This window comes from Rathayibacter sp. AC182, from assembly GCF_979253875.1.
In genome coordinates this window covers 1165017-1221102 of record NZ_CEEDEK010000005.1, presented here as the reverse complement: position 1 = coordinate 1221102, position 56086 = coordinate 1165017, and the positions used below count along the sequence as shown (strand labels likewise).

Below are 56086 nucleotides of genomic sequence, written 5' to 3'. Positions count from 1 at the left end.
GCAGTGGGCACCATGGACGTACGTCACCGAGCCGGACGTCGTGTTCTCGGAGAGTGGTTCGACGTGGAAGGCCGCGCTCTGGGCTCCTGCGAGACCCATTTCGCGACCGACTCGCTCTCCGGCGACGAGCGCGCTGCCACCCAGGCCTGCCTGAAGCTCTCGACGTCGACTCCTTGCAGCCCGACCCGGAGTTCATCGCCAGCCGGCTGCTCGCCGTGGGACGACCGGACGACCTCGGCCGGTTGGTCGCGGGTGCGGACATCGAGGACTTCAACGTGCACAACGACGGGGAAGTGTGGACCGGGCCGATCGCGTCCGACGCCCGGATTCTGCAAGACGGTCTCACGCAGGTGGTGTTCAACTCGCTGACGGCCGATCTCGTGACCCAGTGGCCCGACCTCGCCAACACCCTCCAGAGCAACTCCGAGACGCAGTGCTCCACCGATGCACTCCCCACCGACACTGACAGCCGATGAACCGGTCCCACGTCGAATCGGTGCTGACAGAGACAGCAGCAGACCTCCTCGGCTACTTCCTCCACCGCACCACCGACCCCCAAGACGCCGCCGACCTCGTCGGAGAGACACTCTCGGAAGCCTGGCGAGTCGCACGACGCTTGCCGGACGACAGCGAAAAGGCACGTATGTGGCTGTTCGGAGTGGCCCGCAACGTCCTCCGCCATCACGATCGAGGTCGGATCCGACGTGACGCTCTCCTGTCGACCCTCGGGCACACCATCTCGGAGGTCACCGCGGACACCCTCGACCAGGATCTCGACGTCCGTCTCGCCCTCACCAAAATCTCCGCTGGACACGCCGAGCTGATTCGCCTCATCCACTGGGACGGATTCACGCTCGAGCAAGCGGCGGCGCACCTGGGCATCCCAGCGTCGACGACTCGGAGTCGTTACGCGCGCGCCAAGGAACTCCTCCGCATACACCTCACCACCACAGTCGACCAGGAAGCCGCTTCGAGCGAACGATAGCCGCCCCCAATCCGACGCTCGGCGACGTCACGTCGTTGCGGTCCCTACCGGGCGCCCGGACGGCAGTGGGTAGTTCTACCGTCCGGACGACGATCCCGATACGGGACAGCTCGCCGAGTCTCCTCGTGGCGCGGCTAACGGGCGGGGATGATCAAGCGGATGCCGATGAGCACGAGCCCCGCCGCCACCGCCGCCGCGCCGAAGGCGACGGCGGCAGTGGCACCCACTGACCCTGAGGTGAGCGAGCCGATGAGGGTCAGTGCCGCACCGACGATCAGAAGGACGGCGGCGTACGCGTTGCCGAGCGTGCGATTGGTCATAGCCGGAAGGTAGTGCCAAGCGTTGCGCGTGAGACACACAGTTCGCGCGCTCTGCGCTCGGTTCGCGAAACGATCTGAGGCTTCGCATTACGACGGAGCGCTGTCCGGACATGTCCACAGTGAAGGGCGATCACTGAGGGGAACGACATGGATGACATCGATGAGCGGGTGCGTCGAGCTGCACCGCCGGCGTTGGGGTCGGATCCGGGGAACGCGGCGCAGGCGCGGGCGATCGCTCGCGCCGTCGCGGACGAGCGCCGTCCGCGACGCTTCCGGCTGCGGTCCGGTCTCGGCGTCGCGGCCCTGAGCATCGGGCTCGTGGGCGTCGGGACAACGGCCGCGGTCGCCGGGCCGACTCTGCTGAGCTGGGTCGGCTGGGCTCCGGATGCCGCCGTGCAACGCACCTTCGAGCTCAGCGCAGGAAGCGACGTCGGTCTCTGCGCCGTCGTCGCGCGCGTCGTCCCCGAGTACGGCGGACAGCTCTCGGACGCCGAGGTGAACGAGCGCACCGAGGAAGCCCGTGACTTCCTGGCCGGATACGACTGGTCTCCCCTCGTGACGGCGATCACCGTCCAGGACATCGACACCGGACTGGTCGAGGAGCAGGCCGAGCGGCAGGCGCTGAAGGAACGGATCGCGGCCGAGGGCGGGAACCCGGGCGACGTTCCCGATGCGGATCGCGGGGTCGTCGCGAGCACGCTGATGGGCGACGAGATCTCCCGCGTGTTCGAGGATGCCGGCCACCTGGCCGGCGGCGTCTCACTCGAGATGGCGGGCCAGTGCGGCGCCGGGGGTGCCGAGTGATGGGGAGGAGGCGCCGCGATCACCGGGAGGCGACTCTCGAGGGCCTGCACGACGCCAACGCAGCCGACCTCCTCAGCTACTTCGGCCGGCGCGTCAGCGTCCAGGCCGATGCCGCTGATCTGCTCAGCGAGACGTTCGTCGTCGCCTGGCGACGCATCGACCAGCTGCCCTCCGATCCGGAGCAGGCGCGGATGTGGCTGTTCGGAGTCGCCCGCCGACTCCTCGCCAACGCAGCCCGCGGAACGCTCCGACACGCCGAACTCACCCTCAAGCTGCGCCAGCACCTCGAAACCCAGCCCATCGAACCGACCGATACCGCGACCCTCGACGTGCAGGACGCACTCGACCAGTTGCCCCCCGACCAGAGCGAGCTCGTGCGTCTGATCCTCTGGGACGGCTTCACCCTCCCCCAAGCCGCCGCGATCCTCGGGGTCAGCACGTCGACTGCGCACGGACGACACCAACGCGCCCGCAACACACTCCGTGAACTCCTCCGCCCCGACTCACCTATTGCAGCGCCGACTCCGCGACGAGGAAGGATCAGTACGACGTGAGCTGAGGCGGCGCCAGCGATGACCGGAGAGCCATCCCCATACGGGACCCCGATCGGGTGATCGCGGAAGGATGGAGTTCCCTCGCGAGCTGTCCTTTCGCCCGCGCGTGACGACTGCGAGCGGTCAACGCAGTGAGTCGGAGGATCGCGGCGGCCTCCGCGATGGTGAACCCTTCCCCGTGCACGAGGGTGACGAGGTCGCGCTGCTGCGAGGGGAGCGCTACGGCCGCTGCTCTGACGGCTTCCGTGTCCGGGGCGTCCGAACCAGCAGGCGGATTCTCGAGGTGGAGGCGGAGCCGTTCAGCGAGCGCGCACCGGCGACCACGACGCCGCACGTGGTTCTCGAGCACCCGACCGGCCGAGCGCCGCCGTTCCCGGCGAGCTCGTCGTCGGCGACGTCGCCGCCCGCTGGGGCTTCGTGAACACCGGGCGCTTCGCCCAGCACTACGCCCGCCGCTTCGGCGAGCTCCCGCGCCAGACGCTGCGGCGCTGATCGCGACCGCGGACACCGTGTCCGCTTCCGGACGTGTCCTGAAGCGGATCTTGTCCCCCCGGGGTGGGGCACAGACACTGAGACCGCCACGCCGCACCCCGACGGCACACGTGGCGCCCACCCGGCTCTCCCCTGCCGCGCACCGCGCACCGCAGGCCCTCTTCGGCGCGCCTCCGCAGAACCCGTCCTCCGGATCGGCGCCCGAGCACCCGCTCCCGCCTACCCGAAAAGCCGTACCCGTGACCCTCGGACACCCTGGTCGAACCCTCGTCCGCCGACCCTCCGCCTCCGGAGCCGACACGCAAGACACCCCAGACACCCCCGACACCGCCCCTCCTCAGCCCCCACCTTCCCCACGCACGCCCTGCCCGCCCCCGAGACCCCGCCCCCCGCCCTCACGCGTCTGCAGATCAAGCAGGCGCGCGTGGCCAGCCCCGCACCGTCACCGAGCCGGGCGCGGCTGCAGTCGCCGTCGCTCATCTCGATCGTGCTGCTCGCCGGACTGGGCGCGCTGCTCTACGGCGGCTTCCTGCTCAACCCGCGCAACATCGGCGATCCGCTCCCCTTCGCCATCGTGATCATCTGCGAGCTGTACCTCATCGGCCAGGCCGCCCTCACCATGTGGACGGCGCTTCTCGAGCACGTACGACCCGCGGGATGCGACGTTCCACGCGGCCCGCGCGACGCTCTTCGGCAGCCCCGTCGACGGGATCCCCATCGGGGACGACCTCTTCCTCGGTCGCCGTCGCATCACGGTCGACGTCCTGATCACCACCTACAACGAGGATCCGGTGATCATCGAGGGCACCGCCCGGGCGGCGCGCGACACGCACGGCACCCACGGGACCTGGCTGCTCGACGACGGGGACGACCCCCGGGTCGCCGAGATCGCCGAGCGCCTGGGCATCCGCTACGTGGTGCGCGAGGACCGCTCCGGCGCGAAGGCCGGCAACGTGAACCACGCCCTGCGGCTCTCGACCGCGGACTTCGCCGTGATGATCGACGCCGACTTCGTCGTGGTCCCCGAGTTCCTCGAGGAGACGCTGCCGTTCTTCCTGCACGACGACGTCGCGTTCGTGCAGGCCCCGCAGGTCTACGGCAACGCGCACAACTTCATCTCGCGGGGATCCGCGTACATGCAGATCGTCTTCTACGCGCTGACGCAGCCCGGCAAGAACAAGTACAACTCCGCGTTCTGCGTCGGCACCAACGCCGTCTTCCGCCGGACGGCGCTGGACGACATCGGCGGCATGTACGAGGGCTCCCAGTCCGAGGACATCTGGACATCGATCTTCGTGCACGAGCGCGGCTGGCGCTCGATCTTCGTGCCGATGACCCTGGCGGTCGGGCGCACTCCGGAGACCATCGAGGCCTTCGTGCGGCAGCAGGTCCGCTGGGCGGTCGGCGGGTTCGAGATCTTCCTCCGGCACAACCCGTTCTCGCCCCGGCGCCGCCTGACGACCGATCAGCGCATGCAGTACTTCATGACGGTGACCTTCTACTTCACCGGCATCGTGCCGCTGGGCCTGATCGTGCTGCCCCCGATGCAGATCTACCTGAACATCACTCCCGTGAGCCTCGGAGGTGCCGCTGCTGCAGTGGATCCTCTTCTACTGCGGCTTCTACGTGCTGCAGATCGGACTCGCGCTCTTCATCATCGGCTCCTTCCGGTGGGAGACGCTGCTGCTGTCGACCGTCACCTTCCCGATGTACACCAAGGCGTTCTTCCTGGCGGTGGCCGGCCGCAAGCCCAGCTGGACCTCGACCGGAGCGACGGGCCGGGCGGCCTCCCCGTTCGACTTCATCAAGGTGCAGATGGTGTTCCTGGTCTTCCTGTCGGCGACGACCGTCGTCGGCTTCCTCAAGGCGGAGTGGACGGCCGAGTACTCGGTGGCGCTCGTCTGGAACATCCTGAACACGCTCACCCTCGGCGCCTTCGCCGTGATCGCGGCGCGGGAGCACATCGCCCTCAAGCGGGCGGCGAGAGCCGAGCTCGCCGGCACCGTCCTCGTCACCGGACGCCGCCGGCTCGCAGCGGGTGCGGCATGAAGCCGCTGCGCTGGCTCGGCTTCGTGCTCTCCTGCGTCGCCGCCGTGGGGATCGCCGCCGCCGGCCTCGTCTACGCCAACGTCTCGTCGCTGACCGTCAGGGCGGCGAGCGCCCAGCTGATCACCGAGGACTACTCCCTGGGGACGCCGTTCGCCGGCACGATCCAGGACCTCACGATCTCGCGCGGCGACTCCGTGCAGAAGGGCGACGTGCTCTTCAGCTTGCAGAGCGCGATCCTCGAGTCGGACATGCAGACGAAGGACTTCACCAGCGCCGACGTCGGCTACACGATCGAGCCCGGGGGCTGATGGTCTTCACCGCCGCCCTCGACGGCGTCGTGAAGCAGGTCGACACCGAGATCGGGGCGTTCGTCGAGGAGGACGAGATCCTCGCCGTCGTCGCGATCGCCGACTCCATCCACCTCGAGAGCGAGTTCTCGCTCGGCGCGCGCGACTACTCGCGCATCCCCGTCGGCGGCACCGTCGCCGTCGCGATGCCCGACGGCACCACTGTCGACGCCGAGATCTACGACGTCGAGGTGGAGCGGTACCGCAACGGGCGGGCGACGACCGTCGTGCGCGCCCGCACCGACGAGATCACCACGCAGGACTACAACGTGATCGGCGCGCCGGTGCGGGCGGAGCTCCGACTGCAGGACGACGAGAGCTTCGGCGGGTGGCTCGTCGCCCGCCTCGGGGACCTCGTCACACCCGGCGGGTTCGCCCGGTGAGGCGCGGCGCGGGGCAGCCTCCGCCCTCGCGCTGCTCCTGCTCGTCGGATGCACGCCACCCGTGCACCCCTCCCCGACTGGGCTGTCGAGGCCTCCGCGCACGCCGGGCGCCTGCCTCAGGTCGCCGGGCCGTACGCGGGGGCACCGCGGCTCGCCGAGGAGGTCCCCCTCCGACGAACTCGTGGGTGTCGGGGCCGGTCTTCACCGACGGCCTCCCGCTCTACACGGGGATCCTCTCGGTCACTCCGCGCCCCGACGGCTTCTCGGTGGGGCTGCCGCAGGTCGACGCGACGCCGCGGGCCCTCTTCGGACTCGCGCGCGACGACCTCACGGTGACCGTGCCGTCGTCGTCGGTCGAGCTCACCGCGCTCGACGACCTCGTCTCGACCTGGAGCTTCGCCGGCGCCGGAGAGCTCGTCACCGCCGAGGGCTGGCCGTACGCCTCCTACCGCGCGCGGGAGCCGCAGGACGTGATCGTCGAGGGCGCCACGGAGCCGGAGCGAGCGGCCGACGGCCTGCTGCTCGTCTCGGCGGGCGGGCAGCGGTACGCCCTGGTGGCGCCCGCCTCCGCCCTCGACGCGTTCCCCCGGATGAGGCTCGAGGGGCGCCTCGTCGTCTTCGCCGTGCCGGAGGGGGCGAGCCGGGTGCAGATCGACGCACTGCGCAGGGGGCCGTCGCGCTCGAGGGCGCGACCGTCGCGCACTCGACCGCGGGGGGCCGCACGACGACGACCTACACGCTGCGGACGGAAGGCAGCGCGTCGACGTTCTTCGGTCTCGGCTCGCAGGGGGATCCGGGCTACGACACCCTCTACGGACGGGTCGGGCTCGAATCCGGCACGACCTTCTCTCGCAGCACTGCGGCGATCGCGGAGTCGGGGGCGCTCGATCTCACGCGCCTCACCGACGACGAGCGCGGCGCCCTCCGCCGGCAGGTGCCGCTCGACGCCGCCGACGTCCGCTTCGCCGCCACCGACACCTACGGCGCCGGCAAGGAGCTCTACCGGGCGGCCACCCTCCACCGGCTCGCCACCGACCTCGGCCTGGACGAGACCGCCGCCGTCCTCCACGAGCAGCTCCTGGCGGAGCTCGACCTGTGGCTGGATCCGACCGGCTGCACCGCCGGTGCCGTGAAGTGCTTCGTCTACGACCCCGTGCTGGGCGGGATGGTCGGCTCCGCCCCCTCGTTCGGATCGGAGGAGTTCAACGACCACCACTTCCACTACGGGTACTTCCTCTCGGCGCTGGGCATGCTGGCGGAGGAGGACCCTTCGCTCGTCGAGCGCTACCGCACCGTCGCCGACCTGCTCGCGCTCGATCTGGCCTCCCCCGTCGACACCGCGGAGTTCCCGCGCCTGCGCGTGTTCGACGCCTACCGCGGCCACTCCTGGGCCTCGGGCCTCGCCCCCGCCCGCGACGGCAACAACCAGGAGTCGGTGTCCGAGGCGGTCAACGCGTGGAACGGGCTCGCGCTCTGGGCCTCGGCGTCCGAGAACGAGGCCCTGCTCGAGCAGGCGCGCTGGATGCTGAGCCTGGAGACCGAGGCCGCCGCCGACCTCTGGCTGAGCCCGACGACGCCTCCGGGCTTCGACGCCCCCTTCCTCGCGATCAACTGGGGCGGCAAGCGCGACTACGCCACGTTCTTCGACGCGACGCCGTCGGCGATCCTGGGAATCGAGCTGCTCCCCCTCCCGCCCGCGACCGCGTTCCTCCCGAGCCCGGACCGCGTGGACGAGCTCGTCGCCGGGGCGCCGGGCTCGCCGCTCGCCGACTACGTCGTGATGCTGCAGGCGACGAGCGATCCGGAGGCGGCCCTGTCGAGGGCGGCGCAGCTGACGGACGCGGAGATCGACAGCGCGAACTCGCGGAGCTACCTCCTCGCGTGGATCCTCACGCGCTGACCCGCCGCCGCCGCAAGCCCTCACCGCGGCGGCCCCCGCGGGCGTAGTGTCCGAGGACGGCGCGCGGAACGGTCCGCGCGTTCGCGTCGATGGAGCCGCGATGTTCGAACCCGAAGGATCCGTGCACCCTGTCGCACGGCTCAGCTACGTCACCACCGCCCTGCTGCTGGGTGCGGTCCTCGTCGGAGGCGCTGTCGGCGCCGCCGTCGCCCTGGTGCTCTACCTCCCGGCCGCGCTCGCGTCCGGACCACTCGACCCGTCGGGGCTCGTGAGCTTCGGGATGCTGATGGGCGTGCTCTCCGGAGCGGGCATCGGCCTCGCGGGCGGAGCCGGGGCGATAGCCGGCATGGTCACGATCCGCGCGGTCAGCCGGAGGGACGCCGCCTTCGTCGCGGGCACGAGCTCGGGATCCGCGCTCGGCGTCCTGATCGCGGCGGCGAACCTGCTGGTCAGCCGCGACGCTCCGACCTGGATCGCGGCGCTGCTGGCGACCGCTGCGGCCTTCGCGCTGTGCGCGTGGGGCTCGTGGCTGCTGACCCGGCACGAGCACGCCTGGGAGCGCGAGCACTCCCGCGCCCGGCACCACCGCGCGGCCTGAGCTCCTTGCTGACCGAGTAGCCCGCGCAGCGGCGCGTATCGAGATCCACGCCTCCCGGAGACGCGGGTCGCGATACGCCGGCTGCGGCGGCTGCTCGACCAGCAGGAGGTCGACTCCGGAGCCGCGGCGTCAGCCCGCGTACGCCCCGATCAGGCGCACCGCGCCGCCGTCGACGCCCTTGGCGCCCTGCTCGAAGCCCTCGAACGACCGGCTGCTCATCGACACGCGCCCGGCGATCCACGACGGCACCCCCGACGCCTCGAGCGAGGCGATGACCGGCTCGGCGGCGGCCGCGTCGACCACCGCGAACATCCCGATGCCGAGGTTCCAGGTGCCCTCCGTGCTCTCGAGCGTCGCGCCCGACATCCCGGCGAGCGCGCGGAACACGTCGGACGGGTTCCAGGAGGAGCGCTCGACCTCGACCCACGAGCCGCGCGGCAGCACGCGGGCCAGGTTCGCGGCGATGCCGCCCCCGGTCACGTGGCTGATCGAGTGCACGGCCGAGCCGAGCGTCCCGTGCTCGAGCACGTCGAGCAGCGGCCGCGTGTAGAGGCGGGTCGGCTCGAGGAGGACCTCGCCCACCACTCCGCCGAGCTCGGCCGAGTGGTCGGTGAAGCCGATGCCGCGCTCGGCGAGGATGTGGCGCACGAGCGAGTAGCCGTTGGAGTGCAGACCGGAGGAGGCCATCGCGATCACGACGTCGCCGTCGCGCACGCGGTCGGCGCCGCGCACCGCGTCCGCCTCGACCACTCCGGTCGCCGCTCCGGCCACGTCGTAGTCGTCGGGCCCGAGCAGGCCGGGGTGCTCGGCGGTCTCGCCGCCGACGAGCGCGGTGCCGGTGGCGGAGCAGGCGCGTGCGATCCCGGCGACGATGTCGGCGATGCGCGCGGGGACGACCTTGCCGCAGGCGATGTAGTCGGTCATGAAGAGGGGACGGGCGCCGACCACGACGATGTCGTCGACCACCATGCCGACGAGGTCCTGGCCGATCGTGTCGTGCTTGTCGATCGCCTGCGCGAGCGCGACCTTGGTGCCCACTCCGTCGGTCGAGGTCGCGAGCAGCGGCGCGCGGAAGTCCTTGAGGAACGACACGTCGTAGAGGCCGGCGAACCCGCCGACTCCGCCGAGCACGTGCCGGTCGTGCGTGGCCGACACGGCCGACTTCATCAGCTCGACCGCGAGATCACCCGCCGCGGTGTCGACTCCGGCGCGGGCGTAGCTGCTCGTCTCATCACTCACGCGACGACCCTACCGACTGGCCCGCCCGGCCGAGAGCCCGCGACGAGGCTTCTGCGCACCGGCGACGACCTCGGCGGATCCGCCCGACACCGCGCCCGGGCACCGCCGCGCTCCGGCCGATCCGCCCACGGCGAACCATTAGGGGATGCGGTCGCCGCATGTCAGGATGGACCGTCATCCCCCCCTGCTACCCGATTGGGAGCCCATCCGGCATGTGCGGAATCGTAGGAATCGTCTCCTCGGGACCCGTCAACCAGTCCATCTACGACAGCCTGTCGCTCCTGCAGCACCGCGGTCAGGATTCGACCGGCATCGCGACGGCCGACGGCAGCACCCTCCACATCAAGAAGGCCGCGGGCCAGGTCCGCGAGGCGTTCCGCACCCGCGACATGCGCTCGCTGCTCGGGACCATGGGCCTCGGGCACGTCCGCTACGCCACCAAGGGCAACGCGGAGCGCGAGGAGGAGGCGCAGCCGTTCTACGTGAACGCGCCCTACGGCATCATCCTCGTCCACAACGGCAACCTGACGAACACGCGCGAGCTCACCGAGGAGCTCTTCCGCGTCGACCGCCGCCACCTCAACACCACCTCCGACACCGAGCTGCTGGTGAACGTCCTCGCGAACGAGCTGCAGGCCTCGATGTCCGGCCGCGACCTCGACGCCGACGAGGTGTTCGACGCCGTCGCCCGCGTGCACGAGCGCGTCGAGGGCTCCTACGCCACCATCGCGCTGATCGCTGGAGTCGGACTCCTCGCGTTCCGCGACCCCTTCGGCATCCGCCCGCTGATCGTCGGCCGCCGCTCGAACGTCGGCGCGACCGACGACTGGGTCGTCGCCTCCGAGTCGCTGGTGCTCGAGGCCCAGGGCTTCGAGATCGTGCGCGACGTCGCGCCGGGCGAGGCGGTCTTCATCACCCCCGACGGCACCATGGCCAGCCGCCAGTGCGCGAAGGACCCGCGCCTCATCCCCTGCTCGTTCGAGTACGTCTACCTCGCGCGCCCCGACTCCGTCATGTCGGGCATCTCGGTCTACGAGGCGCGACTGCGCCTGGGCGACCGCCTCGCCGACACCATCGCCGCGTACACGCCGGGCGGGGCGATCGACGTCGTCATGCCGATCCCGGACTCGTCCCGCCCCGCCGCGATGCAGGTCGCGCAGAAGCTCGGCATCGAGTACCGCGAGGGCTTCTACAAGAACCGCTACGTCGGCCGGACGTTCATCATGCCGGGCCAGGCGGTGCGCAAGAAGTCGGTGCGCCAGAAGCTCAACGCCATGTCGAGCGAGTTCAAGGGCAAGAACGTGCTGATCGTCGACGACTCGATCGTGCGCGGCACGACGTCGAAGGAGATCGTCGACATGGCCCTGCACGGCCGGAGCGAACACCGTCACGTTCGCCTCCGCCGCGCCGCCCGTCCGCTACCCGCACGTGTACGGCATCAACATGCCCTCGCGTCAGGAGCTCGTCGCCCACAACCGGCGGATCCCCGAGATCGCGGACGCCATCGGCGCCGACTACCTGATCTACCAGGAGGTCGCGGACATGAAGGCGGCGATCCTCGAGGGATCCGGACGTCACCGACCTCGAGACCAGCTGCTTCACGGGCGACTACATCACGGGCACCGTGACTCCGAGTACCTGGACTGGGTGGAGCGCACGCAGCTCAGCTGACTCCGGCGCCGAGCCGGGGCCTGGAGTGAGGACGGATCGGGCCCCGAGCAGAGCGCGGGACCGGAGCGCCGGGTCGGCCTGTCCGCTCGGCGCGCTCGCGACCAGCACAGCCTCCGAGCGTCCGCAACCGGGTGCCGGGGCGGCGCCCGGGCGTCCAGACTCGAATCCGCGCGCCACCCGGGCGCGCAGACGAGGAGCCTCCCGTGATCTACCGCCTGATCCCCTACCTGCTGATGTTCATCGCGCGCAAGCTCACGAAGTCGCAGAAGGCGAAGCGCACGATGCAGAACGCCGCGCGCAGGACCGCGCGCAAGGGCCGCTGACCCGTCAGCGGACGGCGGTGCCCGGATCCTCCGGCGAGCCGCCGTCCGCCTCCGGCTCACCGGCCGGCGTCTCGCGGGCGACCGTGCGCTCGGCCGTGGCGCGGACCACGCGCCGACCGACGACGCGGTCGAGGACGACGACGACGAGCCCCGCGAGGGCTCCGAAGAGCGTGACGAACAGCAGAAGGCTGAAGCCGAAGACCTGACCCTGCGAGAAGCCCTGCGTCTCGGGCAGCGCGAAGGTCAGCACGAACGCGACGATCGCTCCGAGCCCGGCGCCCAGCGCCAGGATGCGCCAGATGCGCGGCGATCGGCGCACCTCGACCTCCTCGCGGGTCACCTCGACGTCGTCGGAGTGCTGCGGGGGGTCGAGCGGATCGGTCACGCCTCCATTCTCCCCCGAACGCGGCTCGGAGCGGGCCGTGCGGTGCCCAGCGGGCGGGACCCGGCCGCCGAGCGGCTCTGCAGGCACGCCGGGTTCGCGAATGGTCGCGTTCCGGGCCCTCGCGCCCCTCCGCACCCCGGATCGCGTCCACTCGACCGTGCGCACCTGCGCGACTCGCCCCGAACCGGGCCTGCCCGTCCCTCCGCGCCCCGGATCGCGTCCACTCGACCGTGCGCACCTGCGCGAGTCGCTCCCGAACCGGGCCTCACCCTCCTCCGGACCCCGGATCGCGCCCACTCGACGGAGCTGCCCCTCAGAGCGAATGGACGATCCGCCCCGCCCGCGCGCGCAGCTCGCGCACCACGGTCCGGACCGACAGCCGCTCGGCCCTGTCCGGCCGCATCAGCGCCACGATGTGCCGTACCGAGCTGACCCCCCGGAGCGGCTTCACCACCACTCCGACACCGCCGGCCGCGTAGCGGGGCAGCACCGCGATGCCGAGCCCGGCCGCGACGAACGCCTCCGTCACGCGGGTGGAGGCGAAGCGCTGCTCGACCCGCACGGCCTCGCCCGAGGCGGTCTCGATCTCCTGCATGACCCGCTCGAACGGGAAGCCGTCGGGCACTCCGATCCAGGTCTCCCCGACCAGGTCGGCCGCGGGTCACCGTGGCCCGGTCGGCGAGCCTGTGCCCACCAGCAGGGCGATGTCGAGCGGCTCCACCATCAGCTCGGCCATCGCCAGGCCGCGCCCCGCCCAGGCGCTGCGACCCGTCGGCGAGTGCCCGAGCACGATGTCGAAGTCGGCGGTGAGGTCGGCGAACTCGTCCGTGCCGGGATCGACGTCCTCGCACTGCACGACGAGTCCCTCCACGCTGCGCAGCGCCACCAGGGCGTCCGGGAGGCAGCATCTGCCCGGCCGTGGGGAACGTGGCGATCGTCACCTCGCCGATCGGGTTGTTCTTGAACGTCTGCCGAGACCGCGTCCGCCCGCTCGAGGGCGATGGCGATCTCGGTCGCGCTGCGGGCCAGCTCCCGGCCGGCTCCGGCCAGGACCACACCGCGTCCCGAGCGCTCGATCAGCGCGCACGCCGGCCTCGCGCTCGAGCACCTTCAGCTGCTGCGAGACGGCCGACGGAGTGCGGTGCGTCGCCTCCGCCACCGCGGTGATCGAGCGCCGCATCGAGAGCTCTCCGAGCAGTTCCAGCCGCCGCACGTCCATGAAGCAACGCGCTACACGTCAGGGCAAGAACTCATCGATTGTCCTTAGGAACAGGAGTGGCCAGAGTGGACGTTGTACACAGCATCCCGGCGGATGGATCAGGTTCCGCCGCAACGAAAGGCAGAACACTCATGAGCATCGCCGTCGCCGTCCTCCTCGCCGCCGTCTCCGCCTGGGGCGCCGTCGCCACCGTTCTCGTGACGCGTCGCGACGGGTACCGCCAGGTCCCGACCCGCTACTGAGCCTCCGGCTCCAGCAGCACCCGAACGCCGCCGTCCCGACAGGGAGGCGGCGTTCCGTCGTCCCCAACGACGGAGGGCCCCCGACGATCGTCGGGGGGCCCTCCGTGCTGTCCGCTACTTCGAGACGGTGCGGCGGCGCAGGTGCGCCACGCTCATCGCCGCTCCGAGCAGGAGCGCGACGGCACCGGCGAGCAGCGCCGGGGTGGTGTCGAACCCGGTCGCGGCGAGCTGGTGCGCCGCCGCCGGTCGAGCCGCCGGCCACCGGAGCGGTGGTGGCGGGGGTCGTCGGGATCACGGTCTCGACGGGGTCGGCGCCGGGGTGGGCGTCGCCCTCCGGGGCTCCGGTGACGGTGAGGGTCGAGCCGACCGACACTCCCGTGACGGGGAGGCGGAACTCGAGCTCGTGGTCACCGGCGGCGGAGGCCGCTGATGTCGACGCTCACCGAGGCCCGGCCCTGCTCGTCGGTGGTGTCGACGACCGTGTGGTCGATCGGAGCCGAGGAGACCTGCTCACCGTCGATCAGCACCTGCACCTCGTCGTCGCGGACCGTCGAGTTGTTGACGTCGAGCGAGGACAGGTCGTAGGTGAGCGTCCGGGCTCCTCCGCGCTGGTGTCGACGATGCCGATCGAGCGCGACGCGGGGTCCGGGGTGACCGGCGAGAACGCGGCGATGTAGTCGGTGAAGGCCGTGAGGGTCGACGCGGCCGGAGTCGGCCTTGGTCCGCGCCGTTGGCGAGCTCGGTGAAGTTGTCGCCGCCGGAAGCGAGGAACGAGTTCGTCACGATCTTGAACGTCTCGTCGTCCGCGACCGGCTCGCCCTGGAAGAAGACGCCGGTCACGTGCGAGCCAGCCTCGGCGGTCGGGTCGTAGGTGTACGACAGGTCGGCCGAGATGCCCAGGTGCAGCTCCGGACGGCTGGAGGTCGCCGGCTGCCACTGCTGCTCGAGGACCGTCTTGATCTGAGCACCCGTGAGCGTCTCGGTGACGAGGGTGTTCGCGAAGTTCTGAACGGCGGCCGCCTCCTTGTAGGAGACCTTGCCGTCCTCGTCGCCCGCGCCGCTCGCGGCGAAGAGCAGGTCGGCGCGCACTCCGCCGGGGTTCATGAACGCGATCTGCGTGCCGAGGTCCTCCTGCGTGGCCCAGAGCTGGGCGTCGGCGACGAGGTTGCCCATGGTCGACTCGGCACCGCGGTTCTCGGAGCCGTCCGACTGGGAGCCGCGGCGGACGTCGGCGGTGATCTCGCCGACCGGCACGGCGCCCTCGACCTCGGCGACCGCGACGGCGTCGGCGACGACCGCGGCGACCGCCACGCCCTCGGGGTGTGGAATCAGCGGCGTACGCGGGCTGGTAGGCCGTCGAGACGACTCCGGTGGTCGGGTTGGTGACCTGGACGGGAGCCAGCGTCTCGACGAGGTTCTGCGCGCTCGAGGTCACCTCCTTCGTCTCGGGGTCGACGGTGAGCTCGATGTGACCGAGGCGGTTGCCGCACTGGCCCGCCTGGACGACGGGGAGCGTGTTGCCGTCGACCGTGACCTCGGAGGCGTAGGCCTGGTGCGTGGTGCGCCGAGACGATCGCGTCCATCCCGCCGCCGATGCCGTCGACGATGCCGCCGAAGAGCGTGTTCTCGTCATCGAGGTCCGCGGAGGCGCTCTCGGCGCCCTCGTGGATCACTGCGACGAGGACGTCGGCCTCGAGGTTCTTGGACTCGGCGGGCACTGCGGCGTCGGCGGAGTCGTCGACGCCGTCCTGCAGGCGTGCCGCCTCGGCGTTGACCGAGTCGATGATCGGGGCGATGTCGAGCGTGGCGATGCCGGACGGCGTCGCGAGCGAGGGCTCGCGGTGGTCGCGCCGATGAAGCCGACCGTCACGCCGTCGAAGTCCTCGACGGAGGACGAGGCGTAGGCGTGCTTGCTCGTGCCCTTCTCGAGCACGTTCGACGAGATGTACTCGAACTCGGCCTGCGGGATGACGCGGTCGTCGAGGTCGGCACGGCCCTGGTCGAACTCGTGGTTGCCGATCGCCGAGACGCTCACTCCCATGAGGCCCAGCGCGTCGAGGGTCGGGTTGTCCTGCTGCACGAAGGACGTGGAAGGTCGAGGCGCCGATGCTGTCGCCGGCGGAGACGAGGATCGAGTTCTCGGGTTCTCGGCCTTGAGCGTCGCGAAGGCCGAGGCCAGCGAGGCGGCACCGGGGAAGCTGTTGTCGACCGAGCCCTCTGCGGACGCCTCGAGGCGGCCGTGGAAGTCGTTCATCGTGTAGATGTCGATGACCTTCGCTTCGGCGGCCATCGCGGGGGCCGCGCCGAGCAGGGCGGCGCCGGCGACGGCGCCGACCGCGGTCGCCGAGAGTGTTCTGATCAGGCCGCGTCGACGGCCGGGGGTGTTGCTTCGCATCTGGTCGAGATCTCCAAGCGTCGAGCGGGGACTCGGAGAGGACTCCGGCCGCATGAGGGGGACTTTCCCAGCCAAGCTGAGGGTCGGCCCCAGGTCAAACGCCGGTCCGTGCTTCGGCGGCCTCGTTTACGAGAAGTCAATCCGACGACTGCCGGGGTTCTCCCAGCCGACGCGGAGGCACGGCGGAGGGACGCGGTCAGCCGACGCGCAGGAGAGGGAGGAACGGCGTGAGGTCCGCGCGGACCCCGGACGCGTGGATCCGCCCGCTCGCGAGGCCATCGGTCCACGGGAGGCCGCCGGTCGCCAGGGCCAGCCAGGTGGCGGCGTCCATCTCGATCACGTCTCGGCGGGGTGCCGCGGGTGTGGCCCGGGCCCTCGACGCACTGCGCAGCGCCGAAGGGGGCACGCGCACCTCGACGCTGCGACCCGGTACGCGCGTCTCGATGATCTGCAGGAGGAACCGCACGGCGGTCGCGGTGGTGGTGCGGTCCGCCGCTCCGGCGAGCGCCGCGCGCACCGCCGCCTGACCGGACGCTTCGTCGATCTTCCCCTTGGCCATGCATCCCATCCTGCCGTGCCGGGGACGTGCGGCCCTCCGCGAGATGCCGTGTCCGGTACGCGACACGCCGGAGAACCCGTACCGGAGCGGCATCTCGCGGCGGGTCCGCAGAACCGGCCCGAGCGGGCCGTGCGGGGGCGTGACGGCGGAAGTCCGCCCCGCGAGGCCCCGGGCCTATCCTGTTCAGGTGAAGATCCTCGTCCTCGGTTCGGTGCCCGTGAGCACGCCATCATCACGGCTCTCCTCGCAGAGGAGGAGCAGCACGAGATCATCGCCGCGCCCGGCAACGCGGGCATCGCCCGCGACGTCGAGGTGATCCACTTCGACACCAACAGCCTCCGCGCCTGGTCACCGACTTCGCCGTCGAGCAGGGCATCGAGCTCGTCGTCATCGGCCCCGAGGCGCCGCTGGTCGCCGGAGTCGCCGACGCCCTGCGCCAGCGCCGCATCCCCACCTTCGACCCGAGCAGGGCCGCCGCCGCGCTCGAGGGCTCGAAGACCTCCGCGAAGCGCGTCATGGACATGGCCCGCGTGCCCACCGGCCGCTGCCGTCCGGGTCTCGACTTCGTCGACGCCAACCGCGCGTCATCGACGAGTTCGGCGCCCCCTACGTCGTCAAGGCCGACGGCCTGGCCGCCGGCAAGGGCGTCCTGGTGACGGAGTCGCGCAGCGCCGCCGTCGCGCACGCCGAGTTCTGGCTGCAGTCGGGCGACGTCCTCATCGAGGAGTTCCTCGCCGGTCAGGAGGTCTCGCTCTTCCTCCTCTCCGACGGCCACGACGTCGTCCCGCTCTCGCCCGCCCAGGACTACAAGCGCCTCGCGGACGGCGACGAGGGTCCCAACACGGGCGGCATGGGCGCCTACTCCCTGCCCTGGCTCGCCGACCGCTGGCAGAGCGAGCGCGCCTTCGTCGACGAGGTCATCGACACCGTCGCCATCCCGACCATCCGCCAGCTCGAGCGCGAGCGCACGCCTGTTCGTCGGACTCCTACTGCGGCCTCATCGTCACCGACGCCGGCATCCGCGTGATCGAGTTCAACGCCCGCTTCGGCGACCCCGAGACGCAGGTCGTCCTGCCCCGCCTCGCCTCCCCTCTCGGCGCTGCTGCTCGCCGCGTCCACGGGCTCGCTCGCCTCCGTGCCGTGGCCCGCCTTCACCGAGGAGGTCGCCGTCACCGTCGTGCTGGCCAGCGAGGGCTACCCCGAGAACTCCGTCACCGGCCGCGGCATCGGCGGACTCGAGGCGGCCGAGGCCGTCCCCGGCGTGACCATCGCGCACGCCGCGACGCAGCTGGTCGACGGGCGCTTCGTCGCCACCGGCGGGCGCGTGCTCAACGTGGTCGCACGCGGCGCGGACTTCGCCGAGGCGCGGGCGCGGGCACTACCAGGCCCTCGACCTGATCCACCTCGACGGCGGGCAGTACCGTCGCGACACGCGCTCAGGGTCGCGCAGTAGCGCGACGCTTCCGCGACGTCGTCCACGCCGCCTTGTGCGGCGTGGGCGGTCGGCCGAGACGGTTGCGTACCGCAGAGCGTCCTGCGCACGGCTCGCCGACAACGCTTGGCACGCGTTCCGGCTTCGCCTCGTCGCGGGGTGCGGGGATTCGAGTGCGCCTCCCGGGACCCGAGCCTTCCGGGACGAGAGCTTCCAGGGACTGATGCCTCCAGGGACCGTGAGTTCCCGGGACTGCTGCCTCCCGGGACCGAGCCCCGCGACGCGGGCCTCCCGGGACTGCTGCCGCCGGGAACTGATGCCTCCCGGGACCCGAGCCTCCGGGACTGATGCCTCCCGCGAACGTTGACTCCGGGACCGATGCCTGCCGCGACCGTTGACTCCCGGGACTGATGCCTGCCGGGACTGTTAGTTCACGGGACTGTGGTTCCGGGACTAGGGCCTGCCGGAATGATGCCCTCGGGACTCGGGCCTTCCGGGGCTGTCGGTTTGCGGAACTGACGGTGCCGGGACTGGGGGCTCCGCGGGCTGAAGCGGTCTGCAAGGGGTGCCTCTCGGGAATGGGGGGTCGCCGGGGTGGCGCCTTCCACGGCGGGCGGAGGCAGCGAGGCTGGGCGGCCGAGAACCGGGGAAGTGGTCGGATCGGGCGCGGTGAGCCTTAGTCGGCGGCGCCGGAGGAGCCGACCGGTCAGGCGGGGGCGGCGACGTCGCGGAGGGCCTCGGCGAGGTCCGGGTGGGCGAAGGCGAAGCCGGCGTCCTCGAGGCGGCCGGGGACGACCCAGCGGCTCTTCAGGAGCAGCTCGGGCTCGGTGCGCAGCAGCAGCATCGCGGGCTCGAGGACGAAGCGCGGGGCGGGCAGGCCGACGCGGCGGCCCACCGCGGCGCGCAGCAGGCGCGACAGCTCCGTGTTGTCGCTGGGATTCGGCGACGCGAGGTTGAACCGGGCCCTCGAGCGGACTCCTCCAGGAACAGGATCGAGCGGAACACGTCCTCCACGTGGATCCAGCTGAAGCGCTGACGACCGCGCGTGGGCCGGTACTCGTGGTGCACGCCCGCCTCGCGGCGATCGCGGGTCGCAGGCCAGCGGCCGTCGTACTGCGGACCGCCGAGACCCAGGCGCGCGAGGCGCAGCAGGATGCCGGTCGCCGGTCCGTCGCCCAGCACGATCGCCATGCGCAGCGCGATCCGGCGGGTGGCGGGCGTGTCCCTCGCGGAAGAACTCCGCCTCCCAGGCCGTGGCCACGTCGACCGAGAAGCCCTCGCCGATCACGCCGTCGCGCTCGGTGTTCGCGCGCTCCTCCTCGTGCCGGTAGATCGTCGCGGTGCTCGGGTTCATCCAGACGTGCGGCGGAGTCGCGGCCGCCGCGACCGCGCGGTGCAGCTCGGCGGTCGTCTCGACGCGCGAGCGGAGGATCTCGGCGCGATTCGCGGCCGTGTAGCGGCAGTCGACGCTCTTCCCGCGAGGTTCACGAGCAGGCGCGCTCTCGTCGACGGCGCGGACGAGCCCCGCGGAGTCGCCCCAGCGGGCGTCGGGACCCGAGCGGCCGATACGGCGCACGCTCCAGCCCTCCAGCTCGAAGCGGCGGGCGAGATCGGTGCCGAGGAAGCCGCTCGCCCCCGCGAGGACGACGACGGGGCGCTGCGCGGTGCTCATCGCCCCATCGTGCCGCACGGCACTGCGCGACCGGTGCGCAACCGAGGGTGAGCGCGGCTCGGGCCCGCTCCAGCGCAGGCCCGGCGCCATCCGACCTCGGTTACGGACGCGCCACGGCGCGAGCGGCCCGCACCGCACCCGCCAGCCGCCCCGCGAACCCGGGCGGCACCTGCTCGGGAAGCGCATCGACCGCGAACCAGGCCACGTCCTCGCTCTCCTCGCTCACCGCGACGGGGGCCGACGGGTCCGCGATCGCGCCGTAGCCGACGTCCCAGTGCCGGGCGCACCGGCCGAAGCCGTCGCCGAGACCGTGCCGGTCGACATCCAGCGGCAGCGATCCGAGTGGAGTGAGCGCCGCGACTCCGCTCTCCTCGCGCGCCTCGCGCAGAGCAGCCTCGGCGACGGAGGAGTCGCCGGGCTCGATGTGCCCGCCGAGTTGCACCCAGAACCGGCCCTTGCGGTGGAAGCAGAGCAGCACACGGTCGAGCCCCGGCGAGAGCACGAAGCAGCTCGCGGTGATGTGCTCGGGACCGAGCGAGCGCTCCAGAGCCTGCTCGCCGTGCTCGGCGAGGAACGCAGGTACTCGGCGCGGAGTGCCGAGAGCCGAGCGGGGGCCGCCCACTCCTGCAGATCGAGGGCGAGAGCGGCGGCGCGGGGGATCACCCCGCGAGCGTAGACGAGACGCCACCTGCAGCGGCACCCGGGGGAGGGCCGTGCAGGTGGCGTCTCGGCGGAGGGGATCAGACGGCGAGGCCGGCCAGTCCTTCGCGGTCGACGCGGCGGTGGAAGCGCATACCGGCGAGTCCGCCGAGCACGGCCGCGATCAGCGCGACGACGAGCGCGGCGAGCGCGGTCAGGACCGCGGCGATCGTGGCGTCGCTCCCGTCGAGCGGGATGCGGGGAAGCTGCTGACCGCCGAGAGCAGCTGCGTGCCTCCGGTGATCGCCGAGGCGATGCCGACGAGGATCGCGACCACGACGGCCCACGCCCAGACGGCCACGCCCTGCTTCGCTCCGTTGAAGCGCGCCATGCGGCCCGCGACGTAGCCGCCGGAGTAGTAGGCGACGAAGAGGATGACCAGCAGCGCGATCGCGCCCACCCAGCCGAAGGCGACCGGGTCGGCGGCGAGATCGGCGGTGACGTCCTGCGTGCCGACGACGGCCGCTCCGATCGCCGTGACCAGGGCGGTGAGGATGACCGCGAGGCCGGTCGCGGCGAGCCAGCCGAAGAAGGCGCAGCCGATCTTCAGCCCGCCGAAGCGCTCGCGCTCGCGGTCGTGGATGTCCTTGCGGGCGGCGGCCCTGGCCTGCTTCGCCTCGGCGGAGTCGGGGGCGACCGGCGCGCGGTGCTCGGGGGCGCTCGACGAGTCGGACCGGTCGGACCGGTCCGGAGTGCTCGTCGAGGTGGTGCTCGAGGTGCTCCCGCCCTGCGGGGCGGTCTCGAAACGGCGCGTCTCTCCGGCGGCGTGGGCCGTCGTGTCGTCGCGTCGCGGGTCGCTGCTGTCGCGACCGGAGTCGGTGGGGATGCTCATGACGACCTCCTGGGGGACCGCCGACGGAGTTCGGCGGTGAGGCCAGTCGAGCGCCCTGCGGGGCCTCGGTGTCGCGGGCTTGACGGCGAGCGGCAGCGCTCGGATCCGGCCGTTCCGGCGCGGGCCCGACGCCTCGTGCGGCCCCGGAGGGGCGTCAACCCCCTGCGCTCCCGCGCCGGCGTCGGCTTCCATGGAACGACCCACCCACCGACACGAGAGGGAGAGTCATGACTCCGGAATCCCCTGAGCAGACACCGCCCGGCACCGAGGCGGAGCTGACCCCGAAGGCCGACCACGGCGAGCAGAGCTACCGCGGCACCGGCCGACTGAGCGGCAAGGTCGCACTCGTCACGGGAGCCGACAGCGGCATCGGCAAGGCCGTCGCCATCGCGTTCGCCCGCGAGGGCGCCGACGTCGCCGTCTCGTACCTGGACGAGCACGAGGACGCCGAGGACACGGCGAAGTGGATCCGCGAGGCCGGCCGGGAGGCGCTGCTGCTGCCCGGCGACCTGCGCGACCCCGCGCACTGCCGCGAGATCGTCTCGAGCACCGTCTCGACGCTGGGCCACCTGGAGGTGCTCGTGAGCAACGCGGCCTTCCAGATGAGCCACGAGGAGATCACCGACATCCCCGACGAGGAGTGGGACCGCACGATCGAGACCAACCTCGGCGCCTACTTCCACCTGGTCAAGGCGGCGATCCTGCATCTGCAGCCCGGCGCGTCGATCATCGCGACCAGCTCGGTGCAGTCGGACCAGCCGTCCTACCAGCTGCTCCCCTACGCCGCCACGAAGTCGGGGATGCTGAGCATGACCGCCTCGTTCGCGCAGGTTCTCGGCGAGAAGGGCATCCGCGCCAACGCGGTCGCCCCCGGCCCGATCTGGACCCCGCTGATCCCCTCGACGATGCCCCCGGAGGCGGTCGCCTCCTTCGGCGAGAACGTGCCGCTGGGCCGCCCCGGCCAGCCGGCCGAGGTCGCGCACGCCTACGTCCTGCTCGCGTCCGACGAGGGCAGCTACATGAGCGGAGCGACGATCGCCGTCACCGGCGGGAAGCCGATCCTCTGATTCCGCTCACGAGCGCTCACCCGCAGGTTCCTGGGATAGGTTCCTGCGGGTGAGCGTGCACATCCGCAGCATCGAGACGGCCGTCCCCGCGACGGTCCTCCGCCAGTCCGACGTGCGCGATCTCTTCGCGTCGCAGGACGGCATCACCCGGCTGGGCTCGAGGATCCTCGGTGCCGCGTTCGACGCGTCGGCCATCGACTCCCGGCACACCGTCGTCGACGAGCTCGACCGCGAGGTGCGGGAGGGCGCGAGCGCCTTCTACGACGCCCGCTCGAACGCCGTCCTGAACCCGGGCACCGCCGAGCGCAACGCGCTCTACGCGGCGCGCGCTCCCGAGCTCTTCGCCGACTCCGCCCGCCGCGCCCTCGAGGCGGCGTCGCTCACCGCCTCGGACGTCACCCACGTCGTCACCGTGTCGTGCACCGGCTTCTACGCGCCCGGCCCCGACTACCAGCTGGTCCGCGCGCTCGGCCTCTCGCCGTCGACCCAGCGCTTCCACCTCGGCTTCATGGGCTGCTACGGCGCCTTCCCCGGGCTGCGCGCCGCGACGGCGTTCTGCGAGGCGGACCCGGACGCGGTGGTCCTCGTCGTCGCCGTCGAGATCTGCACGATCCACCTCACCTCCTCGAACGATCCCGAGCAGATCGTCGCCACCTCGGTCTTCGCCGACGGAGGGGCGGCGGCCGTCGTCACCGCGCGCGCCCCCGAGCCGGGTGCCGCGGTCCTCGAGATCGACGCGCTCGACACGACCCTCACCCCCGAGGGCGAGAACGAGATGGCCTGGACCATCGGCGACCACGGCTTCACGATGCGGCTGAGCACCTACGTGCCCGCGATCATCGGCCAGAACATCACCGGGGCGCTGGCTCCGCTGCTGGGCGAGGCGGGCGCGGGCGGCGTCCAGCGCTGGGCCGTCCACCCGGGCGGCCGCAGCATCCTCGACCGCGTGCAGACCGCGCTCGGGCTCGACGACGAGCAGATGCACCCGTCGCGCGAGGTGCTGCGCACGAACGGCAACATGTCGAGCGCCACCGTGCTGTTCATCCTGCGCCGCCTGCTGCACGGCGAGGCGGCCGACGGCGAGCGGATCGGGGCGATGGCCTTCGGACCGGGCCTGACCGTCGAGATGGGCCTGCTGACGAAGCGGGGCGGGAGTGAGGGCTCCCTCGCTCCCGACCTGCGGCACCGCGAACTCGACGCCCGGGAGCTGATGGACGACCCGGACTGCGATCGCACGCTGCTCGACGCGACCTACGCGCGCTTCGGCGCCGTGAACCGCCTGGTCTCGGGCTGGCGCGGGCTGTACCGCTCGCGCCTGCGCACCCTGCTGAACCGCGACGAGCCGACCCGGCTGCTCGACATCGGCTCGGGCGGCGGCGACGTCGCACTCGCCCTCGCCGGCTGGGCGCGGGAGGACGGTCTGCGGCTCGCGATCACGGCCGCCGATCCGGACGAGCGCGCCTACGCCTTCGCGACCGCCCGACCCGGGACGCCCGGCGTCGAGTTCCGCCGGGCGAGCAGCTCGGAACTGGTCGACGAGGGAGCCGAGTTCGACGTCGTGGTCTCCGAACCACCTGCTGCACCACCTGACCCCGGAGTCGCTCGCCTCGCTCCTCGAGGACAGCGAGCGCCTCGCCCCCCGCGCGCTGCACAACGACATCGAGCGCTCGCGCCTGGCGTACACGGCCTACTCCGTCGCCACCCGCCCGCTCGCCGCGGGCTCGTTCCTGCACTACGACGGCTCGCTGTCGGTGCGGCGCAACTACACCGCTGCCGAGCTGCGCGCGGTCGCGCCCGCGGGCTGGAGCGTCGAGCGGGCGGCTCCGTACCGGCTGCTGCTGACCCGGGGCCTCGCGGAGTGAGCGCCGGTCGCGCTCTGATGCGCGCCGCCGCGGCGAGCTACGCGGCCAACTGCGCGCTCGGCACGCGCCGTGGCGACCGGTGCCGTCCGGACCGGGCGCTGGCACTGGATCCACCACGCGCTGTACATCGCGACCTCGTCGCTGGCGGCCGCGGCGTTCGTCGCGCTGCTGCGCTCGGAGCCGAGGGCCGCCGCCGCGCTCGCCCCGGCGGCGCTGCCGCTCGCGGTCGTCCCGTTCGCGGGGACGCGCGGACGCCGGCATCCTGCGATCGCGCTGGCCGCGGCTCCGTTCGTCGCCGCCGGGCTCGTGCTCTCGCGGCGGCGCTCAGCGCCCTCGCAGCGCTGACGGTCGGCGCGGGGTCAGCGGGGCGGTCCGGCCTTCGGGTCGTTCGACCCCGACTCGCGCTTCTGGGTGCGGAAGTACTCCCACGCGGCGAGCGCCAGGATCGCGAGTCCGCAGACGATCGTGATGATGTCGGGGACCGAGACGTCGCCCTGCATCGCCGACGAGATGCCGGAGCCGAGGATGAGGACGCCTCCGATGAGGTAGAAGACCACTCGGGAGTTCTTCATCGGGCACCGCTCCTGTCGGCCCGCCGAGGCGCGGGCTCGGAAATCGTACCCGGTCCAGCCCCGTGCCCCTTCCGGGGCGAGTGGGCGGGATGAGGGCATGGACTTCCTCGACGTCGTGCGTCGCCGCTCGACCACCAACGGACCCTTCCTGCCCGACCCCGTCTCCGAGGAGCACCAGCGCCTCCTCATGGAGGTCGCGGGCCGTGCTCCCTCGCAGCTGAACAGCCAGCCGTGGCGCTTCGTGCTGATCGAGGAGCGGGACACGATCGAGCGGATCGCCGAGATCAGCGGCTCGAGCATGACCACCGCCATGTCGAACGGCACCTTCTTCGAGCGCTACAAGCCCTACTTCCGCTTCAGTCGGGAGGAGATGGAGCAGCGCCGCGACGGCATGCTGTTCGACAAGCTCCCCGCTCCGCTGCGCCCCTTCACCAAGCAGGTGTTCACCAAGCGCGGGCAGCTCCTGATGAACTCGCTGCGCGTGCCGCAGACCCTCGGCGAGGAGAACCGGAAGCTCGTCGCCGGGTCGCCGCTCCTGCTCGGCGTGATGCTCGACCGCTCCGAGTACCGGCCGGGCGAGCTCTCCTCCTTCTACTCCGTGTTCAGCATGGGCGCGGCGATGGAGAACGTCTGGCTGAGCACTGTGGAACTCGGGATGGGGATCCAGTTCGTCTCGTTCCCGATGGAGGTGCCCGGCGCCTGGGCGCGCATCGAGTCGCTCCTGGCGGTGCCGGACGAGCTCGAGCTGATGGCGGTCTACCGGCTCGGCTACCTGCCCCCGAGCAGCGGCGACCGGCGATCGACTGGTCCTCCCACCAGCGGAAGGCGCCCTCGCAGTACGTGTTCCGCGGCACGTGCGCGACTCCGCAGACCGGATGGGACGAGGACTGACTGCCGCACCCCGCGCGGGGTGTCAATGGGGGTACGGCGTGTCTCCCGGCCGATTCCCGCTCGAGCGGGAGCAGCGGATACCTTCCCAGCGGAGCCGTCCGCGCCGGGCCGCCCGCTGACACGAAGAGGGGCCCGTGGCCACTCTCATCTACGGACCGCAGAACCTCGAGATCGAGTTCGAGGAGCGCGTCCTCGCCCACCTGAAGGTCGCCGTGCTCTCGAAGCTGCGGCGCAACGAGGCGTTCTCCCTGTCCTGGGCCGAGGACGCCTCCACCGGCCACGGCCGCAGCTCCGTCTGGCTGCACCCCGCGGTGCCCTGCACTTCCGCTTCCGCGAGGCCCACGCCCAGAGGGCTCAACCGCGCCTGGATCGAGCAGATGCTCAGCGCCGCGAGCATGCGCGGCGAGCTCGCAGTGACCCCCGAACCGGAGGAGTCGCGCGGCTGACAGGACCGAACCGCTTCGCCCGGCAGTCAAGCCCATCCCCCGATCAGGGGCCGGATCCTAGCCTGAACTGACAGCGCCGGTCGATACTGACCGTGCGCGTCACGGACGGAGACGACGATGACCGAGACCGCGCGAGCGACCGGATTCAGCACCCTGACCACTTCCGGACCGGCCACCCCCGCACCGTTCGCCCGCAGGGCCGCGGCCGACGTGCGACGGCTGCCCGACTCGGTCACGACCTCGTCGCAGCCGGTCATCGGCTCGCGGATCACCGTCAACGGACGCGAGTTCGTCGTCGAGCTCGACATGGCCGGCATCTTCCTGCGCCAGGTGCGCCGCAGCCTCCGCGCGGGCGACGGCGGACTCGTGCTGCTGCGTCACGTCGACGGGATCGAGATGATCCCGATCACGCGCCGCACGCCCTTCGAGGTGACCGACATCGTGTGCCCCGAGGGCGTCGAGCCGTCGGCGGCGCGTGTCGAAGCGGGTCTGCGAGCGGGCTGACTCCCCCGACGTCGACGGGGAGAGGCGACTGTCCGCCTCTCCCCGTCCGACGTTCTGCGCGTCCCCCGCTACTGAGTGGGCAGCGACGCCTCGATCAGCGAGACGATCCGCGGGTCGTCGGGCTCGACGGTGGGGCGGAAGCGGTGCACGGTGCCGTCGGCCGTGACCAGGAACTTCTCGAAGTTCCACTTCACCTTGCCCGCCTCGCCCGCCTCGTCCTCGGCCTTCGTCAGCTCCGCGTAGAGCGGGTGCGCGGACTTGCCGTTCACCTTGACCTTCTCGAACATCGGGAACGTCACGCCCCACGTCGTCGAGCAGTACTCCTTGATCTTGTCCTCGTCGCTCAGCTCCTGCAGGAACTGGTTGCTGGGGAAGCCGAGCACCGTGAATCCGCGGTCGCCGTAGGTCTTCTGCAGCTCCTCGAGCTTCTCGTACTGGGGAGCGAGGCCGCAGCGCGAGGCCACATTGACGATGAGCTTCACCGGGGCGTAGTCGGCGAGGGTCGACGCGGCTCCGTCGATGGTGGTCAGGGGGATGTCGGTGAGCACGTGTCTCCTTCGAAGTGGTGGCTCGACGCTACTCGCCGTCGCCGGGAACCCCGGACGGTCCAGGGAACCCGCAGTACTGGGCTCCCCTCGACGGTCCGGGGTTCCCTCGGCGGGTGCGGGGCTCCACGATGAGGAGATGGCATCCGCGCAGCAGCTCGTCTCGGTCGGCGGGCGGCGGCTGAAGCTGACCAACCTCGACAAGCTCGTGTACCCGGAGGCGGGGTTCACCAAGGCCGACGTCCTCGCGTACTACGCGTCCGTCGCCGACGCCCTGCTGCCGCACCTGGCCCGCCGACCCGTCACCCGCAAGCGCTGGGTCGACGGAGTGGGCACGGCCGAGAAGCCGGGCGAGGTCTTCTTCGAGAAGAACCTGCCCTCCTCCGCCCCCTACTGGCTGAGCCGCACGCGCCTCGCGCACAGCTCGCGCCGACGTCGAGTACCCGCTCGTCGACGACGTCGCCGGCCTCACCTGGCTCGCGCAGCAGGCCGCGCTCGAGCTGCACGTGCCGCAGTGGCGGGTCGGATCCGGCGGCGAGCGCCGCCCGCCCGACCGCCTCGTGCTCGACCTCGACCCGGGCGAGGGAGCCGGGCTCGCGGAGTGCGCCGAAGTCGCGTTCCTCGCCCGCGATCTGCTCGAGGGCATGGGGCTCGAGCCCTACCCGGTGACCAGCGGCAGCAAGGGACTCCACCTCTACTGCCCGCTCGACGCGTCCGCCTCGAGCGATCAGATCTCGGCGGTGGCGCACGAGCTCGCGAAGGCGCTCGAGGCCGATCACCGCGACCTCGTCGTCTCGGACATGAAGAAGACCCTGCGCGAGGGCAAGGTGCTCGTCGACTGGAGTCAGAACAACGCGGCGAAGACCACGATCGCGCCCTACTCGCCTGGGCCGGCTGCGGCCGTCCGCCGCCGCGCCGCGCACCTGGGAGGAGATCGGGGCGGAGGGACTGCGCCATCTCTCTCCGGAGGAGGTCGTCGAGCGCCTGCGCGAGCGGCGACCTGCTGCGCCCGCTGCTCGCCGCGCGGGAGGCGGGTCTCCGAGCCGACTCCGGAGCGCCTCTCCGGGTTCGCGGCGACCGACGCCTCCGCCGACCGCCTCGCCGCCTACCGCAGTATGCGCGACGCCGCGAAGACGCCCGAGCCCGTCCCCGAACCGGGCACCGGAGCGACGTCGTCGGGCGACTCGTTCGTGATCCAGGAGCACCACGCGCGGCGCCTGCACTACGACTTCCGACTCCGAGCACGACGGGGTGCTCGTGAGCTGGGCCGTGCCGAAGGGGCCGCCGCTCGAGGGCGACCCGAATCGGCTGGCGGTGCAGACCGAGGACCATCCGCTCGAGTACGCGACCTTCGAGGGCACGATCCCGGCGGGCGAGTACGGCGGAGGCGAGGTGCGGATCTGGGACGAGGGCACGTTCGCGCTCGAGAAGTGGCGCGAGGGCGAGGAGGTCATCGCGGTGCTGACCGGGCGGCCCGACGGCGGGCTCGGCGGAGAGCCGCGCCGGTACGCGCTGCTGCACACGGGGGCGAAGGGCGGGCGCGGGGACGAGAAGAACTGGCTGCTGCACCTGATGCTGCCGGGGGCGCACGAGGGGCACGGGACCAAGGGCCGGCCGGCGGCCGGGAAGGCGCGGGCCGCGAAGGCGACGACGGCCGCCCTCGACGAGTCCCCGGTCGAGACCGGGCACCGGAGCCGCGCCGCGAGTACCGCCCCATGCTCGCGACCAAGGGCCGCCCGCTCGACATCGGCGACGACTCCGCCGTCGAGATGAAGTGGGACGGCTACCGCGCGATCGTCCGCGTGCAGAACGGCGCCGTGACCCTGACCAGCCGGAACGGCAACGACCTCACCCCCGCCTTCCCCGACCTGCACGCACCGCTCGCGGAGGCCGCCGGCGACGCGGTCCTCGACGGCGAGATCGTCGCGCTCGACGCCCGCGGACGCCCCGACTTCGGCGCCCTGCAGACCCGCGGCGGCCTGACGAAGGCGCGCGAGATCGAGGCCGCCGCGCGCTCCACCCCGGTGCATCTGATGGTGTTCGACCTGCTCGAGCGCGCCGGCGAGGACCTCACCGCCTCCCCTACTCCGCTCGCCGCGAGGCCCTGGTCGAGCTCGTCGCCGAGAACGAGCGCGTGCACGTGCCCGACGTCTTCGACGGCGACCTCGACGAGGCGATGGCCACCAGCCTCGCGCTCGGCCTCGAGGGCGTCGTCGCGAAGCGCCGCGACTCCCGCTACCGGGTCGGCGCGCGCTCGGGCGACTGGATCAAGCTGACCCACCACCGCGTGCAGGAGGTCGTGATCGTCGGCTGGCGGCCCGGCGAGGGCGGCCTGCAGGGCTCGGTCGGCTCGCTGCTCACCGCGATCCCCGGCGAGGACGGCCGCCTCGCCTACTCCGGCCGCGTCGGCACCGGCTTCAGCGACCGCGAGCGCCGCGGCCTCGTCGCCCGTCTCGGCGAGCACGAGACGGACGAGCCCGCCGTCTCGGTCCCGCCGCTCGACGCCCGCGGCGTGCACTGGGTCGAGCCCGTGCTGGTCGGCGAGGTCCGCTACCGCGAAGCGCACCTCCTCCGGCACCCTGCGCCAGCCGGTCTGGCGCGGCTGGCGCGCCGACAAGTCCGCGAGCGAGGTCCGCGCGGAGTGACGCGGCCGGCGTGAGCGTCCGCCTCCGCCGAGTTGCCCGGAAAGGTCCCCGGCACGCCGCCGACGCCGACCGATTCGGGCAACTCGTTTCGCGAAGGTCAGCTTGACCTCGAAAGAAGTCAGGTGCAGCAGAGTCCGCAGCGGACCATAGGCTTCGGTGGTGATCCGCCGCGCCGCTCCCCTCGCCCTGGCCCTCCTCCTTCTCTCGGGATGCTCCTCGACAGCATCCGAGACGACGCCCGCCGAAGCCGGAACGGAAGCGAGTCAGCCTGCGGCCGCCCCGCTCGACCTCACCGGCACGTGGACCCAGTCGAACAAGAACTCACCGGACAGCTTCCAGACCGCGACGATCACCGACTCCGCGATCACAGTCGAATGGGTTTCGGACGGTGGAGACACGACCGCCCTCTACTGGGCAGGGACGTACGCGGCACCGACCGACGCCGGGACCTCGTACACCTGGGACTCCCAGAACGACACGACGCAGACCGCGACGGCGATGCTGGCGTCGAGCGACGCCACGAAGACCTTCAGCTACGACGACGACGTCATCAGCTACAAGGTGTCGGCCCTCCGGAGTGACGACGACCGTCGAGCTGGCACGCGACTGAGCTCTCGCGGAGGGCGCGCGTCGGTCACTCCTCCCGAGCGTGCTCCGGCAGCGTCCCCAGGCGGTGGCGCCCGCGCAGCAGGTACCAACCCAGTCCGACCACCACGACCACCGCGACCGCGATCAGCGCGATGTACTGCAGCGCCCCCGCGTCGCCGTACACCTCGACGCGCGGCCAGGCCAGGTTGACCGTCATCGCCGCACCCCACAGCACCGCGACGACGTTCACCGGCAGCCCCAGCCGCCCGAGCGAGAACGAGCCCGTGACGCGCGGCCACTCCCCGCGGAGGCGCCGCACGAGCAGCGGCACCGTGACCAGCAGGTACGCCAGGTAGATCAGCACCACCGCCACGCTCGTCACCGCCGTGAAGATCTCGGGGGTGCCGATGTTCACCGCCAGGATCAGCACCGCGAGCACGCCGATCACGATCGCGGGCGCGAGGGTGCGTCGCCGCGGATCGATGCGGGCGAGCACCGCGCTGCCCGGCAGGGCGTTGTCGCGCGCCATCGCGAAGACGAGTCGGATGCCCGCCGTGTGCACCGCGAGCGCGCAGACCGTGATCGCGACCACGATGCAGAGCAGGAAGACGGTGCCGAGCGGCCCGCCGAGCGCCTGCAGCACGATCAGCTGCAGTCCACCCGAGCCTCGCCGAGCGCCGGGTCGGCGAGGTCGGGCGCCGCGAGGATCCCGAGCAGCAGGATCAGACCGCCCAGCACGAACGACGCGATCACGGCGCGGAGGATCGCGGCCGGGCCGGTCCTGCGCGGATCGACCGTCTCCTCCGCGAGGGAGCCGGCGGTGTCGAAGCCGTACATCACGTAGGCGGAGGCGATGGCCGCGATCAGGAAGGCGCCCGCGTAGCCGCCCGCGTCCCCGTAGCCCGTCGTGTCGAGCAGCACGGTCGGCGGATTCACGACGCTCGCCGCGAGGACGATCACCAGCAGCACGGCCGCGATCAGCTCGATCAGCACTCCGGTGCTGTTGATCCGCGCCATCAGCTTCACGCCGACCGCGTTCACGAAGGTCGTGAAGAGGATGAGGATCGCGCCCCAGATCACCGCGCTGACGCCGAAGCTCGCGCCCGTGCCGTCGCCGACGAGCTGGAAGCCGCTCCAGATGCGCGGCAGCGTCGCCTGGTACGCGAGCACCACGGCCGCGAGCGTGACGACCGAGGCCGTGGCCATCATCCAGCCCGCGAGCCAGCCGACCGTCGGGCCCGCGATCCGCTTGCTCCAGTTGTAGACGGAGCCGGCGACCAGGTAGCGGCCGGCCAGCTCGGCGAAGCAGAGCGCCACGGTCAGCTGACCCGCGAACACGATCGGCCACGACCACCAGTAGGCGGGCCGCCGAGTCCGAAGCCGAAGTAGAAGAGCTGGAACGTGCCGGTCAGGATCGAGATGTAGCTCACTCCCGCCGCGAAGCTGCCGAAGCGGCCGATTCCGCGCCGCAGCGACGGCCGGTAGCCGAACTCGGTCATGCCGTCGTCGGTGGGGCGCTGGCCGGTCGCGGTCATGGCGGTCTCCTCCTGCGGGGGCGCCGAGCGGCGGCACCTGAGTCTGGCGCGTCGGCAGCCACGGCGGGCTCCCCCGTTCAGGCCGATCGCGATTGGACGTTCTGCGGCTCCGACGCACTCGGAGCAGCGGGAAGTGGCGAACGGCGGGCAGCGGCACCGCACTCGACGCCCGTCGGGCCCGCGGACCCGCGTCGATACCCTCCCCTGCTACGGTGCCGCCGGGGAGAGGGGTCAGCGGATGAGGTCTCGAACGTTCCAGGCCGTCGGCGCGGTGCTGCTGATCGGCAGTGCGATGAGCGGATGCGCGACCGCGAGCGGCGGAGGCTCTGACAGGATCGCTCCGCCCGACCAGCTGGCGTGCAGCACGTACTACAACCCGGTCAGCGGAGCCGAGAACGACCAGGAGGCCGTCGCGCTCCCCGTCGACCCCGGAGCCTCGGCGACCGCCGCCCACCCCGAGATCACCCTCACCCGTCTCCTACCCGAGCGATGACTACGAGGGCACGTCCGTCTCGATCGCGGCGTCCGACGCGGAGGGTCGTGAGCTGATGCGGATCCTCTACCAGCTCGACGCGACGACCGACGCGTTCCGGACCGAGTACGCGGGCGGTCACGGCTTCACCGGTCTGCACTACCGTGTACAGCGCGGGCGCCGAGCTGCAGTTCTGGTGCGGCGCGTAGCCCCGCCGGGACACCGCGAGGCACCCGCCGCCTCCCGCGCCACACCTGAGAGCCGCTCTCACACTTAGGGTAGCCTACCCTCATGCAGCCTTCACCGAGACTCCGTTCCGCCCTGCCCCTCGCCGGCCTCGCCGTCGCCGCACTCGCCCTCTCGGCGTGCTCCTCCGGCGCGTCCGAAGCCGCCCCGGCCACCGTCGAGACGATCGTCGTCGAGAACGCGAAGCCCACCCTCGTCCTCGTCGACGAGAACGGCGAGCAGTCGTACCAGGAGGACCGCGAGACCGCCCGCGCGTCGGTCGAGGTGCCCGCCTCCCCCGAGGCCGTCGTCACCTTCGACATCGCCACGCTCGACACGCTGCACACGATCGGCGCCGGAGACGCGGTCGTCGCGATCCCCGACGTCACGCTCCCCGACTACCTCTCGGAGTACGCCGACCTGCCCAAGGTGGGCACCCTCTTCGAGCCGGACTTCGAGGCCGTCGCCGAGCTCGCAGCCCGACCTCATCGTCACGGCGGCGCGCAGCACCGGCCAGTACGACGAGCTGTCCGAGATCGCGACCACGATCGACCTGACCGGCAGCTACGCCGGCACGTCTCGACCCGGCCGCAGCCCTCGAGCGCGCCACGCAGCTCGGCGAGATCTTCGAGCGCGAGGACGAGGTCGCCGAGCAGGCCGCCGCGACCGAGGGAGCCTCGTCGAGTCCATCACCGCCGACGCCTCGCACCGCCCTCGTCCTCCTCGGTCTCGGGCGGCGAGTACGGCGCCTTCGGCGAGGGCTCGCGCTTCGGCTACTTCTTCGACGGCCTCGGCTTCACCCCCGCGGTGGCCGCGGCCGAGCTGCCCGGAGCAGAGGGCTCCCCGCACGGCGACACCGTCACGAACGAGTTCATCCTCAGCGCCGCTCCCGAGTGGATCTTCGCGTTCGACCGCGGTGCCGCGACCGGTGAGGGCAGCACCGCCGAGCAGACCCTCGACAACGCGCTCGTCGCCCAGACGCCCGCCGCGCAGGACGACCACGTCGTGCTGCTGCCCGCGAGCGAGCTCTACATCGTCATCAACGGCCTGACCGCCGTGCAGAACGTGCTCGAGACCGTGCACGACGCGATGCAGAGCTGACCGGAGCCGCTCCCGAGCGTGACCCGCCCCTCCCCCGCGCGCTGATCGTCGCGGGGACGGTCCTCGTGGCCGTCCTCGCGGCGATCTCGCTGTTCCTCGGCGTCGCCGAGCTCGACCTGTTCGTGCTCGTCGAGAGCCGCCTCCCCCGCACCCTCGCCCTCGTGCTCGCCGGGTCGGCCTTCGCCGTCACCGGCCTGATCATGCAGCTGCTCACCCGCAACCGCCTCGTCGAGCCGGGCACGACCGGAGCGACGGATGCCGCGACCCTCGCCCTGCTCGCGGTCCTCCTCCTCGCCCCCGAGCTGCCCGTCGGAGCGAAGGCCGCGCTGGCCGCGCTCGGCGCCCTCGCGGGCGTGCTCGGCTTCCTCGCGCTCGCGCGCCGCATCCCGTCCCGCTCGAGCGTGCTCGTGCCGGTCGTCGGCATCCTCTACGGCGGAGTGATCGGCGCCGTCGCCGCGTTCGTCGCCTACCGCACCGACACCCTCCAGGAGCTGCTCAACTGGGGCATCGGCGACTTCTCGGGCATCCTCCGCGGCCGCTACGAGATGCTCTGGGTCGCCGCGGCCGCCGCGGCGGTCGCCTGGATCGCGGCGGACCGCTTCACCGTCGCCGCCCTCGGCGAGGACACCGCGCGCGGTCTCGGCCTCGACACCCGGGCGGTCATGCTCACCGGCGTCGTCATCATCGCCGCGGTCACCGGAGTGATGATCGTGGTCACCGGCGCGCTCCCGTTCCTGGGTCTCATCGTCCCCAACCTCGTCAGCAGGATGGTCGGCGACAGCATGCGCCGCTCCGTCCCGCTCGTCGCGCTGCTCGGAGCCGCGCTGGTCCTGGTCTGCGACCTCATCGGCCGCACGGTCCGCTTCCCCTTCGAGCTGCCGATCTCGCTCGTGATGGGCGTCGTCGGCGGAGTCGTCTTCCTCCGCCTGCTCATCGGCCCGGCCGACACCGCGCGCCGCCGCCGGCGGAGCGTCGCCCCGTGACCGCGCTGCGCTCCCCTCCGTCCGCCTGGCGCTACTGACGGCGCCGCCGCCGTCTCGATCGCGCTCTACCTGCTCACCGATCTGCCCGGGAAGTGGGAGTACGCCCTGGGCCTCCGCGGGCGCACCGTGCTGGGCATGGTCATCGCCGCCGCGGCCATCGGAGTCGCGACCGTCCTGTTCCAGACCGTCACGGCCAACCGCATCCTCACCCCCGGCATCATGGGCTTCGACGCCGTCTTCCTGATGATCCAGGTGGTGAGCGCGTTCGCGATCGGCCCCACGATCCTGGTCGCCGCGCCGCCGCTCGCCTCGTGGCTGGTCGAGCTCCTGCTGATGGCCGGCGTCGTCGTCGCCCTCTACTCCTGGCTGTTCGTCCGCCGCAGGCTCGACCTGCACGTGATCGTGCTCGCGGGCCTCGTGCTCGGCGTGCTGCTGGCGGTCGGTGACGTCGTTCCTGCAGCGGCTCCTCGATCCGGACACCTTCGCGATCGTGCAGAACCTGACCTTCGCGAGCTTCACCTCGGTCGACCGCGAGCTAGCTGCTGCCGACCGGCCTCGTGGTCGTCGCGGCCATCGCGTCGCTGTGGCCGATCCGCCGCCTCCTCGACGTGCTCGCCCTCGGCGAGGCGACCGGCGGTGTCGCTCGGAGTCGAGCACCGCAGGGTCGTGCTGCACGACGATCGTCGCGATCGCCCTCATGGTCGCCGCGTCGACCGCTCTCGTCGGGCCCGTCGCCTTCTTCGGGCTCATCGTCGCGAACGTCGCCTACGGGGCGGTCGGCCACCGGCACGCGCGCAGCATCCTCGCGGCGGTGGCGATCGGAGTCGTCGCGCTGGTCGGCGGGCAGCTCGTGCTCGACCGGGTGCTCGGCTTCGGCACCGAGCTGCCGGTCGTCGTCGAGTTCGTCGGCGGCGTCCTCTTCATCCTGCTCGTGCTCACCGGAAGGGCTCGCTGACATGATCCGCACCACCTCGGTCACCACCCGCCACGGCCGCACCCTCGCGGTCGACGGCGTCTCGCTCGAGCTCGGCACCGGCCTCACCGCGATCATCGGGCCCAACGGCTCCGGCAAGCCGACGCTGCTGTCGACCATCGGGCGCCTCCTGAAGGCCGAGAGCGGAGCCGTCTCCGTCGACGACCTGGACGTCGCGACCACCCGCTCCCGCGACATCGCGAAGCGCCTGGCGATCCTCCGCCAGGACAACCACTTCGCGATCCGCCTCAGCGTCGACGACCTCGTCGCCTACGGCCGCTTCCCGCACGGAGGAACGGGCCGCACTTCGAGATCGCGCCCTCGTCGACGCCGCGATCGACGCCCTCGATCTGGGCGCCGTCCGCGAGCGCTACCTCGACGAGCTCCGGGAGGCCAGCGCCAGCGCGCCTCGTGGCGATGGCCCTCGCGCAGGACACCGACCACCTCCTCCTCGACGAGCCGCTCAACAACCTCGACCCGCGCCACGGCGTCGTGCTGATGAAGCTCCTGCGCCGGCTCGCCGACGAGGCGGATGACCGTGGTCGTGGTCCTGCACGACATCAATGTGGCCGCGCAGTTCGCCGACGACATCGTCGCGATCCGCGACGGCCGCGTCGTGCACCACGGCCCCGTGGCCGAGGTGCTGACGGCGCCGCACCTCGAGGCGCTCTACGACACCCCGGTCGCGGTCGAGCCGATCGCCGGCCGGCACGTGGTGCTCTGGCTCTGAGCCCTCAGAATCCCGCAGCCAGGAGAGTTGCTGCCGCGCCGACAGCGCCCAGAACGGCGAGGAGGACGAGCGCGATCGGCGCGGACGCCGGCCGTAGGAGACACGATGCGCACGCGGCGACCCCGCCGACGACGACGGCCGCGACCCACCCGAGTGCTCGCGACGCCCGGAGTCCCGCGGTCGGGCACAGCTGGACTCCGTTGCACGCGCGGCACCGAACCGACCATGAGCACCGCGAGAACGAGGAAGCAGCACACCACCGCGGCCGTCACCGCGGCCCGCGTCCCGGATCTCCGCATCCCTCGATCCTTCCCCCGATTCGTGCGGGACGGTCGCCTGGCGCGTCCTGCGCGATGACACGTGCGCGACCTGTGCTTCGCCACCGCCGTGTCTGACACTTCTCGCTGCTCCGCACCCGCAGAAGCAGCGGATCCTGCCGAACGGCGTCGGAACGACGAACGGGGCGCCCCTCGCCCCGCACGCAGCGGAGGAGGGACGCCCCGTCCCGGAAAGCGCCGAGCGTCAGCTCGTCGGGCGCCAGCAGATCCGCGTGGTGCACCTCGGCCAGCTCGGGTGCGCGCGCAGGCGGTAGCGCAGCGCGTTCTCGCCGTACGTCCGAGGATCGGGCTGTTGGTCGGGTCGACCGACAGGCCCGACTTGAGCTCCTCGGCAGCGGCAGCGAGGGCATGGTCGCGTCGAGCGAGGGGTTGAAGAAGTACGGGATCGAGATGCGGTCGGTGCCGATCAGCGGCGAGATCACGCGGTGCAGCGTGGCCTTGAGGTAGCCGCCGGTCGCCAGCTCGAGCATCTCGCCGATGTTGACGACGAACGCGCCGGGAAGCGCGGGCGCCTCGATCCACTCGCCGTCGTGCTCGACCTGCAGTCCGCCTCTTCCGGGCTCGACCAGCAGCAGGGTCAGCACGCCGCCGTCGCGGTGCGCGCCGACGCCCTGCTTGGGCTCGGGGTCGGAGGTGCCGGGGTAGCGGACGACCTTTACCAGGGGGAACGCCTTCTCGGCGAAGGCCTCGTCGAAGACGTCGGCCGGCGCGTCGAGGGCGACCGCCCAGGTGCGCAGGAGGCGGATCGCGACGGCGGCGAGCTCCGCGTGCCAGCGCTCGAAGAGGGTGCGGAACTCGGGCAGGGCCTCGGGCCAGAGGTTCGGGCCCTCGAGGCGCTGGTAGTCCGGCACGTCGGGGCCGGCCGGGACGACCTCGCGCTCGATGCCGATGTCGACCTGCTCGCGGTAGTCGACGTCGCCGTTGGTGAGCTCGGCGCCGAAGCGGGTGTAGCCGCGGAACTGCGGGCTGGCCGTGTTCTCGATCGCGAGCTTGTCCTCCTCCGGGAGGTCGAAGAAGCGGCGGGAGACGGCGACGACGTCGTCGAGGAGCTCCTGCGGCACGCCGTGGCCGACGAGGTAGAAGAAGCCCACGTCGTGCGTGGTCTCGCGGAGGTCGCGGCGGAAGGCGGCGGCTTCGTCCTCGCCCTGGTCGAGACGGGAGAGGTCGAGGATCGGCAGGGAATCGGTCATGGGGAAAGCCTTGCGCAGTTCGCCTTCTCCGGAGCGATTGTTACGACAACCAGCGAAGACCCAGCAAGCGCACGGAGGACCGTGGTCCCCGAGCGCCTGCCGGGCCTTCAGCGTCGCCGAGTGTTACGGCGAACGAGTGCCGCCGAGGATCACGGCGTGGGCATGCCGCCGTTGACGTGCAGCGTCTCGCCGACGACGTAGCTCGACTCGGGCGAGGCGAGGAACACGTAGGCGGGAGCGAGCTCCGCCGGCTGGCCCCAGCGTCCGAGCGGCGTCTGCGAGCCGACCTCGGGCAGCTTCTCGGGCGGCTGGCCGCCGGCCGTCTGCAGCGGAGTCCAGATCGGGCCGGGTGCGACGACGTTCACGCGGATGCCCTTGGGAGCCAGCCGCTGCGCGAGCGCCTTCGAGAACGTGTTGATCGTGGCCTTGGTGCTGGCGTAGTCGACCAGCGTCGGCGACGGCTGGTAGGCCTGGATCGACGAGGTGCTGATGATCGAGGATCCGGGGGCGAGGTGCGGCAGGGCCGCCTTCGTCATCCAGAACATCGCGTAGACGTTGGTCTTGAAGGTCTCGTCGAACTGCTCGTCGGAGAGCTCGAGGAAGTCCTCGACGAACTGCTGCTTGCCGGCGTTGTTGACGAGGATGTCGAGGCCGCCGAGGCCCTCGACCGCGGTGGCCACCGCGCCGACCGCGAAGTCGTGGTCGGTGATGTCGCCGGGGATCGCGACCGCGGTGCGGCCGGCGTCCTCGATCAGCGCGACGACCTTCTTCGCGTCGCTCTCCTCCTCGGGGAGGTAGACGATCGCGACGTCGGCGCCCTCGCGGGCGTAGGCGATCGCGACGGCCGCGCCGATCCCGGAGTCGCCACCGGTGACGAGCGCCTTGCGGCCGGTCAGGCGGCCGGAGCCGCGGTAGGTCGACTCGCCGCGGTCGGCGAGGTCGTCCATCTTCGAGTCCAGGCCGGAGCCCTCCTGGTACTGCTCCTCCGTGTCGATCTCGGAGTACATCTTCGTCGGGTCCTGGAACGTGTACTGGTCTGCAGTGCTCTCGGAAGTCATTCTTCGACGGTAGGCGCGCACCCCTGCGAGCGCCGGTGGTTGACAGCGGAACGCTTCCGAGAGAGCGCTCCGCGCAGGCGCGCCGGAAACCGGGAGAATGGAGGGGTGACCGTCTCCTTCGACTCCTCCACCCCGCTCCCCGGCTGGCAGCACGCCTACTCGGGCAAGGTCCGGGACCTCTACACCCCCGAGGACGCCGATCCGGTGCTCGGCGCCGACCGCATGCTCGTCGTCGCGAGCGACCGCGTCAGCGCGTACGACCACGTCCTCGAGCCGGGCATCCCCGGCAAGGGCGAGCTGCTCACCGAGCTGTCGATGTGGTGGTTCCACCAGCTGAAGGACGTTCCCAACCACCTCGTGCGCGGTGCGATCCCGGAGGCGGTGGCCCGCCGGGCGATGCTCGTCACCACGCTCGACATGTTCCCGATCGAGTGCGTCGTGCGCGGCTACCTCTCGGGCAGCGGCTGGAAGGAGTACCGCGCGAGCGGCACGGTCTGCGGTGTCGAGCTGCCGGAGGGCCTGTCCGACGGCGATCGCCTGCCCGAGCCGATCTACACGCCCGCCTGGAAGGCCCGCAGGGCGAGCACGACGAGAACATCACCTTCGAGCGCACCGTCGAGATCGTGGGCGACGAGGCCGCGGAGGCGCTGCGCACCCTCTCGCTGCACGTGTACGAGGAGGCGGCCACGATCGCCCTGGCACGCGGCGTGATCCTCGCCGACACGAAGTTCGAGTTCGGCGTCGACGCCGACGGCCTCGTGACGCTCGGCGACGAGGTCCTGACGAGCGACTCCTCCCGCTACTGGGACGCCGACGAGTACGAGGCGGGCGTCCGCGGCCAGTCCTTCGACAAGCAGATCGTCCGCGACTGGCTCAGCGACAACTGGGACGGCCAGGGCCTCCCCGACGCTCCCGCACGAGATCGTCGAGCGGACCGCCGCCCGCTACCGCGAGCTCATCGAGCGCCTGACCCGCTGAGAACCCCTCGGAACGACCCGTGAACGACGAGCGCACCCGCGTCCGACTGGACACCGGTGGCGGAGACCCCGAGGAGGCCCGCCACCGCCTCGCCGTGCTGTACAACGGCGAGGAGTGGTCGGCGCTGCCCACCGACTCCGCCTTCTCGTACCGGTACGCCGCACTGGGCGACGCCGCGATGACCCTGCGCACCTCCCGCATGACCGGCGACCTGCAGGGAGCCGTCGGAGTCACGGACGAGGTGGTCGTGCAGTGGATCGTCGCCGGTCGCGCGACGGTCGACGACGGCCAGGAGCCGATCGCCCTGGTGCACGGCCGGCCGCAGCTCTTCCCCGTCGGCCGCTCGTTCGCCTTCGAGTACGTCGACTACGAGCAGAAGCTCGTCCACCTGGGGCGCTCGGCGGTCGAGAAGGTGGCGGCCGAGCGGGGTCTGCTGGGGCCGCTGCGCTTCGACCACCGCGCCCGGCCGACCGCGGACGCCGTGCAGCACTGGCGCCGCGCGGTGTCCGCATCGGCCCAGGCCCTGCGGAGCGAGCGCGTCAGCCACCTGCTGTGGGACGAGCTGACCCGGGGCACGGTGTCGGCGCTGCTCGAGCTCTACCCTCCGGAGGCGGCGGTCGCCCCGCCCGAGCTCCTCCTGCCGCGGAACGCGCGACTGCGCACCGCCGTCGAGTTCATCCACGCGCACGCGTCCGAGCCGATCGGGCCGACCGAGGTCGCCGCGTCCGCCGGGCTGAGCGTCCGCGGACTGCAGTCCGCGTTCCAGCGGGTTCTCGACGTGCGCCCCATCGCCTACATCCGCCTGGTCCGCCTCGACGCGGCGCACGCCGAGCTCGCGGCGGCGGATCCGCGCACCAGGAGCGTCACGGAGATCGCGCACGCCTGGGGCTTCGGCAATCCCGGGCGGTTCAGCTCCGCGTACCTCGCCCGCTTCGGCGAGTACCCGAGTGCCACCCTGCAGCGCTAGGCGAACGAGGATCCGGACGCCGCGGGCCGTGCGAGAAGGCCGAGCGGAGCACGCGGGATCAGGCCTGGGACGCGACCAGGGGCGGCGGGTGACCCTCGAGGATCGCGCTCACACCGGTCAGCAGCGCGGCGAAGCGCACCGCCTCCTCGTCGGGGATGCCGGCCGAGAGCGTGCGGATCGCCCCGTACGTCGGCACGTCCGTACCGCTGATCGCGCTCCGGGCGCTGTCCGTCAGGCAGAGGATGCGGCCGCGGCCGTCGGAGGGGTCCAGCACCCGGTCGACGTATCCGGCACGCGCCAGCCGATCGATCATCAGCGAGACGGCCGCGGTCGTGATGCGGATGGCCGCGGCCAGGTCGACCGCGCGCACGATCTCGTCGCGATCCGCGCCGAGTCCGATCAGCCGGAGCGCGGCGAGATCCGTGGTGCCGATGCCGAGGCGGGCCTCGACCCTGCCGTCGTACTCGCGCTCGGCCGAACGGAGTCGGGTCAGCAGCGAGAAGAGATCGGGGCGGGCTTCCATGCGGTGCGCCTTCCTGGGCCGGGGCAGGCGCCCCGGCGGGTACTCGCTCCCTCCATAGAAGCACCTCGGACCGCCTCCGATGCCGTCTGTACCGAAAGCGCACTGAGCCCATCATTCATTAGCTAACCGACTTAGCGAGTACCTAGAGTCCAGGGAGACGCTGCGGGATCCCCGACCTGAGCGCCCCGGAAGAGGAAGGCAGCGTGATGGGTCGCCTGCTGTACGGAACGCCGCCGAGCGCTCACCCGTTCGACGACCGTGCGCTCGCGCATCTGCAGCTCGTCGTCACGGCCAAGCTGCGACGCAGCGAGGGCTTCATCCTGACGATCGAGGCCGACGACTGCGGCAAGCACAGCGAGCTGTGGCTGCACCCCGCGATCCCGCTGCAGTACGAGTACGACGCCCCCGTCGGCCCGGAGGTCAACGCGCACTGGCTGCGCGAGCTCTCGGCCGCCGCGAACGGGCGCCGCGGCCTGCACCTCCTCCCCGAACCCACGACGGAGATGGACCCGTCCCGAGCGAGGACGGCACACGCATGAGCGATCACAACGGCACACTCTTCCGCCGAGGCGGCACGGTCCGCTTCGTCCGCTGGGTCTCCTCGCGCGACGGCGGCTGGGCGCCCGAGATCGTGCAGGGCCGCTACCTCGAGCGCGACGACGCCGGCTGGCTCGTCGAGGTCGACGGCACCCCCACCGTGCTCGCGAAAGACGACTGGGCCGTCTACCGCTGAGCGCGCGCCCGGCGTAGTGTGGAGCGGGTGCGTGCAGTCGATCGCCGCGGCATCACCTCCGCGCCCTACCTCCTGACCACGATCGGCGCGACGAGCCTCGTGTTCCTCTGCGCCTTCGAGGCGCTGGCGGTGACGACGATCATGCCGATCGTCTCGGCCGACCTCGACGGGCGGGCGCTCTACCCGCTCGCGTTCGCCGCCACTCTGGCCGCGGGCGTCGTCGGGATGGTCGCGGCGGGCTCCTCCGCCGATCGGCGCGGTCCCACCCCGGCGCTCGTCACGGCGATCCTGCTCTTCACCCTCGGACTGATCGCGGCCGGGCTCGCGACCTCGATGGAGGTCTTCGTGGCGGCGCGCCTGCTGCAGGGCCTGGGCAGCGGAGGGATCACCGTCACCCTCTACGTGCTCGTCGCGCGGGTGTTCCCCGCCGATCTGCATCCGCGGATCTTCGGGGCCTTCGCCGCCGCCTGGGTGGTGCCGTCGCTCGTCGGGCCGTTCGCCGCCGGAGTCGTCGCCGAGCTGGCGAGCTGGCACTGGGTCTTCCTCGGCGTGGTCCTGCTGGTGGCGGTCGCGAGCGCGATCGTCGCCCCGACGCTGCGCGCCCTCGAGCGCCAGGACGTGCGGCGTTCGACCGCGGGGCGGTGACCCGCATCGTCCGAGCCGTGATCGTGGCGGGCGGAGTCGTGGTGCTCAGCACCAGCGCCGAACTCGCCCCCGACGCGTCCGGCGTGATCGCCGTGGCGGCCATCGCGGTCGTCGTCCTCGCCGTTCGCGCGCTCCTGCCCGCCGGGACCCTGCGTGCGCGCGGTGTCCTGCCGTCGACGATCCTGCTGCGCGGCACCGTCGCCGCCGCGTTCTTCGGCACGGAGGTCTACCTGCCGCTGCTGCTCTCGAGCAGTACGGGCTCCCGCCGTGGCTCGCCGGCGCGACGCTGACCGCCGGCGCCGTGTCCTGGGCCCTGGGGTCGAACCTCCAGGGGCGGCCGGGGACGCGGCCTCGCACGCGGGCGCCATGCGGCTGGGCACGTCCCTCCTGCTGGCCGGCGTCCTGGTGGTGCTGCTCACCTCCGCCCTCGCTCTTCCGCCGTGGACCGCCGCGGTCGGCTGGTTCGTCGCCGGCGGCGGCATGGGCTCCATGTTCCCGAGGATGGGGACGCTGACGCTCGCCCGGTCGGAGCCCGGCCGCGAGGGCTTCAACAGCTCCGCGCTCCAGATCTCGGACTCGGCGGGCGCCTCCGTCTCGCTGGCCCTGACGGGGCTCATCGCCGCGGCGGTCACCGGACTGGTCGGCGCCGGATCGGCCGTGTTCACCGTCACCTTCGCGTACGGGGCGCTGATCGCGCTGCTCGCGGTGCTGCTCGCGGCTCGCCTCGGCGGGCTCCTCCGTGTCGAGGAGCCCGCCGGCGGCGGTCAGCTGTAGAGCGACTCCGGCACCTCGAGGCCGTAGATGGCGCGGCCCGAGCTCCAGATGACGGAGCAGGCCGCGCGCAGGAGGTCGACCTCGTCGTCGCCCGCGGCGACGATCACGACGGAGTCGCCGTCGAGGCGCACCTTCGCCGAGCGCACCGAGTGGGTCCCGTTCCGCGCGATCGACGTCGCCGGGTAGGGCAGATGCAGCTCGCGCAGGTCGCCGAGGATGTACGTCGGCCGCAGGCTCGCGTCGGCCGCCAGCAGCTGCTTGGCGCGATCGATGCCCGTGAGCACGTGCGCGCTCTCCATCCCGGCGGCGTTCGCGCCCTTGATGTCGGTGTCGAGCCGGTCGCCGAGGAACAGCGGGTTCGTCGAGCCGAACCGAGCCGTCGCCGCGTCGAAGATGGCGCGCTCCGGCTTGCCCGCGACGACGGGCAGTCGGCCGACGGCGGTGTGCACGGCCGAGACGAGGGTGCCGTTGCCCGGAGCGATGCCCCGCGCGACGGGGATCGTCCAGTCGGTGTTCGTGGCGACCCACGGGATCCCGGTGTGCAGCGCGAACGACGCCTCGGCGAGCTGCTCCCAGCCGACGGTCGGAGCGAAGCCCTGGATCACCGCGGCGGGAGAGTCCTGGGCGCTGCGCGTGACGGTGAAGCCCGCACGCTCGACCTCGGTCGTCAGGCCCTCTCCGCCGACGACGAGGATCGTCGCCCCCGCCGGCACGAGATCGGCGAGCAGCACGACCGCCGCCTGCGGCGACGTCACGACGTCCTCGGGGACGACGCTCAGACCGAGGTCGGAGAGGTGCCCCGCGACAGAGGCGTCGGTCCGCGACGCGTTGTTCGTGATGTACCCCACGCGGAGGGTCTCGCCGGCCCTGTTCAGGCTCTCGACCGCGAAGGGGATCGCGTCGGCGCCCTTGTAGACGACGCCGTCGAGGTCGGCGAGGACCGCATCGCGTCCGTCGAGCGGAGAGGGGTCAGCCTTCGGAGTTCTTGAACACGGGGCTCCTCGTCGGTGTCGGGGGTGCCGTCGGTGTGGGACGGGCTGTCGGCGTCGGACGGGTCGTCGGTCACGGGTGCATCGTCGGTGACGGGTGCGCCGTCGTCCGGGACGTCGACGTCGGAAGCCGGCGTACCGATGGCGTCCGCCTGCTCGTCGATGTCGCCGTCCCGCTCGAGAACGGCGTCGGCGTCGGCGTCGGCGTCGGCGTCGGCGTCGGCAGGATCGTCGAGCTCGATCGGCTCGTCGACCTCGGCGGGCTCGTCGTCCTCAGCCGACTCGTCGTCCTGGACGGGCGCGTCGTCCTGGACGGGCTCGTCGTCGTCACCGGACTCGTCCCCGAAGGCCGAGTCGTCGTCCTCGTCGTCCTGCTCCGCGCGCGGAGCGTCGGACGGCTCGTCCCTGTCGAGGTCGTCCTCGGAGTCGAGCACCGCGAACGCGTCGTCCTCCTCCTCCACGACCTCGATGGTCTCGTCGTCTCCACCGCCCTCCGCGACGAACACGGCACGGGCCGCGACGTCGGCGCGGCGCTGCCACTGGGCGGCCTCCTCCGTACGACCGAGCTCCTCGAGCACCGCCGCGTAGGCCGCGAACAGATCAGGGCTGTACGAAGGCGCGGTCGGGCTCGAGCTGCGGGATCTCGAGCTCCATCAGAGCCAGCTCGGTCTGACCGAGGTCGAGGCGGGCGCCCGACATCGCGATCGCGAGCGAGACCTGCGCCCCGACGCTGAGCGTGCTGCGGTCGACGGAGCGGCCGAGCTCGAGCGCCTTGTCAGGACGTCCGACCCCGCGCTCACTGTCGACCATCAGCGGGACCTGCTCATCCGATCCGGAGATGCGGCGGTAGGTGCGCAGCTCCCGCAGCGCGAGAGCGAAGTCGCCGATCGCGTAGGCAGAGATGGCGAGCGACTCGCGGACGATGGCGATGCGCCCCGCCCGACGGGCGGCAGAGAGCGTGCCGGTGCGCGAGTTCGGGATCCTCCTCGAGGAGCCTCCCCGCCATCACCAGGTGCATCGCCACCCACTCGGCGTTCTCCTTCGTCAGCGTCTTGAGCTCGTTGCGCGCGACGCGGTCGAGGTCCTTGGCCTGCACGTCGTCCGGGAGCTCGGGGTCGTCGTGACGCGGGCGGACGGACTGGAGCGACCGGCGCTCGCGCTCCTCCTCCGTGATCTCCGGCTCCTCACGAGGAGCACCTCGGCCGGCGAAGCCGCGACCGCCCTGACGGTCACCGGCGCCACGCCGATCGTCCGAGAAGGACCGCCCACCATCGCGGCCACCCTCGCGTCACCGTCACGACGGGGACGCGGATCCCCGTCGGTCCGAGGACGGAAGTCGCCCTCGCGACGAGGACGCGAGTCGCCGTCACGACGAGGACGCGAATCGCCGTCGGTCCGGGGACGGAAGTCGCCCTCCCGCCGCGGACGTGAATCGCCGTCACGCGGAGGTCGAGAGTCTCCGTCGCGGCGAGGACGCGGATCACCATCGGCACGGGGACGGAAATCGCCCTCCCGCCGCGGACGCGAATCGCCGTCACGCGAGGGACGGGAATCACCATCACGACGAGGGCGGGAATCACCGTCCCGGCGCGGACGGGAGTCGCTGTCCGTCCGGGGACGGTAGTCGCCCTCACGGCGGGGACGGGAGTCACCGTCACGGGCGGGACGTGCGTCGCCGTCCCGGCGGGGACGGGGATCACCATCGGTCCGGGGACGGTAGTCGCCCTCCCTGCGAGGACGCGAACCACCATCACGAGACGGACGCGAATCGCCATCACGGCGGGGGCGGAAATCACCATCGGTCCGGGGACGGAAGTCGCCCTCCCGACGCGGACGCGAATCACCCTCACGGCGAGGACGGGAGTCGCCGTCCGTCCGAGGACGGTAGTCGCCCTCCCGACGAGGACGGGAGTCGCCGTCACGCGCGGGACGTGCGTCGCCACCCCGCGAGGGACGGGAATCGCCCTCGGTCCGGGGACGGAAGTCGGCCTCCCGGCGCGGACGCTGATCGCCCTCGCGCCGAGGACGCTCGTCACGTCCGCCGCTGCGCGGGGCGGAGGAGCGGCCCGCTCCTGCCGCACGATCCGGACGCTGGTCGCGCCTGCCGGCTCCCCGGTCGTCGCCCTCGGGTGCTCTGTCGTCCATGCGTTCCTCGCCTGTCGTGATCGTGCGCTGTGGAGTTGAACCGCTCGAGGCGGCGGACGGCTCGAGGCCGTCGTCCCGTCCACCCTAACCCCGGCTCTCCTGCTCGCACAGGGCCGTCGGTCTCGGGATGGCGGGTTAAACAGCGATGGCCACCCAGTGTCTGGGTGGCCATCGTGAATGGTGTCCGGCGGTGTCCTACTCTCCCACAGGGTCCCCCTGCAGTACCATCGGCGCTGAGAGTCTTAGCTTCCGGGTTCGGAATGTGACCGGGCGTTTCCTCTCGCTATAGCCGCCGTAACCCTTGCGACACACCCGCCAGTCAGCTGGTGGGGGTCAAATCTGGGGTTACACGTCTTGCGTGTATTCAATTATGTGCACCACCCCTCACAGGGTGGTGCGGTGCCCGTCTTCTGGGAACCACAAAGTGGACGCGAGCAATCTTCTGACCACTCCTACCAGCCTTTACAACGGTATGAGTGTAGTGATTGTCAAGTTATCGGCTTATTAGTACCGGTCAGCTCCGACAGTCTTTAGTCCTGTCTTCCACATCCGGCCTATCAACCCAGTAATCTGGCTGGGAGCCTCTCCCCCGAAGGGATGGAAATCTCATCTCGAAGCCGGCTTCCCGCTTAGATGCTTTCAGCGGTTATCCGTTCCGAACGTAGCTAATCAGCGGTGCTCCTGGCGGAACAACTGACACACCAGAGGTTCGTCCATCCCGGTCCTCTCGTACTAGGGATAGATCTTCTCAAATTTCCTACGCGCGCAGCGGATAGGGACCGAACTGTCTCACGACGTTCTAAACCCAGCTCGCGTACCGCTTTAATGGGCGAACAGCCCAACCCTTGGGACCTACTCCAGCCCCAGGATGCGACGAGCCGACATCGAGGTGCCAAACCATGCCGTCGATATGGACTCTTGGGCAAGATCAGCCTGTTATCCCCGAGGTACCTTTTATCCGTTGAGCGACAGCGCTTCCACAAGCCACTGCCGGATCACTAGTCCCGACTTTCGTCCCTGCTCGACTTGTCAGTCTCACAGTCAAGCTCCCTTGTGCACTTACACTCGCCACCTGATTGCCAACCAGGTTGAGGGAACCTTTGGGCGCCTCCGTTACTTTTTAGGAGGCAACCGCCCTCAGTTAAACTACCCATCAGGCACTGTCCCTGAACCCGATTAGGGTTCGAAGTTAGATATCCAGAGTGACCAGAGTGGTATTTCAACAATGACTCCACGAACACTAGCGTGCCCGCTTCACAGTCTCCCACCTATCCTACACAAGCCACACCGAACACCAATACCAAACTATAGTAAAGGTCACGGGGTCTTTCCGTCCTGCTGCGCGTAACGAGCATCTTTACTCGTAATGCAATTTCGCCGAGTTCGCGGTTGAGACAGCTGGGAAGTCGTTACGCCATTCGTGCAGGTCGGAACTTACCCGACAAGGAATTTCGCTACCTTAGGATGGTTATAGTTACCACCGCCGTTTACTGGGGCTTAAATTCTCAGCTTCGCCTTGCGGCTAACCGTTCCTCTTAACCTTCCAGCACCGGGCAGGCGTCAGTCCGTATACATCGTCTTGCGACTTAGCACGGACCTGTGTTTTTAGTAAACAGTCGCTTCCCACTGGTCTCTGCGGCCATCGAACGCTCCCGGAGCAAGTCCGTTCACGCCTCAGGCCCCCTTCTCCCGAAGTTACGGGGGCATTTTGCCGAGTTCCTTAACCACGATTCTCTCGATCTCCTTGGTATTCTCTACCTGACCACCTGAGTCGGTTTGGGGTACGGGCAGCTAGAACCTCGCGTCGATGCTTTTCTTGGCAGCATAGGATCACCGATTTCGACTTGCGTCTACCCATCAGATCTCAGGCTGTGTGAACGACGGATTTGCCTATCGTTCGCCCTACATCCTTAGACCGGGACAACCATCGCCCGGCTCGGCTACCTTCCTGCGTCACACCTGTTAATACGCTAAACGCACCAGCACGGGGTCGTACGCTAGGCCCAACGCTTCACCCCGAAGGGATCCATCAAAGGGATTCAGATACTTAGCACTACTGGATTGTCTTGGGCGGTTCTTCGCCGGTACGGGAATATCAACCCGTTGTCCATCGACTACGCCTGTCGGCCTCGCCTTAGGTCCCGACTTACCCAGGGAAGATTAGCTTGACCCTGGAACCCTTGGTCTTCCGGAGGACGGGTTTCTCACCCGTCTTTCGCTACTCATGCCTGCATTCTCACTCGTGTGGCGTCCACGGCTGGTTCACACCGCCGCTTCACTCGCCACACGACGCTCTCCTACCCATCAACACGGCTGGACCACGAAGGCCTACCACAAAATGTCAATGCCACAACTTCGGTGGCGTGCTTGAGCCCCGTTACATTGTCGGCGCGGAATCACTTGACCAGTGAGCTATTACGCACTCTTTCAAGGGTGGCTGCTTCTAAGCCAACCTCCTGGTTGTCTGTGCAACTCCACATCCTTTCCCACTTAGCACGCGCTTAGGGACCTTAGTTGGTGGTCTGGGTTGTTTCCCTCTCGACTATGAAGCTTATCCCCCACAGTCTCACTGCTGCGCTCTCACTTACCGGCATTCGGAGTTTGGCTGACGTCAGTAAGCTTTTGGGCCCCATCGGCCATCCAGTAGCTCTACCTCCGGCAAGAAACACGCAACGCTGCACCTAAATGCATTTCGGAGAGAACCAGCTATCACGAAGTTTGATTGGCCTTTCACCCCTATCCACAGCTCATCCCCTCCATTTTCAACTGAAGTGGGTTCGGTCCTCCACGACGTCTTACCGTCGCTTCAACCTGGCCATGGATAGATCACTTCGCTTCGGGTCTAGACCCTGCGACTACATCGCCCTATTCGGACTCGCTTTCGCTACGGCTGCCCCACACGGGTTAACCTCGCCACAGAGCACTAACTCGCAGGCTCATTCTTCAAAAGGCACGCCGTCACCCCAACAAGGAGGCTCCGACGGTTTGTAAGCAAACGGTTTCAGGTACTATTTCACTCCCCTCCCGGGGTACTTTTCACCTTTCCCTCACGGTACTTGTCCGCTATCGGTCATCTGGGAGTATTTAGGCTTATCAGGTGGTCCTGACAGATTCACACGGGATTTCTCGGGCCCCGTGCTACTTGGGATACTCTTCACGCCATAACACCATTTCGACTACGGGGCTCGCACCCGCTCTGGCCAGGCATTCAAACCTGTTCGTCTATGATGCGCTGTAACGTTCCGTGCTCGGCAGAACACGACGAAAAGTCCCACAACCCCGACCATGCAACCCCTGCCGGGTATCACACATGGCTCGGTTTAGCCTCTTCCGCGTTCGCTCGCCACTACTAACGGAATCACTGTTGTTTTCTCTTCCTGTGGGTACTGAGATGTTTCACTTCCCCACGTTCCCTCTACCCGCCCTATATATTCAGGCGGGAGTCACCAGGTCACCACAAGGGGCCTGGCGGGGTTTCCCCATTCGGAGATCCTCGGATCACAGCTCGTTTATCAGCTCCCCGAGGCTTATCGCAGATTACGACGTCCTTCTTCGGCTCCAGATGCCAAGGCATCCACCGTTTGCTCTTAAAAACTTGAAAATCACATGAGTTAAGAAACTACAATTCGAAGATTGCAGATTTCAATGATTTGCAGGAACACCCGAAAGCATTCCTGCGCCTCTGTCGATCCAGAACCGAAGTTCTGAATCTAAAGATGCTCGCGTCCACTGTGTAGTTCTCAAAATACGGGCGGTACCCTTCCCCCACACACCCAGGCATGGAGAAAGGATCCAGAAGGTCGACCCGAACCACCCGAAGGCAGCCGGCCCGGTCCCTCAGGACCCAACAGCGTGCATGTGCAAGCCACCCTCCGTACCGTGCGTTCCCAACCCGAAGGCTGTACTGACACGAGACGAACTCGACCTGCACCCAGTTCAATGTTCCACCCATGAGCTACCAGCGAAGACATTCGCTTCGATCTGGCGCCTGGAACACACAACGCTCACAAGGAACGCGGTGTCCAGATGCTCCTTAGAAAGGAGGTGATCCAGCCGCACCTTCCGGTACGGCTACCTTGTTACGACTTAGTCCTAATCACCGATCCCACCTTCGACGGCTCCCTCCCACAAGGGGTTAGGCCACCGGCTTCGGGTGTTACCGACTTTCATGACTTGACGGGCGGTGTGTACAAGGCCCGGGAACGTATTCACCGCAGCGTTGCTGATCTGCGATTACTAGCGACTCCGACTTCATGAGGTCGAGTTGCAGACCTCAATCCGAACTGAGACCGGCTTTTGGGATTCGCTCCACCTTACGGTATCGCAGCCCTTTGTACCGGCCATTGTAGCATGCGTGAAGCCCAAGACATAAGGGGCATGATGATTTGACGTCATCCCCACCTTCCTCCGAGTTGACCCCGGCAGTCTCCTATGAGTTCCCACCATGACGTGCTGGCAACATAGAACGAGGGTTGCGCTCGTTGCGGGACTTAACCCAACATCTCACGACACGAGCTGACGACAACCATGCACCACCTGTATACCGACCTTGCGGGGCAACCATTTCTGGAAGTTTCCGGTATATGTCAAGCCTTGGTAAGGTTCTTCGCGTTGCATCGAATTAATCCGCATGCTCCGCCGCTTGTGCGGGCCCCCGTCAATTCCTTTGAGTTTTAGCCTTGCGGCCGTACTCCCCAGGCGGGGAACTTAATGCGTTAGCTGCGACACGGAGACCGTGGAAAGGTCCCCACATCTAGTTCCCAACGTTTACGGCGTGGACTACCAGGGTATCTAATCCTGTTCGCTCCCCACGCTTTCGCTCCTCAGCGTCAGTAACGGCCCAGAGAACTGCCTTCGCCATCGGTGTTCCTCCTGATATCTGCGCATTCCACCGCTACACCAGGAATTCCATTCTCCCCTACCGCACTCTAGTCTGCCCGTACCCACCGCAGGCCCGAGGTTGAGCCTCGGGTTTTCACAGCAGACGCGACAAACCGCCTACGAGCTCTTTACGCCCAATAATTCCGGACAACGCTTGCACCTCTACGTATTACCGCGGCTGCTGGCAACGTAGTTAGCCGGTGCTTTTTCTGCAGGTACCGTCAAACCGAAGTCCTTCTTCCCTACTAAAAGAGGTTTACAACCCGAAGGCCGTCATCCCCCACGCGGCGTTGCTGCATCAGGCTTTCGCCCATTGTGCAATATTCCCCACCGCTGCCTCCCGTAGGAGTCTGGGCCGTGTCTCAGTCCCAGTGTGGCCGGTCACCACTCTCAGGCCGGCTGCCCGTCGTCGCCTTGCGAGCCATTACCTCACCAACAAGCTGATAGGCCGCGAGTCCATCCTTGACCGAAAAACTTTCCACCCGCACCCGATGCCGGGGCAGGTCGTATCCGGTATTAGACGCCGTTTCCAGCGCTTATCCCAGAGTCAAGGGCAGGTTACTCACGTGTTACTCACCCGTTCGCCACTAATCCACCCAGCAAGCTGGGCTTCATCGTTCGACTTGCATGTGTTAAGCACGCCGCCAGCGTTCGTCCTGAGCCAGGATCAAACTCTCCGTAAAAAATTTACGACAACCGACCCCGAAGAGAAGGAAGTCAAGTTTGACCTCTAGCAAATAAGACATCATTACTGACATCAATTTCCAAAGGAATCCCAACCAGGGTCAAAAACCCGGCCGGGGTATGCAAATTGGCATTGAACATAGTGCACGCTGTTGAGTTCTCAAGAATCGGACACACCCCGCCTCCACACCACAAAAAAGTGCTTCACAACGAGAGTGATCGAAGATGTTGCTGTAAATCCTTGTTGCTTGTCATCCTGTGACCGGCTAAGCTTGAGAGAAGCTAGTCTCTTTCGCCGCTTTGGCAACTTGGATAACTTAGCACATTCGCAGGCCGTGTCGAAATCCGGCTTCTTCGCCATGTCTTCGCGCCGAGAGGCGCTCCGAAGCTTCCCGATCGGGACCGAAGTCCTTCGCGGGCGGCGAGCGTGCTGGACCCGAGGATCCTGCGGAGGCTTTACATCCTCTGCAGGGAGCCTGCTCCGAAGAGCTGCTGTCTCGAGTGGATGGTCCCGATTGAGGCCGACGTAGGAGAGGCTCTGCGAGCCGGTCTCTTCCGTTTCCCTGCGGCCTATGTGGCGACTCGGAATAAGTTACGCAGCGATCGGGACTGTGTCAAACGGCGGGTGGAATCGATCATCCCGGGCGTGTCGAGGCCACCGCCCTCCCCGGACGACGGTCGGCGGAACCCTCCCCAGCCGGGCGGCCTCGCCCACCTCTCGACTGCTCGCGTCACGAGAATGGGCGCATGCCTCCTGTCGACGGTCCCCCTCCTCCCGCACCGGCCCGCCGGTGCTCACCTCGCTGCCCGAGGCGCTCGGCTCGTCGCGTCGGCGCGGGTCGGCCGAGCGCTGCTCGTCGGGCCTCCGGGCCTCCCGGGTCGGCAGTCACCTCGCCGAGCAACTGCGGGCGCAGGTCCCCGGTTCCAGTGGTGCTCCCCTCGACGGCTACCACCTCCCGCAGGAGCGTCTCCGCGAGCCCGGTCGCCGGGAGCGGTGGGTGCTCCCGACTTCGACACGAGGCGCCCGGTCGACGCGCTCCACCGGCTGCGCGACGCGGCGCCCGGGTCCGTCGTGCGCGTCTCGTCGTTCGATCGCTCGATCGAGGAGCCGGTGCCCGATCTCCCCCCTCCCGTCGAGGAGGGGACGGTCGTTCGTCGAAGGCAACCATCTGCTGCTCGAGCAGGACGGCTGGGCGGACGTCGCCCGCTCCTCGACCTGCGTCTGCACCTCGCACTCGCGCCCCGGATCCGGCGCAGTCGCCTCGCGGCCCGGCACCTCCGCTACGGGAAGACGCTCGAGGAGGCCTTCGCCTGGGCCGACGGTCCGGACGAGGCGAACGCGCGACTGATCGAGGAGGCCGCCTCCCGGGCGGACGCGATCCCGGATCGCGGCACCCCGGCCGCTCCGACTCCTGCACCTCTCGGACACCCACCTGCTCGCCGACCCGGACGCGCGGTACAACCGGGTCGTGGACACGAGGGCGAGCCTCGACGCGGTGCTCGAGGCGCACGAGGCGGTCGAGGGGATCGACGCCGTGGTGGTCTCGGGATCTGGCCGACGACGGCGACCCGGCGTCGTACTCCGCGCTCAGGGAGCGCCTCCTCGGCCTGGTGCTCTGCCCGAGCCGCCGAGCTCGTGCTCGCGCTCGGCAACCACGACGATCGGGAGGGCTTCGGATCCACCGGCCCCGGCAACGCCGCGACCGAGGTGCGGGGAGTCCGGATCCTGACGCTGGACTCCTCCGTGCCGGGCGGCGCCTCGTGGGGACTGCTGACCGAGCCGACCCTCGCGTGGCTCGGGAGCGGATCGCCGAGGACCCCGGCGCCCCGGTGGTCCTCGTCCTGCACCATCCGCCGATCGCCGCGGTGGCTCCGCTGCACACGGTGATGGGACTCGTGAATCCGCACGACCTCTGGGAGGCGGTCTCGGGCGCCACCGTCCTGGCCGTGCTCTCCGGGCACTGGCACCACGCGTTCGTCGACACGAGCGGGCCGGCTCCTGTCGTCGCCGCCCCGGGTGCCGCCAATCGGACGGACGTCCTCGCAGGGCCGTCGCACGAGAGGTCGGTCGCGGCGTCGGGAGCGGCGATCGTCGACGTCCTGCCGAGCGGGGTCCGGGTGACGAGCACCGAGATCGAGGCGCCGCACCGCGGAACGGAGCTCTTCGATGTGAGCGGGGAGGTCCTCGACGAGTGGAAGCGCCGGCTCGGGTTCCCGGGTTCCTGGATAGCTGGTTTTTCTACCAGTCAGTAGGCTGACCAATCCCTCGATCCCGCCGGAAGTGAACCATGACACCGCTCGTCCTCCTCGTCCGCACCCGCCGCCACGCGTGGCTGACCCTGCTCGCCGCGCTCCTCGCGGTCGGCGCGCTGTTCGCCCTCCTGCCGCAGAGCTCGGAGTCGGGGTTCCCGCAGTCCGGGCTGCCGGACTCGGCGCAGTCCTCCGAGGTCGCCGCGCTGCTCGACGCGCGTTCCCCTCGGCCGACATGACGGCCGGCATCCTGCTCTGGAACCGGACGGACGGGCTCACCGAGGAGGACCGGGCCGCTGATCGCCGAACGGGCCGTCGCCCTCGCGGATCTGTCCACCGCTCCGGAGGCGGTGCGACCGCGAGTTCAGCGACGACGGCGCGGCGGCACTGGTCGCGGTGCCGCTCGCGCAGTCCTCGGTGGTGGACGACGTCGAGTCGGTCGCGACGGAGCTGCGCGCCGCCGGATCGAGGGGCTGCCGGCGGGCCTGGACAGCTACCTCACCGGAGCGGTGGGATTCCAGGCCGACATCTCGAACGCCTTCGCGGGAGCGGACTTCCGACTGCTGCTGATCACGGTGCTGGTCGTGGCGGTCCTGCTGATCGCGACCTATCGGAGTCCCGTGCTGTGGATCGTGCCCCTCGTGGTGGTCGGCATCGCCGACGGCCTCGCGCGGGTCGTCGTCGCCGGCCCTCGCCGACGCGGCCGGGGTGCCGCTGGACGCCTCCATCAGCGGGATCCTCTCGGTCCTCGTCTTCGGTGCCGGCACGAACTACGCACTGCTGCTCGTGGCGCGCTACCGGGAGGAGCTGCTCCACGAGCCGGACCGGCACCGGGCGATGTCGACCGCCGTCCGCAGCGCCGGCCCCGCGATCGCGGCCAGTGGCGGCACCGTCGCGCTGAGTCCTGCTGACCCTGCTGCTCGCCGAACTCGCCGGCAACCGCGCCCTCGGCTTCGCCTGCGCGATCGGCGTCGCGATCGCGATCCTGTTCGCCCTCGGCGGTGCTCCCCTCCGCTCTCGTGCTCTGCGGCCGAGGCCTGTTCTGGCCGTTCGTCCCCGCCCCGACGCCGAGCGCGACGAGAAGCACGTGCACCGCGAGCGGACTCCGAGGGCTCTGGACCCGGCTCGGCCGCGAGGTCGCGCGCCGACCGGGCCGCATCGCCGTCGTCGCGACCCTGGGCGTGGCCCTCCTCTCGCTCGGCCTGATCGGCGCGAAGGTCGGGCTGTCGCAGACGGACCAGCTGCTCGGCGATCCGGAGTCGGTGCGGGCGCAGGTCGTGATCGACGAGTCCTTCGGCGCGGGGCTCACCGCGCAGACGACGGTCCTCGCTCCGGACGACGCGGTGGGCGACGCGGTCACGATCGCCGAGGCGACCGACGGCGTCGACTCCGTGCGCCCCGGCGAGGCGCGAGCGGGAGGACCGCCCTCAGCCTCACCCTGGCCGGCGAGCCCGAGAGCGCCGAGGCGTTCGAGGCCGATCACCGCGCTCCGCGACGCCTACGCGGACGCGGACGGCGACGCCTCCGAGAGCCTCGTCGGCGGGAGCGACGCGGACCGCGCTCGACACGCAGACCGCCTCGGAGCGGGACCAGGCGCTGATCATCCCGATCATCCTCGCGATCGTGTTCCTGATCCTCGCGCTGCTGCTGCGCTCGCTCGTCGCTCCGGTGCTGCTGATCGCGAGCGTGCTC

At 70.3% G+C, this 56086-nt stretch carries 55 protein-coding genes, 3 rRNA genes and 11 pseudogenes; 40 read left to right on the top strand and 29 right to left on the bottom strand.

Annotation, left to right across the window (positions count from 1 at the left end; genetic code table 11):
• Positions 1–173: 173 nt before the first annotated feature.
• Both AC0CII_RS17495 and AC0CII_RS17490 read left to right on the top strand, forming a co-directional pair.
• Positions 174–476 (top strand): hypothetical protein, encoded by a 303-nt coding sequence (locus AC0CII_RS17495; protein WP_465230170.1) that lies wholly within the window; start codon positions 174–176, stop codon positions 474–476.
• A gap of 20 nt (positions 477–496) precedes the next feature.
• Positions 497–985 (top strand): RNA polymerase sigma factor, encoded by a 489-nt coding sequence (locus AC0CII_RS17490; protein ID WP_465230169.1) that lies wholly within the window; start codon positions 497–499, stop codon positions 983–985.
• Between the two features lie 134 nt (positions 986–1119).
• On the opposite strand, the gene AC0CII_RS17485 is transcribed toward AC0CII_RS17490, so the two are convergent.
• The gene (locus AC0CII_RS17485) at positions 1120–1305 is read right to left on the bottom strand and encodes a hypothetical protein (RefSeq protein ID WP_465226958.1); all 186 of its coding nucleotides are present in this window, start codon (positions 1303–1305) and stop codon (positions 1120–1122) included.
• Between the two features lie 147 nt (positions 1306–1452).
• On the opposite strand from AC0CII_RS17485, the gene AC0CII_RS17480 reads away from it, so the two are divergent.
• Both AC0CII_RS17480 and AC0CII_RS17475 read left to right on the top strand, forming a co-directional pair.
• Positions 1453–2109 (top strand): hypothetical protein, encoded by a 657-nt coding sequence (locus AC0CII_RS17480; RefSeq protein WP_465226959.1) that lies wholly within the window; start codon positions 1453–1455, stop codon positions 2107–2109.
• Positions 2085–2663 carry an RNA polymerase sigma factor gene (locus tag AC0CII_RS17475; RefSeq protein WP_465230168.1) on the top strand — a complete coding sequence of 193 codons (579 nt, stop codon included), beginning with the start codon at positions 2085–2087 and terminating at the stop codon, positions 2661–2663. The genes AC0CII_RS17480 and AC0CII_RS17475 overlap by 25 nt, the downstream gene beginning before the upstream one ends.
• Here AC0CII_RS17475 and AC0CII_RS17470 read toward each other — a convergent pair.
• Positions 2650–2847 (bottom strand): hypothetical protein, encoded by a 198-nt coding sequence (locus tag AC0CII_RS17470; protein ID WP_465230976.1) that lies wholly within the window; start codon positions 2845–2847, stop codon positions 2650–2652. The two genes, AC0CII_RS17475 and AC0CII_RS17470, sit on opposite strands and share 14 nt — an antisense overlap.
• On the opposite strand from AC0CII_RS17470, the gene AC0CII_RS17465 reads away from it, so the two are divergent.
• The 5 genes from AC0CII_RS17465 to AC0CII_RS17445 all read left to right on the top strand — a co-directional run bounded on the left by AC0CII_RS17465 (position 2842) and on the right by AC0CII_RS17445 (position 8432).
• Positions 2842–3084 carry a hypothetical protein gene (locus AC0CII_RS17465; protein ID WP_465231124.1) on the top strand — a complete coding sequence of 81 codons (243 nt, stop codon included), beginning with the start codon at positions 2842–2844 and terminating at the stop codon, positions 3082–3084. The two genes, AC0CII_RS17470 and AC0CII_RS17465, sit on opposite strands and share 6 nt — an antisense overlap.
• Before the next feature lie 862 nt (positions 3085–3946).
• Positions 3947–5512, top strand: a complete 1566-nt coding sequence (locus AC0CII_RS17460; RefSeq protein ID WP_465230167.1) for a glycosyltransferase family 2 protein — start codon at positions 3947–3949, stop codon at positions 5510–5512.
• Positions 5512–5934, top strand: a complete 423-nt coding sequence (locus AC0CII_RS17455; RefSeq protein ID WP_465230166.1) for a hypothetical protein — start codon at positions 5512–5514, stop codon at positions 5932–5934. Before AC0CII_RS17460 ends, AC0CII_RS17455 begins: the two co-directional genes overlap by 1 nt.
• Positions 5935–6115: 181 nt before the next feature.
• The gene (locus AC0CII_RS17450) at positions 6116–7834 is read left to right on the top strand and encodes a glycosyl hydrolase (protein ID WP_465230165.1); all 1719 of its coding nucleotides are present in this window, start codon (positions 6116–6118) and stop codon (positions 7832–7834) included.
• Between the two features lie 100 nt (positions 7835–7934).
• Positions 7935–8432, top strand: a complete 498-nt coding sequence (locus AC0CII_RS17445) for a hypothetical protein (protein WP_465226965.1) — start codon at positions 7935–7937, stop codon at positions 8430–8432.
• A 129-nt stretch (positions 8433–8561) separates the two neighbouring features.
• On the opposite strand, the gene purM is transcribed toward AC0CII_RS17445, so the two are convergent.
• A complete protein-coding gene (purM, locus tag AC0CII_RS17440; RefSeq protein ID WP_465226966.1) occupies positions 8562–9671 on the bottom strand; it encodes a phosphoribosylformylglycinamidine cyclo-ligase in 1110 nt (369 codons plus the stop codon).
• Between the two features lie 212 nt (positions 9672–9883).
• Between purM and purF the strand changes: the two are divergent.
• Positions 9884–11342: pseudogene (gene purF / locus AC0CII_RS17435) on the top strand (amidophosphoribosyltransferase).
• Between the two features lie 327 nt (positions 11343–11669).
• Here purF and AC0CII_RS17430 read toward each other — a convergent pair.
• The 8 genes from AC0CII_RS17430 to AC0CII_RS17395 all read right to left on the bottom strand — a co-directional run bounded on the left by AC0CII_RS17430 (position 11670) and on the right by AC0CII_RS17395 (position 16465).
• A complete protein-coding gene (locus AC0CII_RS17430; RefSeq protein ID WP_465226968.1) occupies positions 11670–12050 on the bottom strand; it encodes a hypothetical protein in 381 nt (126 codons plus the stop codon).
• Positions 12051–12363: 313 nt separating this feature from the next.
• Positions 12364–12699, bottom strand: coding sequence for a LysR substrate-binding domain-containing protein (locus AC0CII_RS17425; protein WP_465230975.1), 336 nt, complete (start codon positions 12697–12699; stop codon positions 12364–12366).
• 12 nt (positions 12700–12711) lie between these two features.
• The gene (locus AC0CII_RS17420; RefSeq protein WP_465230164.1) at positions 12712–12936 is read right to left on the bottom strand and encodes a hypothetical protein; all 225 of its coding nucleotides are present in this window, start codon (positions 12934–12936) and stop codon (positions 12712–12714) included.
• A 51-nt stretch (positions 12937–12987) separates the two neighbouring features.
• Complete coding sequence (locus AC0CII_RS17415; protein ID WP_465230163.1) at positions 12988–13263, bottom strand: helix-turn-helix domain-containing protein; 276 nt, start codon at positions 13261–13263, stop codon at positions 12988–12990.
• A 758-nt stretch (positions 13264–14021) separates the two neighbouring features.
• Positions 14022–14822, bottom strand: a complete 801-nt coding sequence (locus AC0CII_RS17410; RefSeq protein ID WP_465230162.1) for a 5'-nucleotidase C-terminal domain-containing protein — start codon at positions 14820–14822, stop codon at positions 14022–14024.
• 17 nt (positions 14823–14839) lie between these two features.
• Positions 14840–15229 (bottom strand): hypothetical protein, encoded by a 390-nt coding sequence (locus AC0CII_RS17405; RefSeq protein WP_465230161.1) that lies wholly within the window; start codon positions 15227–15229, stop codon positions 14840–14842.
• Positions 15181–15906: a hypothetical protein gene (locus AC0CII_RS17400; RefSeq protein ID WP_465230160.1), complete on the bottom strand. Its 726-nt coding sequence runs from the start codon at positions 15904–15906 to the stop codon at positions 15181–15183. Before AC0CII_RS17400 ends, AC0CII_RS17405 begins: the two co-directional genes overlap by 49 nt.
• A gap of 196 nt (positions 15907–16102) precedes the next feature.
• Complete coding sequence (locus tag AC0CII_RS17395) at positions 16103–16465, bottom strand: sterol carrier family protein (RefSeq protein WP_465230159.1); 363 nt, start codon at positions 16463–16465, stop codon at positions 16103–16105.
• Positions 16466–16652: 187 nt separating this feature from the next.
• Between AC0CII_RS17395 and purD the strand changes: the two are divergent.
• A pseudogene (gene purD, locus AC0CII_RS17390) lies at positions 16653–17895 on the top strand (phosphoribosylamine--glycine ligase); the annotation flags it as partial.
• A gap of 708 nt (positions 17896–18603) precedes the next feature.
• Here purD and AC0CII_RS17385 read toward each other — a convergent pair.
• From AC0CII_RS17385 to AC0CII_RS17375, 3 genes and pseudogenes are all read right to left on the bottom strand, one after another.
• Positions 18604–19569: pseudogene (locus AC0CII_RS17385) on the bottom strand (epimerase).
• A gap of 100 nt (positions 19570–19669) precedes the next feature.
• On the bottom strand, positions 19670–20269 hold the full coding sequence (locus AC0CII_RS17380) for an NUDIX hydrolase (protein WP_465230158.1): 600 nt from the start codon (positions 20267–20269) through the stop codon (positions 19670–19672).
• 153 nt (positions 20270–20422) lie between these two features.
• A complete protein-coding gene (locus AC0CII_RS17375) occupies positions 20423–21100 on the bottom strand; it encodes a hypothetical protein (RefSeq protein WP_465230157.1) in 678 nt (225 codons plus the stop codon).
• A gap of 227 nt (positions 21101–21327) precedes the next feature.
• Between AC0CII_RS17375 and AC0CII_RS17370 the strand changes: the two genes are divergently transcribed.
• From AC0CII_RS17370 to AC0CII_RS17350, 5 genes and pseudogenes are all read left to right on the top strand, one after another.
• Complete coding sequence (locus AC0CII_RS17370) at positions 21328–22167, top strand: SDR family oxidoreductase (RefSeq protein WP_465230156.1); 840 nt, start codon at positions 21328–21330, stop codon at positions 22165–22167.
• A gap of 49 nt (positions 22168–22216) precedes the next feature.
• Positions 22217–24694, top strand: coding sequence for a 3-oxoacyl-[acyl-carrier-protein] synthase III C-terminal domain-containing protein (locus tag AC0CII_RS17365; protein ID WP_465230155.1), 2478 nt, complete (start codon positions 22217–22219; stop codon positions 24692–24694).
• 4 nt (positions 24695–24698) lie between these two features.
• A pseudogene (locus AC0CII_RS17360) lies at positions 24699–25492 on the top strand (nitroreductase family protein).
• Positions 25493–25626: 134 nt separating this feature from the next.
• Entirely contained in the window at positions 25627–25938 is a 312-nt protein-coding gene (locus AC0CII_RS17355) for a DUF7882 family protein (protein WP_465230154.1), read from the top strand.
• Between the two features lie 117 nt (positions 25939–26055).
• Positions 26056–26442: a hypothetical protein gene (locus AC0CII_RS17350; protein WP_465226979.1), complete on the top strand. Its 387-nt coding sequence runs from the start codon at positions 26056–26058 to the stop codon at positions 26440–26442.
• A 68-nt stretch (positions 26443–26510) separates the two neighbouring features.
• Here AC0CII_RS17350 and AC0CII_RS17345 read toward each other — a convergent pair whose 3' ends face one another.
• On the bottom strand, positions 26511–26990 hold the full coding sequence (locus tag AC0CII_RS17345; RefSeq protein WP_465226980.1) for a glutathione peroxidase: 480 nt from the start codon (positions 26988–26990) through the stop codon (positions 26511–26513).
• Between AC0CII_RS17345 and ligD the strand changes: the two are divergent.
• The 4 genes and pseudogenes from ligD to AC0CII_RS17325 all read left to right on the top strand — a co-directional run.
• Positions 26962–27814: pseudogene (gene ligD / locus AC0CII_RS17340) on the top strand (non-homologous end-joining DNA ligase LigD); the annotation flags it as partial. The gene AC0CII_RS17345 and the pseudogene ligD overlap by 29 nt on opposite strands.
• A 424-nt stretch (positions 27815–28238) precedes the next feature.
• Positions 28239–28760, top strand: coding sequence for a DNA polymerase ligase N-terminal domain-containing protein (locus AC0CII_RS17335; RefSeq protein WP_465230974.1), 522 nt, complete (start codon positions 28239–28241; stop codon positions 28758–28760).
• Positions 28703–29202: pseudogene (locus AC0CII_RS17330) on the top strand (ATP-dependent DNA ligase); the annotation flags it as partial. The gene AC0CII_RS17335 and the pseudogene AC0CII_RS17330, both read left to right, overlap by 58 nt.
• Positions 29203–29274: 72 nt before the next feature.
• Positions 29275–29646, top strand: a complete 372-nt coding sequence (locus tag AC0CII_RS17325; protein WP_465230973.1) for an ATP dependent DNA ligase — start codon at positions 29275–29277, stop codon at positions 29644–29646.
• 620 nt (positions 29647–30266) lie between these two features.
• On the opposite strand, the gene AC0CII_RS17320 is transcribed toward AC0CII_RS17325, so the two are convergent.
• Genes AC0CII_RS17320 through AC0CII_RS17310 form a run of 3 tightly spaced genes read right to left on the bottom strand, consistent with a single transcriptional unit; the run spans position 30267 to position 31755 of the window.
• Positions 30267–30863 (bottom strand): amino acid permease, encoded by a 597-nt coding sequence (locus AC0CII_RS17320; RefSeq protein WP_465230153.1) that lies wholly within the window; start codon positions 30861–30863, stop codon positions 30267–30269.
• A gap of 2 nt (positions 30864–30865) precedes the next feature.
• On the bottom strand, positions 30866–31558 hold the full coding sequence (locus AC0CII_RS17315; RefSeq protein WP_465230152.1) for an amino acid permease: 693 nt from the start codon (positions 31556–31558) through the stop codon (positions 30866–30868).
• Complete coding sequence (locus tag AC0CII_RS17310; RefSeq protein ID WP_465230151.1) at positions 31540–31755, bottom strand: hypothetical protein; 216 nt, start codon at positions 31753–31755, stop codon at positions 31540–31542. Before AC0CII_RS17310 ends, AC0CII_RS17315 begins: the two co-directional genes overlap by 19 nt.
• 238 nt (positions 31756–31993) lie before the next feature.
• On the opposite strand from AC0CII_RS17310, the gene AC0CII_RS17305 reads away from it, so the two are divergent.
• The 8 genes and pseudogenes from AC0CII_RS17305 (at position 31994) to AC0CII_RS17270 (ending at position 36239) form a co-directional block, all read left to right on the top strand.
• Complete coding sequence (locus AC0CII_RS17305; RefSeq protein WP_465230150.1) at positions 31994–32248, top strand: hypothetical protein; 255 nt, start codon at positions 31994–31996, stop codon at positions 32246–32248.
• A gap of 55 nt (positions 32249–32303) precedes the next feature.
• A complete protein-coding gene (locus AC0CII_RS17300) occupies positions 32304–32504 on the top strand; it encodes a hypothetical protein (protein WP_465230149.1) in 201 nt (66 codons plus the stop codon).
• A 14-nt stretch (positions 32505–32518) separates the two neighbouring features.
• Positions 32519–33553, top strand: coding sequence for an ABC transporter substrate-binding protein (locus AC0CII_RS17295; RefSeq protein WP_465230148.1), 1035 nt, complete (start codon positions 32519–32521; stop codon positions 33551–33553).
• Complete coding sequence (locus tag AC0CII_RS17290) at positions 33550–34536, top strand: iron chelate uptake ABC transporter family permease subunit (RefSeq protein ID WP_465230972.1); 987 nt, start codon at positions 33550–33552, stop codon at positions 34534–34536. Before AC0CII_RS17295 ends, AC0CII_RS17290 begins: the two co-directional genes overlap by 4 nt.
• A gap of 135 nt (positions 34537–34671) precedes the next feature.
• Positions 34672–34911 (top strand): annotated as a pseudogene (locus AC0CII_RS17285) (iron chelate uptake ABC transporter family permease subunit); the annotation flags it as partial.
• A 67-nt stretch (positions 34912–34978) separates the two neighbouring features.
• The gene (locus AC0CII_RS17280) at positions 34979–35491 is read left to right on the top strand and encodes an iron chelate uptake ABC transporter family permease subunit (protein ID WP_465230147.1); all 513 of its coding nucleotides are present in this window, start codon (positions 34979–34981) and stop codon (positions 35489–35491) included.
• A gap of 1 nt (position 35492) precedes the next feature.
• A complete protein-coding gene (locus tag AC0CII_RS17275) occupies positions 35493–36008 on the top strand; it encodes an ATP-binding cassette domain-containing protein (RefSeq protein ID WP_465230146.1) in 516 nt (171 codons plus the stop codon).
• Positions 36009–36041: 33 nt separating this feature from the next.
• The gene (locus AC0CII_RS17270; protein ID WP_465230145.1) at positions 36042–36239 is read left to right on the top strand and encodes a hypothetical protein; all 198 of its coding nucleotides are present in this window, start codon (positions 36042–36044) and stop codon (positions 36237–36239) included.
• A gap of 268 nt (positions 36240–36507) precedes the next feature.
• Here the strand turns inward: AC0CII_RS17270 and AC0CII_RS17265 are convergent, their stop codons facing one another.
• Together AC0CII_RS17265 and AC0CII_RS17260 are read right to left on the bottom strand one after the other, a co-directional pair.
• Positions 36508–37767: an isopenicillin N synthase family dioxygenase gene (locus AC0CII_RS17265; protein ID WP_465230144.1), complete on the bottom strand. Its 1260-nt coding sequence runs from the start codon at positions 37765–37767 to the stop codon at positions 36508–36510.
• A gap of 149 nt (positions 37768–37916) precedes the next feature.
• Complete coding sequence (locus AC0CII_RS17260) at positions 37917–38825, bottom strand: glucose 1-dehydrogenase (RefSeq protein ID WP_465230143.1); 909 nt, start codon at positions 38823–38825, stop codon at positions 37917–37919.
• Positions 38826–38930: 105 nt separating this feature from the next.
• Here AC0CII_RS17260 and AC0CII_RS17255 point away from each other — a divergent pair.
• Both AC0CII_RS17255 and AC0CII_RS17250 read left to right on the top strand, forming a co-directional pair.
• A pseudogene (locus AC0CII_RS17255) lies at positions 38931–39803 on the top strand (phosphoribosylaminoimidazolesuccinocarboxamide synthase).
• A gap of 19 nt (positions 39804–39822) precedes the next feature.
• On the top strand, positions 39823–40770 hold the full coding sequence (locus AC0CII_RS17250) for an AraC family transcriptional regulator (protein ID WP_207406309.1): 948 nt from the start codon (positions 39823–39825) through the stop codon (positions 40768–40770).
• A 58-nt stretch (positions 40771–40828) separates the two neighbouring features.
• On the opposite strand, the gene AC0CII_RS17245 is transcribed toward AC0CII_RS17250, so the two are convergent.
• Positions 40829–41293, bottom strand: coding sequence for a MarR family winged helix-turn-helix transcriptional regulator (locus AC0CII_RS17245; RefSeq protein ID WP_207406310.1), 465 nt, complete (start codon positions 41291–41293; stop codon positions 40829–40831).
• Between the two features lie 206 nt (positions 41294–41499).
• Here AC0CII_RS17245 and AC0CII_RS17240 point away from each other — a divergent pair, with 206 nt between their 5' ends.
• The 5 genes from AC0CII_RS17240 (at position 41500) to AC0CII_RS17220 (ending at position 43445) form a co-directional block, all read left to right on the top strand.
• Positions 41500–41832, top strand: a complete 333-nt coding sequence (locus tag AC0CII_RS17240; protein WP_465228094.1) for a DUF7882 family protein — start codon at positions 41500–41502, stop codon at positions 41830–41832.
• Positions 41829–42026, top strand: coding sequence for a hypothetical protein (locus AC0CII_RS17235; protein ID WP_207406312.1), 198 nt, complete (start codon positions 41829–41831; stop codon positions 42024–42026). The genes AC0CII_RS17240 and AC0CII_RS17235 overlap by 4 nt, the downstream gene beginning before the upstream one ends.
• Positions 42027–42053: 27 nt before the next feature.
• Positions 42054–42671 (top strand): MFS transporter, encoded by a 618-nt coding sequence (locus AC0CII_RS17230; protein ID WP_465230142.1) that lies wholly within the window; start codon positions 42054–42056, stop codon positions 42669–42671.
• On the top strand, positions 42668–42961 hold the full coding sequence (locus AC0CII_RS17225) for a hypothetical protein (protein WP_465230141.1): 294 nt from the start codon (positions 42668–42670) through the stop codon (positions 42959–42961). The genes AC0CII_RS17230 and AC0CII_RS17225 overlap by 4 nt, the downstream gene beginning before the upstream one ends.
• Before the next feature lie 76 nt (positions 42962–43037).
• On the top strand, positions 43038–43445 hold the full coding sequence (locus AC0CII_RS17220; protein ID WP_465230140.1) for a hypothetical protein: 408 nt from the start codon (positions 43038–43040) through the stop codon (positions 43443–43445).
• Here the strand turns inward: AC0CII_RS17220 and AC0CII_RS17215 are convergent.
• From AC0CII_RS17215 to AC0CII_RS17185, 7 genes and pseudogenes are all read right to left on the bottom strand, one after another.
• Positions 43436–44410: pseudogene (locus tag AC0CII_RS17215) on the bottom strand (HAD-IIA family hydrolase); the annotation flags it as partial. The gene AC0CII_RS17220 and the pseudogene AC0CII_RS17215 overlap by 10 nt on opposite strands.
• A complete protein-coding gene (locus tag AC0CII_RS17210) occupies positions 44317–45012 on the bottom strand; it encodes a hypothetical protein (protein ID WP_465230139.1) in 696 nt (231 codons plus the stop codon). The gene AC0CII_RS17210 and the pseudogene AC0CII_RS17215, both read right to left, overlap by 94 nt.
• A 22-nt stretch (positions 45013–45034) precedes the next feature.
• On the bottom strand, positions 45035–45244 hold the full coding sequence (locus AC0CII_RS17205; protein WP_465230138.1) for a hypothetical protein: 210 nt from the start codon (positions 45242–45244) through the stop codon (positions 45035–45037).
• Between the two features lie 13 nt (positions 45245–45257).
• Positions 45258–45530: a hypothetical protein gene (locus tag AC0CII_RS17200; protein ID WP_465230137.1), complete on the bottom strand. Its 273-nt coding sequence runs from the start codon at positions 45528–45530 to the stop codon at positions 45258–45260.
• 1231 nt (positions 45531–46761) lie between these two features.
• Positions 46762–46876, bottom strand: a 5S ribosomal RNA gene (gene rrf, locus AC0CII_RS17195).
• A gap of 187 nt (positions 46877–47063) precedes the next feature.
• A 23S ribosomal RNA gene (locus tag AC0CII_RS17190) occupies positions 47064–50180 on the bottom strand.
• 436 nt (positions 50181–50616) lie between these two features.
• Positions 50617–52143: ribosomal RNA gene (locus AC0CII_RS17185) — 16S ribosomal RNA — on the bottom strand.
• The 16S, 23S and 5S rRNA genes sit together here, the layout of an rRNA operon.
• 995 nt (positions 52144–53138) lie before the next feature.
• On the opposite strand from AC0CII_RS17185, the gene AC0CII_RS17180 reads away from it, so the two are divergent.
• The 4 genes and pseudogenes from AC0CII_RS17180 (at position 53139) to AC0CII_RS17165 (ending at position 55600) form a co-directional block, all read left to right on the top strand.
• On the top strand, positions 53139–54032 hold the full coding sequence (locus AC0CII_RS17180; protein ID WP_465230136.1) for a nucleoside/nucleotide kinase family protein: 894 nt from the start codon (positions 53139–53141) through the stop codon (positions 54030–54032).
• Positions 53975–54397 carry a hypothetical protein gene (locus AC0CII_RS17175; RefSeq protein ID WP_465230135.1) on the top strand — a complete coding sequence of 141 codons (423 nt, stop codon included), beginning with the start codon at positions 53975–53977 and terminating at the stop codon, positions 54395–54397. Before AC0CII_RS17180 ends, AC0CII_RS17175 begins: the two co-directional genes overlap by 58 nt.
• 35 nt (positions 54398–54432) lie before the next feature.
• The gene (locus AC0CII_RS17170; RefSeq protein WP_465230134.1) at positions 54433–54633 is read left to right on the top strand and encodes a hypothetical protein; all 201 of its coding nucleotides are present in this window, start codon (positions 54433–54435) and stop codon (positions 54631–54633) included.
• Positions 54634–54744: 111 nt separating this feature from the next.
• Positions 54745–55600, top strand: a pseudogene (locus AC0CII_RS17165) (MMPL family transporter).
• Between the two features lie 227 nt (positions 55601–55827).
• Here the strand turns inward: AC0CII_RS17165 and AC0CII_RS17160 are convergent.
• Complete coding sequence (locus AC0CII_RS17160) at positions 55828–55998, bottom strand: hypothetical protein (RefSeq protein ID WP_465230133.1); 171 nt, start codon at positions 55996–55998, stop codon at positions 55828–55830.
• On the opposite strand from AC0CII_RS17160, the pseudogene AC0CII_RS17155 reads away from it, so the two are divergent.
• Positions 55976–56053: pseudogene (locus AC0CII_RS17155) on the top strand (hypothetical protein); the annotation flags it as partial. The gene AC0CII_RS17160 and the pseudogene AC0CII_RS17155 overlap by 23 nt on opposite strands.
• Positions 56054–56086 lie beyond the last annotated feature (33 nt).

Excerpts from the sequence above, each read along its gene's own strand:
- AC0CII_RS17485 (WP_465226958.1), bottom strand. The coding sequence starts at position 1,305 with ATGACCAATCGCACGCTCGGCAACGCGTACGCCGCCGTCCTTCTGATC.
- AC0CII_RS17480 (WP_465226959.1), top strand. The coding sequence starts at position 1,453 with ATGGATGACATCGATGAGCGGGTGCGTCGAGCTGCACCGCCGGCGTTG.
- AC0CII_RS17455 (WP_465230166.1), top strand. The coding sequence starts at position 5,512 with ATGGTCTTCACCGCCGCCCTCGACGGCGTCGTGAAGCAGGTCGACACC.
- AC0CII_RS17445 (WP_465226965.1), top strand. The coding sequence starts at position 7,935 with ATGTTCGAACCCGAAGGATCCGTGCACCCTGTCGCACGGCTCAGCTAC.
- AC0CII_RS17400 (WP_465230160.1), bottom strand. The coding sequence starts at position 15,906 with ATGCGAAGCAACACCCCCGGCCGTCGACGCGGCCTGATCAGAACACTC.
- AC0CII_RS17395 (WP_465230159.1), bottom strand. The coding sequence starts at position 16,465 with ATGGCCAAGGGGAAGATCGACGAAGCGTCCGGTCAGGCGGCGGTGCGC.
- AC0CII_RS17375 (WP_465230157.1), bottom strand. The coding sequence starts at position 21,100 with ATGAGCATCCCCACCGACTCCGGTCGCGACAGCAGCGACCCGCGACGC.
- AC0CII_RS17370 (WP_465230156.1), top strand. The coding sequence starts at position 21,328 with ATGACTCCGGAATCCCCTGAGCAGACACCGCCCGGCACCGAGGCGGAG.
- AC0CII_RS17350 (WP_465226979.1), top strand. The coding sequence starts at position 26,056 with ATGACCGAGACCGCGCGAGCGACCGGATTCAGCACCCTGACCACTTCC.
- AC0CII_RS17310 (WP_465230151.1), bottom strand. The coding sequence starts at position 31,755 with ATGACCGCGACCGGCCAGCGCCCCACCGACGACGGCATGACCGAGTTC.
- AC0CII_RS17305 (WP_465230150.1), top strand. The coding sequence starts at position 31,994 with ATGAGGTCTCGAACGTTCCAGGCCGTCGGCGCGGTGCTGCTGATCGGC.
- AC0CII_RS17300 (WP_465230149.1), top strand. The coding sequence starts at position 32,304 with ATGCGGATCCTCTACCAGCTCGACGCGACGACCGACGCGTTCCGGACC.
- AC0CII_RS17295 (WP_465230148.1), top strand. The coding sequence starts at position 32,519 with ATGCAGCCTTCACCGAGACTCCGTTCCGCCCTGCCCCTCGCCGGCCTC.
- AC0CII_RS17275 (WP_465230146.1), top strand. The coding sequence starts at position 35,493 with ATGATCCGCACCACCTCGGTCACCACCCGCCACGGCCGCACCCTCGCG.
- AC0CII_RS17270 (WP_465230145.1), top strand. The coding sequence starts at position 36,042 with ATGACCGTGGTCGTGGTCCTGCACGACATCAATGTGGCCGCGCAGTTC.
- AC0CII_RS17265 (WP_465230144.1), bottom strand. The coding sequence starts at position 37,767 with ATGACCGATTCCCTGCCGATCCTCGACCTCTCCCGTCTCGACCAGGGC.
- AC0CII_RS17260 (WP_465230143.1), bottom strand. The coding sequence starts at position 38,825 with ATGACTTCCGAGAGCACTGCAGACCAGTACACGTTCCAGGACCCGACG.
- AC0CII_RS17245 (WP_207406310.1), bottom strand. The coding sequence starts at position 41,293 with ATGGAAGCCCGCCCCGATCTCTTCTCGCTGCTGACCCGACTCCGTTCG.
- AC0CII_RS17240 (WP_465228094.1), top strand. The coding sequence starts at position 41,500 with ATGGGTCGCCTGCTGTACGGAACGCCGCCGAGCGCTCACCCGTTCGAC.
- AC0CII_RS17235 (WP_207406312.1), top strand. The coding sequence starts at position 41,829 with ATGAGCGATCACAACGGCACACTCTTCCGCCGAGGCGGCACGGTCCGC.
- AC0CII_RS17220 (WP_465230140.1), top strand. The coding sequence starts at position 43,038 with ATGCGGCTGGGCACGTCCCTCCTGCTGGCCGGCGTCCTGGTGGTGCTG.
- AC0CII_RS17205 (WP_465230138.1), bottom strand. The coding sequence starts at position 45,244 with ATGGTCGACAGTGAGCGCGGGGTCGGACGTCCTGACAAGGCGCTCGAG.
- AC0CII_RS17170 (WP_465230134.1), top strand. The coding sequence starts at position 54,433 with ATGACACCGCTCGTCCTCCTCGTCCGCACCCGCCGCCACGCGTGGCTG.
- AC0CII_RS17160 (WP_465230133.1), bottom strand. The coding sequence starts at position 55,998 with ATGATCAGCGCCTGGTCCCGCTCCGAGGCGGTCTGCGTGTCGAGCGCG.